The 48,298-nt window shown below is 68.2% G+C and carries 37 protein-coding genes and 1 pseudogene; 14 read left to right on the top strand and 24 right to left on the bottom strand.

From position 1 onward, the window contains the following. The first annotated feature begins 337 nt into the window (after positions 1–337). A pseudogene (locus tag LLH23_09965) lies at positions 338–1,267 on the top strand (GDP-mannose 4,6-dehydratase). 79 nt (positions 1,268–1,346) lie between these two features. On the opposite strand, the gene LLH23_09970 reads toward LLH23_09965, so the two are convergent. From LLH23_09970 to LLH23_09980, 3 genes are read right to left on the bottom strand one after another with little or no spacing between them, the layout of a single operon-like run. Continuing rightward, a complete protein-coding gene (locus LLH23_09970; GenBank protein ID MCE5238803.1) occupies positions 1,347–2,456 on the bottom strand; it encodes a hypothetical protein in 1,110 nt (369 codons plus the stop codon). Between the two features lie 41 nt (positions 2,457–2,497). After that, on the bottom strand, positions 2,498–3,433 hold the full coding sequence (locus LLH23_09975) for a nitroreductase family protein (GenBank protein MCE5238804.1): 936 nt from the start codon (positions 3,431–3,433) through the stop codon (positions 2,498–2,500). A 59-nt stretch (positions 3,434–3,492) separates the two neighbouring features. After that, positions 3,493–4,830, bottom strand: coding sequence for a glycosyltransferase family 39 protein (locus LLH23_09980; protein ID MCE5238805.1), 1,338 nt, complete (start codon positions 4,828–4,830; stop codon positions 3,493–3,495). Between the two features lie 321 nt (positions 4,831–5,151). Between LLH23_09980 and LLH23_09985 the strand changes: the two genes are divergently transcribed. Further along, on the top strand, positions 5,152–6,189 hold the full coding sequence (locus tag LLH23_09985; protein ID MCE5238806.1) for an NDP-sugar synthase: 1,038 nt from the start codon (positions 5,152–5,154) through the stop codon (positions 6,187–6,189). Here the strand turns inward: LLH23_09985 and LLH23_09990 are convergent. Further along, positions 6,161–6,352, bottom strand: coding sequence for a hypothetical protein (locus tag LLH23_09990; GenBank protein MCE5238807.1), 192 nt, complete (start codon positions 6,350–6,352; stop codon positions 6,161–6,163). The genes LLH23_09985 and LLH23_09990 overlap by 29 nt on opposite strands. An 84-nt stretch (positions 6,353–6,436) precedes the next feature. Between LLH23_09990 and LLH23_09995 the strand changes: the two genes are divergently transcribed. Both LLH23_09995 and LLH23_10000 read left to right on the top strand, forming a co-directional pair. Continuing rightward, a complete protein-coding gene (locus tag LLH23_09995) occupies positions 6,437–7,669 on the top strand; it encodes a glycerophosphoryl diester phosphodiesterase membrane domain-containing protein (protein MCE5238808.1) in 1,233 nt (410 codons plus the stop codon). Next, positions 7,670–8,119: a ribonuclease HI family protein gene (locus LLH23_10000; protein ID MCE5238809.1), complete on the top strand. Its 450-nt coding sequence runs from the start codon at positions 7,670–7,672 to the stop codon at positions 8,117–8,119. 4 nt (positions 8,120–8,123) lie between these two features. Here LLH23_10000 and LLH23_10005 read toward each other — a convergent pair whose 3' ends face one another. Beyond that, entirely contained in the window at positions 8,124–9,317 is a 1,194-nt protein-coding gene (locus tag LLH23_10005) for a hypothetical protein (protein ID MCE5238810.1), read from the bottom strand. Between the two features lie 116 nt (positions 9,318–9,433). On the opposite strand from LLH23_10005, the gene LLH23_10010 reads away from it, so the two are divergent. The 6 genes from LLH23_10010 (at position 9,434) to LLH23_10035 (ending at position 17,162) form a co-directional block, all read left to right on the top strand. Continuing rightward, complete coding sequence (locus tag LLH23_10010) at positions 9,434–12,535, top strand: heparinase II/III-family protein (GenBank protein MCE5238811.1); 3,102 nt, start codon at positions 9,434–9,436, stop codon at positions 12,533–12,535. Positions 12,536–12,543: 8 nt separating this feature from the next. Beyond that, on the top strand, positions 12,544–13,302 hold the full coding sequence (fabG, locus tag LLH23_10015; GenBank protein MCE5238812.1) for a 3-oxoacyl-[acyl-carrier-protein] reductase: 759 nt from the start codon (positions 12,544–12,546) through the stop codon (positions 13,300–13,302). 69 nt (positions 13,303–13,371) lie between these two features. Then, the gene (locus tag LLH23_10020) at positions 13,372–13,692 is read left to right on the top strand and encodes an AbrB/MazE/SpoVT family DNA-binding domain-containing protein (protein ID MCE5238813.1); all 321 of its coding nucleotides are present in this window, start codon (positions 13,372–13,374) and stop codon (positions 13,690–13,692) included. Continuing rightward, on the top strand, positions 13,673–14,095 hold the full coding sequence (locus tag LLH23_10025; GenBank protein MCE5238814.1) for a type II toxin-antitoxin system VapC family toxin: 423 nt from the start codon (positions 13,673–13,675) through the stop codon (positions 14,093–14,095). Before LLH23_10020 ends, LLH23_10025 begins: the two co-directional genes overlap by 20 nt. 16 nt (positions 14,096–14,111) lie before the next feature. Continuing rightward, entirely contained in the window at positions 14,112–15,656 is a 1,545-nt protein-coding gene (locus LLH23_10030; protein ID MCE5238815.1) for an acyl CoA:acetate/3-ketoacid CoA transferase, read from the top strand. A 174-nt stretch (positions 15,657–15,830) separates the two neighbouring features. Continuing rightward, on the top strand, positions 15,831–17,162 hold the full coding sequence (locus LLH23_10035; GenBank protein ID MCE5238816.1) for a hypothetical protein: 1,332 nt from the start codon (positions 15,831–15,833) through the stop codon (positions 17,160–17,162). Positions 17,163–17,278: 116 nt separating this feature from the next. On the opposite strand, the gene LLH23_10040 is transcribed toward LLH23_10035, so the two are convergent. The 5 genes from LLH23_10040 to LLH23_10060 all read right to left on the bottom strand — a co-directional run bounded on the left by LLH23_10040 (position 17,279) and on the right by LLH23_10060 (position 24,416). Next, entirely contained in the window at positions 17,279–18,388 is a 1,110-nt protein-coding gene (locus LLH23_10040; protein MCE5238817.1) for a Gfo/Idh/MocA family oxidoreductase, read from the bottom strand. 18 nt (positions 18,389–18,406) lie between these two features. Beyond that, entirely contained in the window at positions 18,407–20,827 is a 2,421-nt protein-coding gene (locus tag LLH23_10045; protein MCE5238818.1) for a hypothetical protein, read from the bottom strand. Positions 20,828–20,875: 48 nt separating this feature from the next. Beyond that, a complete protein-coding gene (locus tag LLH23_10050; GenBank protein ID MCE5238819.1) occupies positions 20,876–21,634 on the bottom strand; it encodes a sugar phosphate isomerase/epimerase in 759 nt (252 codons plus the stop codon). A gap of 118 nt (positions 21,635–21,752) precedes the next feature. After that, positions 21,753–22,853, bottom strand: coding sequence for a glycoside hydrolase (locus tag LLH23_10055; GenBank protein MCE5238820.1), 1,101 nt, complete (start codon positions 22,851–22,853; stop codon positions 21,753–21,755). Between the two features lie 9 nt (positions 22,854–22,862). Then, positions 22,863–24,416, bottom strand: coding sequence for a sialate O-acetylesterase (locus LLH23_10060; GenBank protein MCE5238821.1), 1,554 nt, complete (start codon positions 24,414–24,416; stop codon positions 22,863–22,865). Between the two features lie 162 nt (positions 24,417–24,578). Here LLH23_10060 and LLH23_10065 point away from each other — a divergent pair, with 162 nt between their 5' ends. Then, positions 24,579–25,595 (top strand): hypothetical protein, encoded by a 1,017-nt coding sequence (locus LLH23_10065; protein MCE5238822.1) that lies wholly within the window; start codon positions 24,579–24,581, stop codon positions 25,593–25,595. 47 nt (positions 25,596–25,642) lie between these two features. Next, positions 25,643–27,433: a CDP-glycerol glycerophosphotransferase family protein gene (locus LLH23_10070; protein MCE5238823.1), complete on the top strand. Its 1,791-nt coding sequence runs from the start codon at positions 25,643–25,645 to the stop codon at positions 27,431–27,433. 16 nt (positions 27,434–27,449) lie between these two features. Here LLH23_10070 and LLH23_10075 read toward each other — a convergent pair whose 3' ends face one another. The 12 genes from LLH23_10075 to LLH23_10130 all read right to left on the bottom strand — a co-directional run bounded on the left by LLH23_10075 (position 27,450) and on the right by LLH23_10130 (position 42,307). Further along, entirely contained in the window at positions 27,450–28,178 is a 729-nt protein-coding gene (locus LLH23_10075) for a phosphodiester glycosidase family protein (protein ID MCE5238824.1), read from the bottom strand. A 582-nt stretch (positions 28,179–28,760) separates the two neighbouring features. Further along, positions 28,761–29,894: a tetratricopeptide repeat protein gene (locus tag LLH23_10080; protein MCE5238825.1), complete on the bottom strand. Its 1,134-nt coding sequence runs from the start codon at positions 29,892–29,894 to the stop codon at positions 28,761–28,763. A 272-nt stretch (positions 29,895–30,166) separates the two neighbouring features. Beyond that, a complete protein-coding gene (locus tag LLH23_10085) occupies positions 30,167–32,464 on the bottom strand; it encodes a polyribonucleotide nucleotidyltransferase (GenBank protein ID MCE5238826.1) in 2,298 nt (765 codons plus the stop codon). A 269-nt stretch (positions 32,465–32,733) separates the two neighbouring features. Further along, the gene (gene rpsO, locus LLH23_10090; protein MCE5238827.1) at positions 32,734–33,000 is read right to left on the bottom strand and encodes a 30S ribosomal protein S15; all 267 of its coding nucleotides are present in this window, start codon (positions 32,998–33,000) and stop codon (positions 32,734–32,736) included. A gap of 231 nt (positions 33,001–33,231) precedes the next feature. Beyond that, positions 33,232–34,035: a copper amine oxidase N-terminal domain-containing protein gene (locus LLH23_10095; protein MCE5238828.1), complete on the bottom strand. Its 804-nt coding sequence runs from the start codon at positions 34,033–34,035 to the stop codon at positions 33,232–33,234. Positions 34,036–34,066: 31 nt separating this feature from the next. Beyond that, entirely contained in the window at positions 34,067–35,344 is a 1,278-nt protein-coding gene (locus tag LLH23_10100; protein ID MCE5238829.1) for an adenylosuccinate synthase, read from the bottom strand. Between the two features lie 179 nt (positions 35,345–35,523). After that, positions 35,524–36,327: a discoidin domain-containing protein gene (locus LLH23_10105; protein MCE5238830.1), complete on the bottom strand. Its 804-nt coding sequence runs from the start codon at positions 36,325–36,327 to the stop codon at positions 35,524–35,526. A gap of 51 nt (positions 36,328–36,378) precedes the next feature. Beyond that, complete coding sequence (gene pknB, locus LLH23_10110) at positions 36,379–38,226, bottom strand: Stk1 family PASTA domain-containing Ser/Thr kinase (protein MCE5238831.1); 1,848 nt, start codon at positions 38,224–38,226, stop codon at positions 36,379–36,381. A gap of 108 nt (positions 38,227–38,334) precedes the next feature. Continuing rightward, complete coding sequence (locus tag LLH23_10115) at positions 38,335–39,735, bottom strand: hypothetical protein (GenBank protein ID MCE5238832.1); 1,401 nt, start codon at positions 39,733–39,735, stop codon at positions 38,335–38,337. Continuing rightward, positions 39,728–40,882: an FtsW/RodA/SpoVE family cell cycle protein gene (locus LLH23_10120; GenBank protein MCE5238833.1), complete on the bottom strand. Its 1,155-nt coding sequence runs from the start codon at positions 40,880–40,882 to the stop codon at positions 39,728–39,730. The genes LLH23_10115 and LLH23_10120 overlap by 8 nt, the downstream gene beginning before the upstream one ends. A gap of 129 nt (positions 40,883–41,011) precedes the next feature. Continuing rightward, the gene (locus LLH23_10125) at positions 41,012–41,626 is read right to left on the bottom strand and encodes an FHA domain-containing protein (protein MCE5238834.1); all 615 of its coding nucleotides are present in this window, start codon (positions 41,624–41,626) and stop codon (positions 41,012–41,014) included. A gap of 27 nt (positions 41,627–41,653) precedes the next feature. Continuing rightward, positions 41,654–42,307, bottom strand: coding sequence for an FHA domain-containing protein (locus tag LLH23_10130; GenBank protein ID MCE5238835.1), 654 nt, complete (start codon positions 42,305–42,307; stop codon positions 41,654–41,656). A 277-nt stretch (positions 42,308–42,584) separates the two neighbouring features. Between LLH23_10130 and LLH23_10135 the strand changes: the two genes are divergently transcribed. Next, positions 42,585–43,676, top strand: a complete 1,092-nt coding sequence (locus LLH23_10135; GenBank protein ID MCE5238836.1) for a hypothetical protein — start codon at positions 42,585–42,587, stop codon at positions 43,674–43,676. On the opposite strand, the gene LLH23_10140 is transcribed toward LLH23_10135, so the two are convergent. Then, positions 43,669–44,940, bottom strand: a complete 1,272-nt coding sequence (locus LLH23_10140; GenBank protein MCE5238837.1) for a M20/M25/M40 family metallo-hydrolase — start codon at positions 44,938–44,940, stop codon at positions 43,669–43,671. The two genes, LLH23_10135 and LLH23_10140, sit on opposite strands and share 8 nt — an antisense overlap. Positions 44,941–45,052: 112 nt before the next feature. Between LLH23_10140 and LLH23_10145 the strand changes: the two genes are divergently transcribed. Then, a complete protein-coding gene (locus tag LLH23_10145; protein MCE5238838.1) occupies positions 45,053–46,351 on the top strand; it encodes a hypothetical protein in 1,299 nt (432 codons plus the stop codon). A gap of 80 nt (positions 46,352–46,431) precedes the next feature. On the opposite strand, the gene carB is transcribed toward LLH23_10145, so the two are convergent. Further along, positions 46,432–48,298 (bottom strand): carbamoyl-phosphate synthase large subunit (gene carB / locus LLH23_10150; protein ID MCE5238839.1); only part of this gene is annotated, 1,867 nt, incomplete at its 5' end.

Genomic DNA, 48,298 nt, shown 5'->3' on the forward strand with positions numbered 1-48,298 from the left:
CAGGTCCGCCGCCGCGAAGCCGGCGGCGGGGCTGGGATCGGCGGAGATCACGATCGTCGCCGCCGGCGCGCCGTTCCGGGCTAAGGTGAACGTCCCCGCCAGGGCCGTCGCCCCCGCCGCGAGCACTAGACACACAGTTGCCGCCAGTCGCCACATGGGAAGCACCTCCGGGAGTTGGACGATGCCCGTACAATTGCCCGCCACCTCAACCCTCTCCTGCCACCACACCCGCCCGCAAGCACGCCCGGGGCGAAAAAGGGCTTGCCGAACGGCGACGCGGGGGGTAGTCTCAACGTCCGGGGGGGCACGTGCAGAACCTCGAAGAGGACGGCCGAACATGCCTGAAGCGCGCACAGTATTCGTGACCGGCTGCGCCGGTTTCATCGCCTCCCATCTGGCCGAGGCGTTGCTGGATCGTGGGGACGCCGTGGTGGGCCTGGACAACTTCGATCCGTACTACCCCCGCCCCGCCAAGGAGCGCAACCTGGACCTGCTCCGCCCCCGGCCGGGCTTCGCCTTCTACGAGGGCGACCTGCGCGATGCCGACCTGCTGGGCCGCATCATGGCCGAGCACCACCCCACCGCGGTCGTGCACCTGGGGGCGCTCGCGGGCGTGCGGCCGTCCGTGCAAGCTCCCGATCGCTACATGGATGTGAATGTCACCGGCACCGCCCGCCTGCTGTCGGCCGCGCAGGCGGCAGGTGTCAGCCGCTTCGTCCTCGCCTCTTCCTCGTCGGTCTACGGGGGCGACAACGAGGTCCCATTCAGCGAGGACCAGCCCACGACCAGCCCCCTGTCCCCCTACGCCGCTTCGAAGATCGCGGCAGAGGCCTGCTGCCACGCCTTCCACCATCTCTACAGCCTGCCGGTCGTCGCCCTGCGCTTCTTCACCGTCTACGGCCCGCGCCAACGGCCAGACCTCGCCATCCACAAGTTCACCCACAAGATGCTGGCCGGGGAGCCCATCCAGCTTTTCGGCGACGGCAGCACCAGCCGCGACTACACCTTCATCGCCGACATCGTGCGGGGCCTCATCGCGGCCCTGGAGAGCGACGTGGACTGGTCGGTCGTCAACCTGGGAGGACACCGTCCGGTCACGCTGAACGAACTGGTAGCGACCCTGGAGCGCGCCCTGGGGGTGGAGGCGATCATCGAGCGCCTGCCGATGCAGCCGGGGGACATGGTCCGCACCTGTGCCGACGTGCGCAAGGCGAAGGCAGTGCTGGGGTGGGAGGCACAGGTCACGCTGGACGAGGGCCTGCGGCGCTTCGCCGAGTGGTACCGGACGGCAATGATGAACGATGAATGGGAATGGGCGGTAGCAGACGATGGGCTGAAGCTCTACATCACCCTCGTCCGTCCGCCGTTTGACGTCCGTACTCCCCCAACTCGTGCCCCAGTTCCAGGAAGCGCACGACGTTGCGCGAGGCGCGCTCGGGCAGGGGATGCTCGTAGGGCCGGGCACAGGGGCACAGGATGAAGCCCCCACCCGGCTTGCCCTGCGCCATCGCCTCGCGCACCAGTCCCTCCACCAGCTCCAGTGATCCCCGCGCCAGGTCGTCGTACTGCACGTTGCCGATCAGGCACACCTCGCTGCCGATGAGCCGCTTGGCCGCAGCCAGGTCCGTGTCCCCCATCGGCGGCGGCTCCAGCACATTGAGCCCGTGCAGTCCCATGTCGCGGAAAGCCTCGAGGAACTGCCACACTTTGCCGTGGGAGTGCACGATGATGAGCTTGTCGCTGTGTGCCCGGATGGTGGCGAAGAGCTGGCGGTCGTACTGGACGACGAACTCCTCGAAGTCGCGCGGCGACATCAGCGGCGGGACACAGTACTCCGGCCCGTTGAAGTAGACGACATCCACGGGCGACAGGCACACCTGGCGCACCTGGTCCATGATCCGGCGGAAGCACTCGGCGTAGAAACCGCGGAGCAGGTCGCGCTCGCGCACCGTCCACAGCGCCGCCGTCTCCTCGCCCAGGAAACCGGTGCAGCACGCCGGGTCCATCATGACCGCCTGAGTCGCGATGGCGTCGCCGTGGGTGGCCTGTGCGGCGACGACGGAAGACCAATCCAGCGGCGGCGGCACATAGGGGAGCGACAGCCACTTCTCGACATCAGCCGGCTCGGCAATCCAGCGCTTGAGTTCGCCCCGCGCGCCCGGGCGGGTGACGCTCGTCAGCGACCCGGCAGGCGTCTCCACGACGTGCTCCACCGCTCCACCCGCCAGGTCGCGCTGGTGCGTCTCCAGCGGCGTGGCGGTCAGCAGGAAGCCCACCGGCACACCCCACGACCAGAAGCTGTCGGCGTAGCGGCGGCAAGCCGCCATCACGGCGGCATAGCTGGGGTCGGTGGTGGTCGCCTCGGTCTCGTCGTACGGGTTGAGGAAGATGCTGACAGGGACGCGGTCCGCTTGCCCGCACCGCAGCGCCGTGAGGACACGTTCGCGACTGGTCATGTTGCTGCTCCAGTTACGGCGAAGCGCTACGCCGGTGCGACCTACAGCCACGTCACCTGTGCCGGCTTGCGCGGGGGCACCAACTGGTACTCCTCGGCCGGGTGGCCCACCACCAGCGCGTAGTACACCTCGTTCCCCTCCGGCACGCCGACCTCGCGCGCCAGGCCGGGCAGGGCCTGCAGCGCCAGCGAGGCATAGGCCGTGATGCACGTCCCCAACCCGAGCGTCTCGGCGGCGAGCGCCATCGCCAGCGTGGCGAAGGCACAGGCCGACTCCGGCAGCACCTCGTGCCGGGGGGCGTGGACCAGGATCACCGCCGGGGCATCGAAGAACAGCCGGTCGCGTCCGGCGTCTACGTTCTTGACGAACGACGGCACCGCTGCCAGGATGTGCTCGTGCATCCGGCCGGCCGCCCCTCCCCCGTCCAGCGCCCCTCCCCCGCCCAGTGCCGGCGTCTCGCCGGCCCCGGTCGCCGCCTTGGCCGGCGAGACGCCGGCACTGGGACTGCGGGGGCGGTCCGCGACGCCTTCGGCCAGTTCGGCTGCATAGCGCCGGTAGTGGCCCATGATCTGCTGGCGCAGGCCATCCAGGCGCGCCGGGTCGGTGATGACCACGAACTGCTGGCACTGGCAGTTCGCCCCCGTCGGCACCCACCGTGCCGCCTCGACCAGCCGCTCCAGGCCCTCCCGGCTCACCGGGTCGGGCCGGTAGCGCCGCACGGTGCGGCGCGACTGCAGCACGCTCAGCAGATCCTCCGCGCTGACCGCCGGCGGCCGGGGCAGGAAGCCACCCTCGTACTCGATCTCCGCCAGGCTCACGGCCCCCTCGGGGCAGACCGCCATGCAGTGCCCGCAGCCGATGCACGCCACGAAGCTGATCTTGATGGCCCCGCGCTTGTCGCGCACCATGTCTGTGGGGCAGGTGGCGATACACGCGCCACAATGGGTGCACTTCCGTTCATCTACCTCGAACCGCACGTCACGCACCTCCCGGTTCTTCCCGTGGCCGTAAGACCGCCGGCATCCTGCCGGCAGCATCAATGCATGATGTAGAACATCACCATGTACATGTGCACCATCACCGCCAGCACCAGCAACCCCAGCAGCCACAGGCCCACCCCCCAGGCGCGTGCCCGCGGCGACGGCAGCAACTCTCGCATCCCGGCCGCGAAGAGCAGACCCACGGTCGGCAGCGCATCCACGGCATACCGCCCGGCGTACAGGCCGGTGTTCCAGTCGTTCAGGATAGCCTCGATGGCGATGACCCAGGCGGCCAGGATCCCCACGGCGCAGGCCAACAGCAGTGACTGGCGCGGGCTGGGGGGCCCCTCCGGTCCGGCGCGTCCGAGCAGGCCGCATCGCCGCCACGCTCCCATCGCGGCGGCCGCCAGCGGGGGCCCGAGGGCGAGAACCAGCACCACCATCGCCCCCCCGGCGCCGACGTCCCCCGCCATCAGCCAGTACGGCGTGAACGCCGTGAGCGGAACTCGGGTCAGCACGGTGCGCAGCAGCAGCCCGGCCGCGAACGGCGAGAAGAAGATCGTGGCGAAACCCTCACGGAGGTACTCGCGGCCGAGCACACGCTGGGGCATGAACTCGCCGAAGTTGTACCAGTTGTAGGCCAGCCAGCAGCCCACCAGCAGCACCGCCGGCGCCAGGGCCGGCAGGGCCATCCGTAGCGCTGCCCGCCCTCCCCCCTGCTGCCGCGCGCGCAGCCATACGGCCACCGCGATGACCGGCACGAGCCACGCCGCCGTGATCTTGGCCAGCATCCCCAGTGCCACCGTCACACCCACTGCCAACCAGGGCCCCGTCCTTCCCTCCGCCGCCAACGCCCGGCGCAGCAGCAGCAGCGCCACCCCCGACGCTGCCAGCGACCCGGCGGTGTTGTTGACGTGCGAGGTCATCACCCAGTACATCGGCATCAGGGCCACGAAGCCGACCGCCGCCAGCGCCGTCGTGTCGTCGTCGGGCCACATCTCGCGGGCGCAGCGGGCAAAGGCCAGCAGGCCCACCAGCCCCAGCAGCAGGGATATCAGCTTCAGCGCCCGTTGGCCCGGCGGGGTCGCCAGGTCAGGGAGTACCTCAGAGGCCACCGCCAGGACCGCGTAGTACAGCGGCGGATGCTGCGCCTGCTCGGCCACGCGGGGATCATCCGGCGCGCCGAAGCGCGGCAGCACCGGCAGCTTGTGCTGACTGCGGAGCACCTGCACATACGCCAGGTGGTCGCACTCATCGGGGCCGCTCAGGGGCGGCAGGGCACGGATGTTCGCCAGCGCCAGGAGGATGTACAGCGCCGCCAGCACCGTCACCCCTCGGCGGTAGAGGCAGCGGGGCCGAGCGACCATGGGCACAGGTGTGGGAGTGTCAGTCATAGGTGGATGCTGATCAGGGATGCTGACGCCTTCGTAGCTTCCCCGCCGCTCGCACCATACCTGCGTCCGCCCCGGCCGCCGCCTCAGAGGCAGCGCGGGCTTCCAGCCCGCCCCTGGCGGTCACGGGGACCCGAGCGCGCGTGGGGACACGCGCGCCCACGCGACGACGCCGGTAGTGCGGGCTTCCAGCCCGCCCCTGGCGGCGAGGGACCCGCCGCGCGCGTGAGGACACGCGCGCCCACGCGGCGCCTGCGCCCACGAAGGACTCGCCCGCCTCACCGCCGAACTAGTCAGGCCGCTCTCCCCCGGAGGTTCCTGGCTTTGAAGGGTGTCATACTGGCTGCAGGCAAGGGCACACGGATGCTGCCGCTCACACAGCGGCGGCCCAAGCCCCTGGTGCCGGTCCTGGACCGGCCCATGATTGATCACATCATCCTCGGCGCCCGCGACGCCGGCGTGGACCACCTCGCGCTCGTGATTGACTACATGGGGGAGATGATCCAGGAGCGTTACGGCGATGGCAGCGCCCTGGGCCTGCGGATCGACTACATCTGGCAGGAGGGCGCCCGGGGCACCGGCGCCGCCACGCTGCTGGCCGCCGACTTCGTGGGCGATGAGCCCTTCTTCCTGTCGTGGGGCGATATCATTGTGGCGCCCGAGACCTACGCCAACGTCCTGCGCGTCTGGCATGAGGAGCAGCCGGCGGCCATCCTGAGCCTCAACTGGGTGCCGGACCCCTGGGAGGGCGCCGCTGTCTATGTGGATGAGGCCGGCTACATCGAGCGCATTGTGGAGAAGCCCCCCAAGGGCTCATCCACCACGCACTACAACAACGCCGGCATATTCATGCTCGGGCCTGATGTCTTCGAGGTTCTGCGCCAGTGCCCCATCTCACCGCGCGGGGAGGTCGAGTTCCCGGACGCGATCAAGGCGATGATGGCCCAGCAGCGGCGCATCCGCGGCCTGGAGGTCATCGGCTACTGGTCGGACGTGGCCCGACCGTCGGCGGTGCTGGACCTCAACAGCACCATCGTCAACCACCGCAGCTCGGACGGGATCATCATCTCGCCGGGGGCGCAGGTGGACCCGGCCGCGACGCTGATGGCACCGGTGTTCATCGGGCGTGGCTGCCGGGTCGGCGCGGCCACGCTGGGGCCGGAAGTCACGTTGGGGGCGGACACGCTGGTGGGCGATGGCGCCGTACTGCGGCGCGTGGCGACGTTTGGCGGCAATCGCCTCGGTGAGGGCTGTCATCTGGAGAACGTGGTCGTGGAGGAGCGTGTGGCTCTCGGTGGGGTGAGCCTGTCGGGCACGGCAGAGACGCCGGAGGCTATCCCGACGCCCGGGCATCCCGGTTAGCGTTCGCGTCGGACGAGGAGACGGCGGCGGGGCGGCCTGGCAGATGGTAGAGCCGTGAGCCGCGCTGGGCCTCCATGTAGCGGTCCGCGCTGCCCCCGACGAGCACGGCGGCTACGGCGCACAGCCCGAGCAGGACAAACGGCACCAACAGCAAGATCCACACGATAGGCCTCCCAGATCGGCGCTGTACACCGTAGCCATCGTCCATATCGGCCACTCACACGTGCAACTTGAGGGGAGAACTGCCTTGAGCGACTACAAACCGCCCGTTCTCATGCCGATGAACATCGCCGACATCCTCGACGCCTCGGTGCGGCTGTACCGGAGCAACTTCGGACCGTTCATGGCCATCATCGCCATCGTCTACGTGCCGATGGCTCTGTTCCAGGTGCTGCTGGCCTTCGCGATGGGGCGGACGATGGAGACGATGGCGGGAAGCTCGACCATGCCCTCGACTGGGAGCTTCATCGCCATGGGGGGGGCGTACGCGGGGCTGCTGCTCATCAATGTACTGGCTGTGCCGCTGGCGCAGGGCGCGCTGAGCGTCGCCGTGTCGCGGCGCTACCTGGGCTACCCGGCCACGGTGGCGGACGCCTACGGCACCATCGGGGCGCGCTGGGGGGCGCTGATTGCAGCGGTGTTGCTGGTGGGGCTTGCCGCGGGCGCCGGCATGCTCCTGTGCATCGTGCCTGGCATCTACCTGGGCATCATGTGGATGTTCGTCACGCCGATCATTGCCATCGAGGGGCTCTCCGTGATGGAGGCCCTACGCCGCAGTTGGGACCTTGTGACCGGAGAGTGGTGGCGCTGCTTCAGCACCTACCTGCTGCTCAGTCTGCTGGTGGTTCTTGTCAGCGGCGCCATCTCGTGGCCGGTCAGTGGCCTGTCCGCCGCGCTGATGACCGAGAAGCACATGGCGCTGGCCCAGGCGCTCTCGACGGGCATCAGCACCGCGGTGAGCATCGTCGTGCAACCCGTGCTCATCATCGGGCTGGTGCTGCTGTACTACGACATGCGGGTCCGCAAGGAGGGCTTCGACCTGTACGTGCTGGCCCAGGCCATGAACGTTCCGGCCGAGCAGGTGCCGACATACGAGACCTACGTCAAGACGCCGGAGGTGACCGGCTATGGGGCGCCGGGTGCCCCGCCCGGCGTGTCGCCGGAGCTGGTCGAGTATGCCCGCCAGGCCAAGGCGGCCGCCATGCCCTACGAGGAGGCCTATCGCGAACTCATCGCGGGAGGCTGGGACGCCACGCTGTTGGACCGCGATCTGCCGCTGGCATGGACCGAGGGGGAGCCGCCTGCCCCGCCTGTGGCGCCGCCTCCGGTCGCCTTCCCGCCTGTTGTCTTCCCAACGGCCGAACCGTCGCCGGAGCCGCCACCGGACCAGGCCCCCGAGCCGCCGCCGGCCACGAGCCCTGGCATTGACCCCTTCTCACCGGATGCACCTACTTCAGATCACACTTCGGAGCAACCCTAGATGTCGGACGACAAGACCTACCTGTATACCGACGGCGCCTCCAAGGGCAATCCCGGCCCGGCCGGCGCCGGCTTCGCCCTGGCCGACGCCGCGGGCAATGTCCTGGTGCAGCGCGCCATCCCCCTGGGCGTCACCACCGTCGGCGTGGCCGAATACCGGGCGCTCATCGCCGGGCTCGCCGAGGCCGAGGCCCGCGGCATACGCCACATCCACGTCTACACCGACAGCCAGTTCATGGCCCGGCAGATGCAGGGGACGTACAAGGTGCGCACCCCCGCCATTCGCCCGCTGTACGAGTGGGCCAACAAGCTGCGCGCCAAGTTCACCAGCTTCAGAATCGAGCACGTGCCGCGGGAGTTGAACAGCATGGCCGACGGTCTGGCGAGCGAGGGCGCGCGCCTCTCCGCTGCCGGCCCCCAGCCCGCCAACGGCCGCCGTTCGAAGCCGTAGACGGTCAGGCGCGCCGCCGCCGCTGCCACGCCCCCAAAGCCAGCCCCGCCACCACCCCGAACGCCACCGTACGGCCCATCTCCGGCAGGTACAGGTAGTGCTCGGCGGCCGTGTGAGTGCTGACCATGGGTAGCCATGTGATCGGCGCCCACACCAGGTACAGCGCCAGGACCTGCCACTCCCGCCGGGCCAGCCAGGCCATGGCCACCAGCCACAGGGCCAGGTGCCCCGCCATCGTCTGCCAGAAGGGCACGAAGATGCACCCGGCGTCGGGCCCTGCGTGCAGCCAAGTGGACATGATCTGCAGGTCGGGCAGGATGGCCCCCAGGATCATGTATGGGGTCGAGGGGATGAAGTGAGGGCGGGGACCGCCGGGCGTGGGCATCCGGCCCGGCACGCTGTGCGCATACAGGAAGTACCACCCCACGAGCAGCAGGGCCCAGAGCAACCCGACGAGCATGGCCCGGCCGAGCACGCGCCGCGCCGGGGTCGCCCGCTTGAGCGCCGCCGGCAGACATGCCACCAGCAGCAGCGGCAGCACCATCCCCAACTCCTTGGACCACAGCGCCGCTACCAGCCCCACCACTGCCAGGCCAAGCCAGCGCCGTCCCCCGCCGCTGCAGTACCGGAGCGCCGCATACAGGGCCCCGAGAATGGAGAGCACGCACAGGAGCTCCCCGCGTGCGTTGAAGTACGAGAGGGCGCACTGGTTCCCACGCAGGGGCGCCAGCATGAAGGCCGCCAGGACGCCCAGGGCGGCCCAGCGTTGCCGCGTGATCTGCCCGAGCAACAGGGCCAGCATCACCCCCGTGCACACGTACAGGACCCAGTTCGTCAGCCGGTAGCCGTAGGGGTTCCAGTGCCAGAGACGGTAGTCCAGCCACAGGGAGACGCCGGTGAGCGGGCGGTAGAAGCCGTTGCCCTCGGGCCAATCACCCACGAAGTAGCCCAGCGCATCGGCACACGAATGGTCCGCATCCAGGCCGATCAGGATCATGTAGTCGTCAAAGGCCCCGATCGCCGTCAGCTCCGGGTAGGGGCGCACCAGGAAGCGCACGATGGCCAGGCTCAGGACACCCGACACGGCCAGCAGGCACGCCAGTTGGCGCCATGAGGGCCACGGACCGGCGGCCCACCGGGCACTGACCAAGCAGCGACGCGCGAAGCGGCCGGTTCGTGCCAGAAGTGGGGCGCGCATCGGCGCCATATTGGCCCACCGGGACGCCTACACCTGCCGGAAGTGGGGCGGCGGGTAGGACATTGCGGCCTGGCTGCCGAATAGACGCGCTCGTCCACTGCAGAAGGAGCGCCCTCATGTCCCGGGTGATCGTCATGCTCATGCTTGCCGCCACTGTCGCGGCCACGGCCCAGGCCGCGCCCCGCACGCCGGCCGATGAACCCCTCCTGGACTGGTCAGCCTGGCAGAAGTACCGCCAGACCGTGCACCACCCGGCGGGTGTGACCAAACCGGCCGACCTGCTGCGCGCCCGGGCCAACACCGAACGCTACGCCTGGGCCCGCAGCTACGTCGCCGCCCTCAGCGGCGGCGCCGACAACGCCGTGAAGCGGGTGAATGACGCCTTTCTCGTGCAGATGATCCCGACCGACACGCCCGGTGATACGCTCTTCACCCCCTGTCCCGCCTGCCGTGACCTGGGCAAGCCTGCCCACATGCACGGCGAGTACTCCTGGAACGCGAGTGAGCCTGACAAGCTCACGTGCAAGATCTGCGGCACGGTGTACCCCAACGATAAGTACCCCGAGGACCTTGTCTTCAAGACCAAGTACGGCGGGGGACAGACGATCCGGTTCTATGGGGGTAAGCCCTTCAGCCTGTTCGGCTTCGCCACTCGGCCCAGCTTCACCGCGAAGATGCGCTGCCACAAGGTGCTGTACGCGATGTCCCTGTGCCGGCAGCTCGCCGAGGCCTATGCCCTGACCCAGAAGCCGGAATACGCGCGCGCCGCCCGGCTCCTACTGCTGCGCTTTGCGGACGTGTACCCCAACTGGCTCGTGCATGTGGGCTATGGTGAGTATGCCGACATGGACCCGCACCTGGCGGCCCTGAACATCAACGCGCTGCCCGAGGATGAGATCACCGCCAACCCCGGCGGGCCCGACCGCAGGCTGCATTCAGGCTACTGGCAGGGCGGGCGCGCTACCGGCACCGGCATGGAGGCCGGCTTCGTCCGTTCGGCCGTCGACGCGTACGGCTTCGTCTGCGAGGCCAAGGACAACGGCCAGCCCCTCTTCAGCGACGCCGAGCGCCTGCACATCGAGAAGGACCTGCTGCTGGAAAGCACGGTGCTGCTGGTGGCCGACAAGTCTGTGAATAACAAGTCCGTGGGCAACGCGACGGCTGTGGCCCTTGTGGGCATGAGCATGGGCCATCCGGAGATGGTGCGCTTCGGCCTGGATGTCTTCATGCGCACCGTGGACGGCTGGTTCCTCAAGGATGGCGGCACGTCGGAGTCCTACAGCTATGCCACCATGACCCTCAGCGGCATCGAGTCGCTCGGCCAGGCCTTCCGGGGCTACAGCGACCCGCCCGGCTACAAGGACGCCCAGGGCCAGCGCATTGACAAGCTCGATCTCTACCACGACACGGCGTACAAGCGGGTGTGGGAGGCCATGTTCAATGGGCTGCAGGGGAATCTGTGCTACCCGCCCCTGGCCGACGGACACAAGACCAGCTCCCTGGGCTCCACCTTCGTCGAGCTGATGGCAGACAACTACCCGGACAACCTGCAATACCTGGCGCTCCTGAAGGAGACAGCGGGGAAAGACCTGAGCGGCGGCGACCGCGGCCATGCGCTGTACTACCGCGAGCCGGGCCGGGACCAGGTGGAGACCCCGCCCCTGGCTCTGCCCGATGTCGTCTTCCCCGTCCTGCAGTTCGGCTACCTCCGCAGCGGCGAGACGGGGCGGGATAGCTGCCTGGTGCTGTCCGCGAGCGACTGGGGCGGGCACCACCACCTCGACAGCCTGAGCCTGTACTACTGGCAGCAGGGCCAGGAACTGCTCAGCGATCTGGGCTACCTGTGGGACCACGCGCAGAGCGCCATGACCCGCCGCACCTTCGCCCACAATACGGTGATGGTGGATGGCCAGGAGCAGCTCACGACCGGCCGCGGCGGCACGTTCGGCCTGTTCGCCCCCAACGGCCCGATCAAGGTCATGGAGGCGGACTCGCAGGCCTACAAGCAGGCCACGCTCTACCGCCGCACCGTGGCGCAGGTCGAGCACGAGCCCGGCCGCCAGTACGTCCTGGACATCTTCCGCGTCCAGGGCGGCAAGCAGCACGACTACGTCTTCCACGGCCCCAACACCAACTGTGAAGCCGCCATGCCTCCCCCCACCGCCCAGACGGCCACGACCAAGAAGGTGCGCTTCTGCATCCGCCTGGGTCTGCAGCGGGCCGGGACGGAGGTCATGGTTGACGACGTGTCCATCGTCGGCCCCGAAGGCGAACTGGCCCAGAACCCCTCCGCCGCCGAGCTGGATGCCAACGGCAAGCTGGTCGCCTGGGGGCTGTACCACGGCGACGGCAAGGAGGAGTTCGGCCAGGCGAAGGTGGGCCACACCGACCAGGCCTCGGCCCAGCTCAAGGCGATCGAGCCGGGCAAGGAGATGATGAACGTCGCGCTCATCATCGGCGAGTCGGATGGCTACACCGGCGCCAAGTCCTACGAGGCCACGCTGGGCGCCACCTACAAGGTGAGCTTCTGGCTGCGCGGCAAGGCCCCGGCGGTGGGCGTGAGCGCGCTCTACTGGCCGGACAACCCGTCAGATCCAGGCCAGCGCGCCTACGTGCCCATCAAGGGGTTCGAGGCGGTCCAGGCCACGGACCAGTGGGTGAAGTGGGAGGGCGAACTCGTGCTGGGCAAGCCCGACGAGTTGGCGAACGTCCGGCGCTCCGACGTCGCCGCGCCGTGGCGCGTCACCTGGCAGATGCCTGATGGCGGGCGCTTCATCACCAACTGGGTCAACAACCCCGGAGGGGCGAGCCTCATCGGCGACGGTTGGGGCCAACGCGACTACCGCAACAGCGATGTCGGCGCGCTACTGCCGTATGTCATCCGCCGCCAGCCCGCCGGCGCGGCCCCGACGGTCTACGTCACGACCTTCGAGGGTTGCCGGCCCGGCCAGGAACTCGTCGAGGCGGTGGAGCCCCTGCCCGTTCCCGCCGACCAGCAGGGCAATGCGGTGGCCGTGAAGGTGCGCACTCCCCGGGGGAACGACTACTTCGTATCGTGCCTGGAGAGCAAGCCCCTGACACTGACGACACCGGACGGCCCGCTCCAGATGGACGGGCGCTTCGCGGCGCTGTCGGTGCGGGACGGGAAGGTCGCCGCGTTCTCACTCGTGGAGGGGAAGCTGCTGCAGCTCAACGGTCGGACCATCACGGGACAGTAGGTGGCACCATGCGACTGGCAGGCAAGTCGGCACTGATCACCGGCGCGTCGCGCGGCCTCGGCCGCGCCATCGCGCTGCGCTTCGCCCGGGAGGGCTGCGACCTCGCCCTCAACTATGTCACCGAGACGGGCCGTGACAACGCCGCCGAGGCCGCCGCAGTGGCCGCGGAGGTCGAGGCTCTTGGCCGCCGGGCCGTCTGCCTCGAGGCGGATGTGAGCGACGGGGAGGCCGTGCGGACGATGGTGGCGAATGCTATCACGGCCCTCGGCAAGCTGGACATCCTCGTCAACAACGCCGGCATCACCCGCGACCGGACCCTCCGCAAGCTGCGCCCGGAAGACTGGCAGGCAGTGCTGAACGTGAACCTCACCGGCGCGTTCAACTGCAGCCAGGCCGTTCTGGAGCACATGCTGGAGCGCGGCAGCGGGCGGATCGTGTCCATGGCCAGCCTCGTGGGTCTGGCGGGCAACTTCGGCCAATGCAACTACGCAGCCAGCAAGGCCGGCCTCATCGGCTTCAGCAAGTCTCTGGCCCGTGAGGTGGCCCGCAAGGGGATCACCGTCAACTGCCTGGCGCCCGGCTTCATTGATACGGAGATGACGCAGGCGATCCCGGACGACGTCAAGCCCCAGGTCCTGGCCCAGATCCCGATGGGCAAGATGGGGACGCCGGAGGACATCGCCAACGCAGCGCTATTCCTGGCATCGGACGAGGCGTCATACATCACGGGACATGTCATATCCGTCAATGGCGGTATGTACATGTAGTCAGGGTCATACTGCACACACATTGACCCACTTGTGGCGCCCTGGTATACTTGCGGCGAGGTGAGCATCATGCCTGTAACAGGCAACGCGCGAGCGAAGCGGGCGAGAGCCACCAAGCCCGGTCTCGGCTCTCGCCCCCAACCCCTGGCGACCGTGGGGCAGAAGGGGCAGATTGTCATTCCGATCGCCTTGCGGCGCCAGCTTGGTCTCCAGGCCGGCCAGGAGGTCGAGATGGCCGTGGAGAATGGCCAGATCATCGTCAAGCCGCTGCCAGTGGACCTCATCGCGCACCTGACCGGCTCCCTGAAGGCGCCTGGGAAGACGATGCTGCAGGAGCATCTTGAGGAGCATGTAGAGGAGATGCGCCGGGATGAGGAAGCTTCTGCTTGATGCCTATGCCGTACTCGCGTGGTTGGAGGAGGAGCCAGGCTACCTCTTCGTGCGCGACTTACTGAGGCAGGCCCAGGCCGGTCAGATCTGGTGTGGGGTCTGCGCGATCAACCTGGGCGAGGTCTACTACCGTACGTGCCGGAAGCATAGTCTACCGCAGGCGGACAAGCACCTCGCTCTCCTCTTGCGACTGCCCTGGGAGATCATCGCGGCTGACAACGATCTTGTCTGGGACGCCGCAACGATCAAGGGCCGGCACAGGCTCTCGTATGCCGATGCCTTCTTCGTTGCGTGCGCACGGCGACATGGCGCCGATCTTGTCACCAACGATCCCGAGATCAAGGTCCTGCCTGAACGACCACCGGTCATCTGGCCCGGCGTGGGCGACACGCCGAAGGAGTGATCCCTTGCCCGACAAGATGATGTCCGTTGAGGAGGCCGTGGCCCGCATTCCCGACGGCGCTACCATTGGTGTCGGCGGGTTCGTCGGCGCCGGCCATCCGGAGGCCCTGACCGCCGCCATCGAGCGGCGCTTCCTGGCTGAGGGCCACCCGCGCGATCTCACGATCATGTACGCCGCCGGCCAGGGCGACGGCCAGAGCCGGGGCATCAACCACCTGGCCCATGAGGGGCTTGTCCGCCGCATCATTGGCGGCCACTGGGGTCTGTGCCCGGGCCTGGGCAAGCTCGCGGTCGAGAACCGCGTGCAGGCGTACAACTGGCCGCAGGGCGTCATCTGCCACCTCTACCGCGACATCGCCGCCGGCAAGCCCGGCACGATCACCCACATCGGCCTGAAGACGTACGTGGACCCCCGCAACGGTGGCGGGAAGCTCAACGACATCACGACCGAGGACCTGGTCGAGATCATCGAGCTGGCCGGACGTGAGTGGCTGTTCTACCATGCGCTACCCGTGGGTGTAGCCCTCATTCGCGGCACGACCGCCGACGAGCAGGGCAACCTCACGATGGAGCACGAGGCCGTTTACGGCGACATGCTGGCCCTGGCCCAGGCGGCCCACAACAGCGGCGGACTGGTGCTGGCCCAGGTCAAGCGCATGGCCGCCGCGGGGACGCTGCACCCCCAGCGCGTGCGGGTGCCCGGAATGCTCGTGGATGCCATCATCGTCGCTGCCGATCACGAACATGAACAGACCTTCGGCACCCACTACAACCCGTCCTACTGCGGCAATGTGCGGGTGCCGCTCGCCAGCATTCCCCCACTCCCCATGGATGAGCGCAAGATCATCGCCCGCCGGGCGGCGCTCGAGCTGACCCCCGGCGCCATCGTCAACCTCGGCATCGGCATGCCCGAGGGCATCGCGGCGGTCGCCAACGAGGAGGGGATTGTCGAGAGCCTCATCCAGACCGTCGAGGCCGGGCCCATCGGTGGCGTGCCGGCCAGCGGCCTGTCCTTCGGCGCGGCAGCCAATCCCGAAGCCATCGTGGACCAGCCCGCCCAGTTCGACTTCTACGACGGCGGCGGTTTGGACGAAGCCTTCCTGGGCATGGCGCAGGCCGACGCGGTCGGCAACGTCAATGTCAGCAAGTTTGGACCGCGCATCGCCGGCTGCGGCGGTTTCATCAACATCACCCAGACCGCGCGCAAGGTCGTCTTCTGCGGCACGTTCACAGCCGGCGGGCTGGAGGTCGCGGTGGCGGACGGCAAGCTGCAGATCGTGCAGGAGGGCAAGCACCGCAAGTTCATCCCGCAGGTCGAGCACGTGACCTTCTCCGGTGAGTACGCCACCGAGCAGGGGCAGAAGGTGCTCTACGTCACCGAGCGCGCCGTCCTGGAGCTGCGCGACGGCAAGGTGGTGCTGACGGAGATCGCTCCAGGCATTGACCTGCAGACCCAGGTGCTGGACCTGATGGACTTTGCCCCGGAGGTGGCGGCAGACTTGCGGGAGATGGACCCGCGCCTGTTCCGCGAGGAGCCGATGGGGTTGGCAGCAGACGCCTAGAAGGCGGGATTCGGGATCCGGGATCCGGGATCCGGAAGGCGCGAGGCGGGCCAGTGTCGTGGCCCCGAAGGGGCCGACGTGTGTAGCCACGGGCGTGAGCCCGTGGGAGGCAGCGCCCCCCTCTTCCCTCCCTCCGCCGCGGGGGATGAACTGACTGACAAGCGAGGGACCATCGTGACAATGGAACAGCAACTGGACAGCTTCCGCCCGGCCGAGCGGGACGAGGCCTTGCGGCAACTGGTCGCACCAACGGCGGGCCGGCTCGTAGCCGGCCCCTCCGGCGGCAACGTCAACATGCACTTCCACTCCTTCTTCTCTTACAACGCTGAGGGATGGTCGCCGTCGCACATCGTGTGGGCGTCGCGGCAGGCGGGGCTGTATGCGGCCGGGCTGTGCGACTTCGACGTGCTCGACGGCCTGGAGGAGTTCCTGCAAGCCGGGGAGCTGCTCGGCGTGCGCGCCACGGTGAACCTGGAGACCCGCGCCTTCGTGCCCGAGTATGCCACCGCCGAGATCAACTCCCCTGGCGAGCCCGGCGTCACGTACATCATGGGCGGCGGCTATGCCACGGTGCCCGAGGCGGGGACGCCGCAGGCCCAGACGCTCGCGATGTTCCGCAGCTCCTCACGCCAGCGCAACCTCGACCTCGTGGCCCGCATCAACCCCCATGTGCCCGACATCGCCGTGGACTACGAGCAGGACGTCGTGCCCCTGACGCCGTCGGACAACGCCACCGAGCGCCACATCATCCGCGCGTATGTCAACAAGTCTGTCGCGGCCTTTCGCGACGACGAGGGCGTGGCGAAGTACTGGGCGGAGTTGCTCGGCAAGCCGGTCGAGGACGTGTGCAAGATGCTCGGCACCCCGGCCATCGAGGAGGCGGCACGGTCCAAGCTCGCCAAGCGCGGCGGCTTCGGCTACGTGCAGCCCTCCGAGGACACCTTCCCGAAGGTGGACGACTTCGTGGACTGGGTGCTATCCTGCCGGGCCATCCCGCTGGTCACATGGCTCGACGGCACGAGTGAGGGCGAGAGCGACGCGCAGGCGATGCTCGACTGCCTGACGGCCAAGGGCTGCGCAGGGCTGAATATCATCCCCGACCGCAACTGGAACTACAGGGACGCGGAAGTCAAGGCGCTGAAGGTCGGCAAGCTGCGCGAGATGGTTAACGCCGCTGACGCGATGGGGCTGCCGATCAACATCGGCACGGAGATGAACAAGGCGGGGCTGCCCTTCGCCGACGACCTGTCGGGCGAGGTGCTCAGCGAGTTCGCCGGCAGCTTCCTCCGCGGCGCGCAGATCATGGTCGGCCACACGATCCTGCTGCGCTATGCGGGCATGTCGTACGTGGACTGCGACATGAAGCTGGAGCGCAAGAACGCGTTCTTCGAGGCGGTCGGCGCCCTGCCGCCGCTGACGAGCGAGACGGCCGCGAAGCTGTCCGCCGCCGGCGAGGCTGCGGCGCTGGGCATGATCGAGACGGCCGTCCGCCAGGGGAACTGGTAGGCGTTGCCGTAGGAGCGCCAGCATCCTGCTGGCAGGCCGTTGTCGTAGGAGCGCCAGCATCCTGCTGACAAGCCGCCCAACGGCTGCCAGCTGGAAGCTGGCGCTCCTACGGATTCCTACAGCTTGAACTCCGGCACGTCCACCGGCTGGCCGTTCTTCTGGCGTGAGATCTCCGACATCAGCCCCGGCGCCGTCATGTTCAGCGCATCCACGACATCCACCGGCGGCTTCGTGTCGTCAATGATGCTGCGCGCGAACTCCTCGAGCATGAGCGGGCTGCCGCCGTCATAGCTGTCGTTGACAGCCTCTTCAGGCAGGCTCTTCCAGCCCTCCGGCAGGTACTCCGAGTAGTTCCACAGGCTCTCCCACTGCCCGCGCTCGGTGCGGCCGTGGACGTAGATGCGGTGCTCCTCGCCGGGGGCATGTGGGCCTTCGTAGGCCGCCGTGGTGCCCTGCAGGCCGTAGTACGTGAAGCTGTTGGGCCGGTCGGAGAAGAAGTCCAGGCGGATGCGAATCTGCTTGCCGGTCTCGGTCTCGCACAGCACGGTCACGGTCGAGTCGGCAATGGCCCACGGGATGTGGCGCTGGCCGGAGCCCATGCAGATGACGGTCTTGATGCGCTCGCCACAGGCCTGGTAGACGGGGCCGAGGTCGTGGGTGATGTAGTGGTGGCCCTGGCGCATGGCGAGTTCGTCCACTCGCCAGTTGGCCCCGGGGCTGGGGAAGCCGCCCTTGAACTCCTGCAACTGCTCGGCCTCGCCGTAGTAGACCTCGCCGAACAGCCCGGCCTTGACCATGCCCATGACGAGCGTCCACGGGCGGTACCAGCAGTAGTTCTCAGCCAGCATGTACTTGCGGCCGGTCTGGCGCACGGTCTCCAGCAGCTCCCAGCACTGATCCAGCGTCGTGGCAGCGTTGACTTCCGACAGCACATGCTTGCCCGCTTTCAGCGCCTGCACGGCGTGCTCGACATGCAGGGGCATTGGCGAGGCCACGACCACGGCGTCCACGTCCGAGTCTAGCAGGGCCTCGTAGGTGTTGAAGGTCTGCAGGGGCGGACGGTCCTGCCCGCCCATGAGTTCGGCCACGGCCTTGGCAGCGCCCGTCAGCCGCTCCTCATCCATGTCGCACAGCGCCGTCAGCTCCGCGCTGGGCGCGTACCGCGTCGCTTTCGCCAACCCGGCGCCGCGTCCCGCGCCGAGCACTCCGATCTTTGCGTGGTCCAATGAAGACCCTCCTCTGGTCTACCGGCAGTGTTGCAGTTGCCATTCGTATATGGATGGCGTCGGCGGCTGCGGTCGCGCCGCCTCCGCCAGCGGTTGCGCCTCGTTGCGCTCCAGGACGGCCGGCTTGCCCATCCCCGCCACGAACTTCCCGTTGCCGCCCAGCAGCCGGTTCTCGGTGATCTCCGCGCCCACGCAGTCGGGCGTTTGCAGTTGCACCATCGGTGACTTGCCGTCCTGCAAGATGAACACGTTGCCCCGGATGATGTGGTCGAAGCTCGCGGTCTTGGCGAACACGCCCGCCCCGGCCTTCACGGCGAAGCGGTTGTACAGCACGAGCCAGTTCTCGTTCATCCCGCCCATCCACAGGCCTGTCCTGGGCGAGGTGGTGTCGCAGTTGTAGATGACGTTGCGCGGGCCGTTGGGGCCATGGGCGGTGTCCTCTGGCGGGCTGGCCCACATGCCGTACCCGTAGGCCCCGTTGCCGGGTACACACTCGATCACACACTGCTCGAACAGGTTCTCGTTCGTCCAGCCGGAATGCCACTGACCGTCGCTTTCGTGGAAGACGCCCTTGCGGATGACACAGCCGCTGGCGGCCCACTGAAACAGCGGGGCATGGCGCAGCTTGAAGGTCTCGACGTTCTCCAACAGGCAGTCGCTGCAGTGCTCCCAGCCCCCGTACGCCGTCCCGCCGCCGCCCTTGAACCAGGCGTCATCGAAGATGCAGTCGCGGAACTCGCAGAACTTGGCGGCCCCGGCGTAGACGGGGAAGCGCCCGCACTTGCGCGCGGTCACGCCCCGCGCCCAGCAGTTCCACGCCTGGCTGAAGTACGCGCTGCTGATCCACAGGTCCTCGGTCTGCTCGATGGTGAAGTCCTCGACCCCGCAGCGCTGCAGGGGCACGATCCTCTGCACATACGAGCCGTCAATGACGGGGAACTCGATGCGCAGGGGTTGCTCCAGCGTCAGCGTATTGCCCGCTACGGACTTCACGCGCACGAAGTAGCGCCGGTACGTGCCCCACAGGCAGGCATTGCGGGTCAGCTTCTTCCAACGTTCGGTGGCCGGGCCGTCTACCACGATGCAATCGCCCGCTCTGAAGCTGCTCGCGTCCTTGACACGGATGTCCAGCGCACCCCGCGCCCCGTCTGCAGTGAGGGGGACGCGGTCGCCGACGTAGCCCTGCCCGGCGAACGTCAGCGCGGCGGTCGTGCTGGGGAAGGGCGTGGGATCCACGTAGTCCGCGTCCAGGACGATCGGCAGTTGGCACGTCTTCTCGCTGCCGTCCTGATAGCCCGCCTTGCCGACCAGCGTGTGCGAGCCGGGCTGCACCTTGGCCAGGGCATCACGCCCGTACCGCGCGTAGGCGAAGGTGTTGCCCGAATGCAGGCTCCGTGTCCACTGGCCGATGGAGACGCCGTCCACCAGGATCTCCATCGTCATCAGCCCGGCAGGGCGGCAGTGCAGCTCCAGCCGCGTCCCCTTCCCCACCTTCGCGTTCTCGCCCAGGCTGAAGAACCGGAGGCCCGCAGCGGGCAGCCCGTAGCGGAAGACGAGCCTGGTGCGGTCGCGGCCGGCGCCGCGGATGACGACGCCATCGCCGCGGATCGTGACGGGCATGTCGAGTTGGTAGGTCCCGGCGCCCAGCACGACGGCCCCGCCGCCGGCCTGCGCGGCGGCATCGCAGGCGGCCTGCAGCGCCGCGCTGTCGTCGGCGTCATCGTTCGCCTTCGCACCGTACTTCTCGACGGTGGCGAACGCCGCGACCGTCGGGATGCCCCCCTCCACGCCGCACTTGGTCCAGTTTGGGTACACGATGCCATCGGGTCCCACGACGTCGGCAGCCGTCAGCCGGTCCTTCTGGTCGGGACGCAGCTTGTACTGCCCGGGCCATGGCGGCTGGTCGCCCAACGGCAGCTTCACCAGCGACAGGTCGTCCACGTACCCGGTGACGATGGCGGCCATGTAGCTGTGTACCCAGATCTCCGCGCCGACCGTCCCCTCGGGGGCGTAGACCAGACCAGCGAAGCTACGCCAGTCTTTGTCTGTGCCGCCCAGGCCGATGAGGTGCGACTCCTCACCGTTGAGGAAGGTGCCGGCGGCGTCGTAGAGACGCACGTACATCCCCAGCCCGCTCCCCGAGACGCCCAGGTACTTGCCGCGCAACTCGTAGACACCCGCGCCCGGCACGGCAATGCGCTCGCCCCGGATGTCGGAGCCCTCCTTGTCGGTAGCGTCCACCACCTTGAGCGAGGTCGCGCCGCTCGCGGCCCGCTCCCGGGTGAGCGTGCCCATCGGCGGCGTGCCGCCCAGCGTCCAGTGCGCCGTGCCGTCCTCAAAGCCACCGTTCAGCACCGGCATGGCGATCTCCCCCGGGGCGGCCAGGACGGCCGCCGTCGCGGCGCAGGCCAGCAGAATGAGAGTGAGCCGGGCGGTCATGATGCAGCGCTCCGTTGCCCGTGGTGCGGGCTGTCGGTGTGGTCGCGGTTACTTCGTCCACTCCGCCCACAGGCGCGAGTAGTACTTCAGCAGCCGTTCGGGCTCGCAGCTTCCCGGCATCTCGATCAGGCAGAAGCCGTCGAAGCCGATGCCTTTGAGCAAGCCAATGAACTCGTGGTACGGATACGGCTCGTACAGGTCGTGGATGTGCGCCGACCAGACCCACGGCGCCAGTAGCTCGAAGTTGGCCTTGATGGAGCCCTCGACGACCTCGCCCGCGTTGCAGTTCCACGTCGCGCCCACCTGCGGGTGGCTGCAGTGGTCCATGATCGTGCGGATGTGCCTGGGGTCCTGCGTGCCGCGCCCGTGGACTTCGAGCATGATCTTGATGCCGTAGCCCGCCGCGAACTCGCCGCACTTGCGCAGCGCCAGGCCGATCTGCTTGAGCGTGTCGGCCTCAGCCACGCCCTCCACGAAGCTGTTGGGACGCACCTTCACCCCGACCGCGCCCACTTCGGCCGCCAGCTTGACCCACTCTCTGGTCAGGTCAATGTTGCTTTGCAGCACGGCCGGGTCATTGCTGTGGTACTCGCACGTCGAGCCCAGGCACCACAGCACGATGCCGCTGTCGGCGAACTGCTTGCGCACGGCCTGCCGCTCCTCGGCGGTCAGGCTCACCTCGACGCCATGGGCGTGCTCGGTGCGCAACTCCACCCCCGCAAAGCCCGTCTTCTGGCACATCTCGATGATCTCGGAGACGGACCAGTCCTTGGCAACCTGATATGTCACCATGCCCAACTTCATCATTCAGCCCTCCCGGCCGTGTTCGTCATGTCGTAGGAGCGCCAGCTTCCAGCTGGCACGCCCTTCGCCGTGCGCCGTAGGATGCAGACGTCCGCCAGCTGGAAGCTGGCGCCCCTACGGCCTACCCCGCCTTGCTCACAAGCTGCTGCAGACGGCATGCCGCCGTCGTCGGCTGCCCCGCGCGGATGTCCGCCTCGGTGAACGAGGCGAGCAGGATCTCCCTGGCTCCGTAGCGTTCCCGGTCGTAGATGATGTGGATCGCGCCGTCCGGGGTCTGGAAGCCATCCGGATAGGACACGTCCTTGCGAGCATCTAGCAGCATCCGGTGCGGCCACGTCCGCCCGTCGTCCTCCGACAGCAGCGCGGTCAGGTTGTTGCGTCCGCTGAAGTCCACGTGGTTGACGAGCAGCAGGACGCCCGACTGCAGCCGGCGGATGAAGAACCGCGAGTTCGGCCCGCCGAAGCCCGTGTCCCGGCCGGGGCTCCAGGTCCTGCCGCGGTCGCTCGAGACGCTCTCGCCGATGCCGTTGTCGGTCCGCACCAGCATCCACAGGCTGCCATCGCGCCGCTCGACGATCATGTTCTCATCAAAGACGCGCCGGGGCACGTCGGCCCGGCCCAGCAGCGCGAACGTCGCGCCCTCGTCACGGGTGACGTACACGTTCGAGAAGCGCTCGGCATTCAGCTCGGGGTGCGCCAGCAAGCCCGACGCATCGGGGGCCATCCACGCGGAGTCGCGCCACAGCCCCACGGGGAAGAGCCACTCGCCGCTGCTGAGCACCGTGGGCTTGTTGAGCATGATCCCGTGGGCCAATCGGCAGGGCGGCGACCAGCGCGGCGGCGTCGCCCCGGGATCGTCGCAGACGCTACACCACACGCCGACGCGCCCGTCGAACAGCTCCCAGCTCTGGGCCCAGAAGAGCCACAGGCGGCCGCGCGGGTCGGTCCAGAGGTTTGGGTCGAAGGCCCGCACCTTCTCCGGCGGGTCCACCACCAGGATCGGCTCAGACCACGTCCGTCCCTCGTCGTCGCTGCGGACGACGAGCGTGTAGTTGTCCGGGTCCTCGGTCTTGCCGCCGCTGTACCAGGTGGCGTAGAAGCACCCGTCAGCGCCGCGTTCGACGCTGGGGATGCCCTGCCACAGGCGGGCCGACGAGTGATACTGCGGCCCCGGCGCCAGGTTGGGTGCCACCGGGGCCAGGGCCAGGTCGGGGCTTGCCATGCGCGCCACCTACCGGTTGTTGATCGTCACGCCCGGCCAGTCGTCCGTGCGGAACGGGTCGGCGGGCAGGTCGGCCTTGTTGTACAGGTTACAGCGCGGGTTGTCGGCCCAGGCGTAGCGCACCGCCACCGGCTCCTTCACATGGCGGCTGTGCACGACCACCGTGTCGCCGTCAATCCGGGCGCTCGCGAAGAAGAACTTCTTGTCCGCGCCGGCGATGGCGAAGCCACGCGCGAAGCGACTACCCTTGGACACGAGCCCGCCGTAGGTGTTGGTGAAGCGCACGCGGATCTTGTTGCCCTCGATGGACATGCCGGCATAGCGCGGGCTGTCGCAGGGCACGTTCCTGCCGTAGGTGTGCCCTTGGGCCTGCAGCGCCAGCCGGTAGCCGACCGTCTGCTTGTCCTTGGGATGGATGTCGGCAGCCTCGCCGACATCCATGATGACCGCCAGGCCGTTGTGCGGCAGCGCGGCGGTCATGCTCTGGGCCTCGCGCAACTCGGCCCAGGCGCTCTCGGCCGGGGCGTCCTTGCGGGCCATGTAGTTGGCCAGAGACACGATGTAGAAGTCGAGGTCCAGGCCCCACGCCTTGCGCCAGTCGGCGATCATCAGCGGCAGGAGCTTGCGGTACGTGTAGGCGCGCCCCGCGTTGGACTCGCCCTGGTACCAGATGGCGCCGCGGATGGCGTAGTTGACCAGCGGGGCGATCATGCCCTGGTAGAGGTTGCCGGGGCGGTTGGGGCTGTCGGGGCCGTTGGGGGCGCGGGGCTGGGGCGGCTGGGGCTTGCCCTCGGCCCGGGCCTTCGCTGCCGCCTTCTTCCAGTCTTCCATCGTCGTCTTGAACTTCTCGATCGCCTGCGGGTAGTCGGCGATCATCTTGGCCCAGTTGGCGAACTGCTGGTCGAAGTCCTTGTCGGCCTTGAGGCTCTCCACGGTGCTCCAGGCTTCGGCGCAGGTCCCGCCCCACGACGAGCCGATCAGGCCGACCGGCACGTTGAGGGCCTTGTGCAGATCGCGGCCGAAGAAGTAGCCCACGGCGGTGAAGCTGGGGACGTTGGCGGAGGTGCACTCCTGCCAGGCGCTCTTGACGTCATCCAGCGGCGTCTGCGAGGTGACGTTGGGCACCTTGAAGAGGCGGATGTTGGGGTAGTTGGCCGCCGTGATCTCCTCGGCCGAGTTCTTCACGCTCGCCATGGAGAACTGCATGTTCGACTGCCCCGAGCAGACCCACACCTCGCCCATGAGCACGTTCTTGAGCGTGATGGTGTTCTTCCCGGCGATGGTCAACTCGAAGGGGCCGCCGGCCTCGGCGACCGGCTGCAGCGTCACCAGCCACTGGCCCTTCTCACTGGCCGTGGCCTCGGCCTTCTGGCCGTGGAACGACACCGTCACCTTCTCGCCGGCGTCAGCCCAACCCCAGATCTTCAGGGGCAGGCCGCGCTGCAAGACCATGTTGTCGCCGATCAGGGCGGGCAGCCGGACGTCAGCCTGTACGGTCGAGGCAACCAGCACGACCGTCGCCACAACCAGACACGATAGTACTGTGAGACGCGTTCGGGGCATCGAGAGTCTCCCTCTGGCAGGATGGTGTGGCCCGACAGGGGACCACGCCGGTTGGTTCGCCGCCCGGCTGGGCATCTCCTCCGCCTCGCCGTTGACGGTCCGCCGCCCAGCGTCTATACTTCCGAACAGGGGAGCATTCCCACTCCTGCAACGGAGCATGTCATGATTCACGTGAGCGCACCCGGACGGGGCGGCATCATCGGCAACCCGTCCGACATCTACGGCGGCACGGTCGTCTCCTGCGCCATCACCGAGCGCGCGGAGGCCGTCGTCTCCTCCAGCCCCCGCCTGATCTTCGACATCTACGGTCACTTCGCCGTGATCGAGGCGGCGGCACAGCTAGAGTTCGACCCGGAATTGCACTACCTGGATGTCGCCAAGGCGGTCTGGCGCTACCTGCGCCGCTCGGAGTATGCCGAGCGTGGGCTGATTGACCCGAAAGCGACCTTCCACGTGCGCGCGCAAAGCTCCATTCCGCTGCGGGCCGGCTGCGCCGGCTCCACGGCGATGCTGGTGTGCATCCTGGCGGGGGTGCTGACCCACCTGGAGGTGCCGTTCGAGCGGCACGAGCTGGCAGAACTGGCCCGACGCATTGAGCGGCACGAGTTGGGCGTGCACTGCGGCTACCAGGACCACTACATGATCATCTTCGGGGGCTGCAACTGCGTGGATCTGCGCGACAAAGAGGACCACGGCGAGGGCCCTCAAGCGCCCTATGCCACCGTCGAGCCCTTGACCGACGACGTGGACAAGCTCCCCTTCATCCTGGCCAACACCGGCGTGCAGCGCCACTCGGGCGCCTTCCACGCCGAGCCGCGCCGTCACTGGGAGAACGGCGACCAGCTGCGCATTGACGGCTTTGCCCGCATGGGCGAGTTGGGGCGGCTGGGCAAGAAGGCCCTGTTGTGTCAGGATTGGCGCCATCTGGGCGAGCTCATGAACGAGAACCACGCCCTGTCATGCGAGTTGACTGGCTGCGGCGAAGCGAACGAGCGGCTCATCGAGGCCGCGCTGCGACATGGGGCGCTGGGGGCCAAGCTGTCGGGCGCTGGCCGTGGCGGCACCATCATCGCTCTGCACGAGGACCCGGACTGGATGGGCGAGCGGCTGTTGGAGGAGGGCGCTGAGCGCCTCATCCGTTTCTCGCCCGGCCCCGGGCTGACTGTCCGCCGGATGTAGCGACCCACGACCGGGCGCGCGGCGCATGCCCGGCCGCTTCACCACCCATGATTACCTTCCTGGCTCCCGAGGCGCGCGTTCCCCGTCCCGGCAGGGGCGAGCGTCTCGTCCGCGCCCTGCCTGACCTCATCCACGCCGCCTACTCCCGCCTGCCCGAGCACTCCCAGGCGCGGGAGCGCGTGGTGGAGTTGAACCACCAGTCCCTGACGATCGCTCGTTCGCTCCGTACGGCTCTGCCCGACGAACTGCACGAGTTCTGGGATGCCTACGCCGGCTGGTTCGCGATGTACTCCGTCGCGCCGCTGCTGTCCAACATGACCGTGGCCCAGCAGGCCATCGCCGACCTCCCCCCCGACCGGGCAGTGATCCGTGAGAACTGGGCGCGGCGCGGTTGGTGGTCGGGACGCGAGGACCTGCAGGCCGCGATGGGCGAGCCGCTGGCGGCGGCCGGCTGGCGCGTGCAACTGCACCCCGGCGCGGCGCTGCGGTACCTGCGGCACGCTGTGGTGCAGCATCAGGCCGGGGAACAGGGCGAGCGCGAGCTGCTCGAGCTGGCCCGCGCCCAGCGTCAGGCCCCTTCGCCCAGCACGGCCCCCTGCGACATGCTCTGGCTATCGGTCGGCGCCTCGGCCGTGGACCTCATCACTGCGCTGACCCCTCCCCTGGAGCGCCAGGGGCTGTCGGGCGCCATCGTGGACTTCGACTACTTCGGCTCGCGCCAGGCTCTGGAGCGCGCCGCCACACCCCATGTCCCCCTCGCGGCGCTCCTGCGGCCGGACGACTTCAGCGATGCGCGCGGCTGGCGCTTCGTGACGGAGGTCGGCTGGGAGAGCATCGAGCGGGCGTTGCCCCCTGTGCCGGGCTTCACTCCCGGCCAGCAGGCGGCCCTAGCCCGGCGGCTGCGCCTGGTTCTCACCCGCGACGCCCCGGTCTGGCGGCTGCGTAGCCTCGCCTCCCACCGGGCCCTGGAGGCCTACCAGCCCAAGGTCGTGGTCGGCTACCACACCTACGGCCCGGTCATGGCGCCCACGATCATCGCCGCCGAGCGCCTGGGGATGCCGCGCCTGTGCCTGCAGCACGGGGTCATCGGCCCGCGCTACCTGGCGCTGCCCTGCCTGCCGTATGACGAGAAGCTGGTCTTTGGCGACTACGCGCGGGGGATCATGCAGCAAGCCTGCCCGGGCCTGCGGCTGACCGTGACGGGCCACTCACTCCACGACGCCGGCCAGACCCCGCCCAGGGTCTCGCCGGAAGTCCAGGCCCTCCGCGCCGGCGTCAGTGGCCTCGTGGTGCTCTGCACGCAGTTCAACGAGCACGTGTACTTCCAACGTCAGAACTGGTGGATGGAGGGCGTTGCGGAGGCCTGCCGCCGTTTGGGAGCGCGCCTGGCCGTCAAGCAGCACCCCTCCGACACGCCGGTGAACATCCGGCTGTACCGCAAGCTGCTGCGGCCGGGCGACGACAGCGTCGTGCTCATCCCCCACGGCCAGCACCGCCTGGACGAGCTGCTCGTGGCCTGCGACCTGATGATCACGCGCGACTCCACGGTCGTGTTCGAGGCCAACCTGTTCGACCGGCCGGCGGTGACGATCAACCTGAGCGCCGACGACGAGGAACTGCCCTATGCGGCGACCGGCGGGGCGTTGGGCGTGTACCGCTACGAGGACATCGGGACAACCATCGAGGCGGTGCTGCGCGAGGAGAGCGTGCGGTGGGAGTTGGCAGAGAAGCGGGCCAGCTTCCTGGCCCTACACACCGGCCCGGGCGACGGCCAGGCCACTGCGCGCATCGTGGACATCATCGCCCAGTGGGCCGACCACCGCCGCCCCAACCGCTGACCCCAATCCCCAATCCCTAATCATACACCAACAGCACGTTGCTGAGCTTACGCTCGGGCCTGGTCACGAACTCCCCGTTGGAGTACAGGGCGCTGGAGGAGCCGCCGTCGAGGTTGGCGGCCTGCTTGCAGTTCAGGCGCAGCATGATGTTCCCGAGCTTGTTGAGGCTGATCCTGCTCCCCACCGTCACCAGCACCAGCCGGTTGTCCCATGTCAGGCCCAGAGCACTACGGCGGGCGCTGCCGAGGACCGCGCGGTCCCGGAAGCCCTCGAGGCGCGGGTGCAGCCACAGCTTGCCGTCCCGGACCAGGGTCGGCCCCGTGCAGATGGCGTTGTAGACGCCCTCCCAGCCACGGTGGCGGCCGTAGGTGCCGCTCTGGTAGCGGAAGGTCAGACGGCCTTTGGCGTCCAGGGAGATCGTGGTGCCCCAGCGCCCGTCATACAGCATCTTGCCGTGGCGCACAATCGGGCCGGTCGGTGTGCCATTGAGCAGGTGGAAGTACGTGCCGTTGATGGCCACGCGCGGCTGGTAGTGCCGGACGATTCGGTAGAAGTCTTCGAGCGGGAAGTACCCGCGCGTCGGGTCGGCGTTGGCCGCGAAGCCGGGCACGAACCGCACGTGCTCGGCGCTCAGGTCCACCGTGACGATGTTGACGCCCACCCCGCCAATGAGCTGCCAGGTGCGCACGACGTGGTCGCTGCGCTGCTCGCGGCTGTTGCGGAAGGGAGGGGGCTTGTAGATCATGGCCGCCTCGACCTGACCGGGGGCGGACGGCGTGAGCGGAGGGGCGACTACCGGGGTGACTTGAGCCCCCTCTCGGGGCTGGTAGGGTGTGAGGAGCAAGCCCCCGCACAAGACGATGCCTGTTACGACCAAGATGGTGATGCGCGCCAATCGTTTCATAGGGCTTCGACCGCTTCCGTGACGTGGGCTACGAAGGTCGCCACACAAAATCCAGATTTACTGCACTTTCCTCCTTCTATCTATATAGAGTATTCCCTGTCGCCGACCATTCCATGTGCTTTGTGTGACTCTTGAGCAGCCGTTGCGGTGCTCCGTTGACCCCAGGATCACACTATGGCGGAGTCGGTAGCCAGCACAAGCGGGAGAGTTGCATGGTCCGGTGGCTCAGGGACCTTTGGGGGGACGAGATGGGCATGACCAGCGTTGAGTACTCACTGCTGTTGACGCTGATCGTGGTCGCGCTCCTGGTCACGTGGGAGGGGCTAGGGTGTCATGTGGGCTGGACTGTCTGGCGCGTTGTCGGCCGTCTGCCCTTCGCCCGATAGACGTTTTGACGACCGCCGCGACGTGGCAGCACCGACCTCACGAGAACTCCGCGATGGCCTTCTTGGCGAGTTCGGAGGCGTCGGGCCGCTTGCCGGTGGCAGCCTTCTGCAGCAGCGCCATCCCCTCGGCCTTCTTGCCCGTCTTCACCAGCGTCCAGCCCATGTGGTACTGGACTATCTCGTTGGTCGGCCAGACCTTGTAGACCCCCTGCAGCACCCTGAGGCCCTCGGCGTAATTGCCATCGCGCACCAGGGCCCATCCCAGGGTGTCAATCACCGCAGGGTTCTTGGGGGCCATGGAGGCCGCCTTGCGCGCCCATGCCACCGCGGTGCCGGTGTCCTGGCCGCGGTCGGCCAGCAGCAGCGCGATGTTGTTGGCCGAGGGCAGGTTGCCAGGGTTGATGATGAGGGCTTCGCGGTAGTGGGTGATCGCCTCATCCTCGAGCCCCGCCTGGTGCAGAGCGCTGGCGGCCATGAACTGCATCTCGTCGGAGTCGGGTGCCAGCTTCGCCACCTCGCGCGCCTGAGGTCCTACCTGGTCCTTCCTCCCGCCGAAGAGCAGCATCTGCGTGTAGGCGGCGCGGATGCGGACGTTCTTGGGCGATAGCCGCACTGCCCTCCGGTACTGCTTGTCGGCGTCGTCAAACCGCTTCAGGATGGTCAGGGTGTCGGCGTAGGCCCAGACCACGTCAGGGTCCTTGCCGTGGCGCTTGACCGCGGCCGCGAGCAGCGGCTCGGCCTCCGGGGCGCGCTTCTGCACCATCAACACCCGCGCCAGCAGCTCGATGGCCTGGGGGTTGTTCTGATCGCGCTGCAACACCCGGCGGACCAGTGGCTCGGCCTGGTCGGCCTTGCCCTCCTCCATCAGGGTCCGACTCAGCAGCAGCGCGGAGGGAGCGTACGTCGGGTCGAGGCTAACCGCCTTCTCGAGGGTCTGGCGTGCCTGTTGGCGCTGCCTCATGGCCGCGTAGGCGCGCGCTAACAGGTCGTAGTTCGCGGCCGTAGGATCGGCCTTGACCCGGTCCCGCGCCCGAGCCAGCGCCTCGGCCGCGCCATAGCGCGCCACGTCGGCGTCCACCCGGGCCTGCGGGGCGGACTGCTGCCGACGGCCGCAGCCGCAGGACAGCAGCACGGCAACAATCAGGATGGAAGCGGCAATGGGTCGCCTCATGGCAGCGCCTGCCTCGGTGCGGATGTCTCGGCGGTCATTGTACCATTTGGCGGCCTCGGGTGGAAGACCTGCTGTCGCGACCCCGCGGGGAGAGGCCGGTACGCCCGACACTCCTGTCGGGCGACCTTGGTGTGCCCGACAAGAGTGTCGGGCGTACCCGGCGTACCCGACCTGCCCGACAAGAGTGTCGGGCGTACCGCGCAGCGGGCGGTCCCCGATCCCCAAGAAACACAGGCCCCCTCACCGAGGGGGCCTGTGCTGGGTTGCTGGGCTTAGTCCCGCTTCTTGCGGAAGTACGGCTTGGGCCGGCCGCTGTCGCCCGACTCGTCGGCGCGGGCCTCCGGGCGTCCGCCCCCTCCGCCACTCCCGCCGCCACCGGGGCGTCCCCCGCCACCGCCGCCGGGCCTGCCGCCGCTCGATCGTCCGCCGCCGCCGCCACGCGAGCCGCCACGGTCGCGGCTCGGACCGCGATCCGGTCGCTCTTCGTAGCCCTCAGGCTTGGGGAGCAGCTCCTTGCGGCTCAGGCGGATCTTGCCCTCCGGGTCCACCTCGATGACCTTCACCTGCATCTTGTCACCGACGCGCGCCACGTCTTCGGTCTTGCCGACGCGGTCCCACGACAGGTGGGAGATGTGCACCAGGCCCTCACGGCCGGGCAGCAGCTCGACGAAAGCGCCAAAGTCGGTCGTGCTGGTGACGGTGCCGTCGAAGACCTCCCCCACCTCCACGGTGCGGGTCAGGTCGTAGATGGCCTGCCGGGCGGCCTCCACGCCGTCGGGGTTGGTGCCGAAGATCAGCACCGTGCCATCGTCTTCCACGTCAATGTTGACCTCGTACTCTTCCTGCATGCGGCGGATGTTCTTGCCGCCGGGGCCGATGATGAGGCCGATCTGCTCGCGGTTGATGCTGATGGAGACCATGCGTGGGGCGTAGCGGGACAGCTCCGGCCGCGGATACGGGATGGCCTCGGCCATGACGTCCAGCACCTGCAGGCGCGCCTCGCGGGCCAGTTGCAGCCCCTCGGCCAGTACGTCTACCGACACGCCCTGGGTCTTGGTGTCCATCTGAACACAGTTGACGCCCTGGCGGGTGCCGGCGATCTTCAGGTCCATGCCGCCCATGAAGTCCTCGATGGCTTCGAGGTCCACCAGCAGCTTGGGCGACGCTGCATCCTCGATCATGCCGATGGAGATGCCCGCCACCGGCGCCTTGATCGGCACACCGGCGTCCATCAGGGCCAGGGTCGAGCCGCAGACGGCCGCCATGGAGGTTGAAGCATTGGCCTGCAGGACCTCGGAGACCAACCGCACGGTGTAGGGGAATTCCTCTTCAGGGGGCAGGACGCGCTCGAGGGCCTTCTTGGCCAGGAAGCCGTGCCCGATCTCGCGGCGGCCGGTGGAACGCAGGCCGCGCACCTCGCCCGTGGAGAAGGGCGGGAAGTTGTAGTGGTGCATGAACCGCTTGTACTCTTCTTCTTCCAGCGTCCGCACCAGCTTCTGGTCGCTGACAGCGCCCAGGGTCGTGATGGTCAGCACCTGGGTGACGCCGCGGTTGAACAGGCCGGAGCCATGGACGCGGGGGAGCAGGCCGACTTCGGCGGAGATGGGCCGGATCTCGTTCAGACCGCGCCCGTCCGCCCGCCGGTTCTCCTGGAGCGCGAGCTGCTTGAGGAAGGCCTTGATGACCATCTCGAAGGCCTCGTCCAGGTCCGGCTCCATCTTCTCGAACTGCTCGCCGTACTCGGCGACGATCTCCTTCTTGAGCGCGGTCAGGCCCGCCTGGCGATCCAGCTTGTCGGCGTCGAGCACGACATCGTGGATGCGCGTGGCGTACTTGTCGCGGACCAGCTCGACGATCTCGGCGCGCGGCTCCCAGATGAACATGTCCGCCTTGGGCTTGCCGGCCTTCTGGCGCAGCTCATCCATGGCTGCTCGCACCGGCACACAGGCCTCTTCGGCCAGGCGCAGCGCCTCGACGCAGATGTCCTCGCCGATCTGGGCGCCGTCCATCTCGATCTGCACGATGCCCTGCGGCCCGGCGGCGATGACGACATCCAGCTCGGCTTCCGCGAGCTGCTCGAAGCTCGGGTTGACGATGAACTCGCCGTTCAGGCGCGCCACGCGGGCAGCCGCCAGCGGCCCGTCGAAGGGCACGCTGGACAGATGCACCGCGGTCGCCCCGGCGATCATCGCGACGATGTCGGTGATGTTGTCGTTCTCGGCGGACAGGGGGGTGATGATGACCTGCACATCATGCCGCAGCCCGTGGGGGAGCAGCGGCCGGATGGGCCGGTCAATCTTGCGGGAGATGAGGATGGCTTCCTCGGAGGGACGACCCTCGCGCTTGAAGAACCCGCCGGGGATGCGTCCCACGGCGTACATCTTCTCTTCGAAGTCCACCCGCAACGGGAGGAAGTTGGCCTCGATGGGGTCGGGAGTGACGCCGCAAGTGGCCAGCACGACGGTCTCGCCGTAGCTCACCACCACGGATGCGTTGGCCAGTTGGGCCAGCTTGCCGGTCTGGAACTTCAGTGGACGACCGGCGAAATCCACTTCGACTTCATGGATCAAGAGGGTTGCCTCCTAGTGCGGACGAGGAGGCGGAGGGAAGACACCGATGAATGATGAACGATGAAGGATGAGCGGGGACCCCGAAATGGCGGCTCCCACTCATCATTCATAATTCATCATCCACCGCTCTCCGTCTTCCACCTCGTCCGGATGTGTGTGTACTGACTGCCCCGGGGCGAAAGCCCTCAGGGCAAAACGCACAGGCTACGCCCCCCTAGCAGGGGCGTAGCCTGAAAACCGACTGGGTGCGTGTCGCCATCGTCCGTCCACTATCTCCGCAGCCCCAACTCGCCGAGCAGAGCCCGGTAGCGGTCAATGTCCTTGTTCCGCAGGTAGTTGAGCAGACGGCGGCGCTGGCCGACGAGCTTGAGCAGCCCGCGGCGCGAGTGATGGTCCTTCTTGTGCTGCTGCAGGTGCTGGGTGAGGTACTCGATCCGTCCGGAGAGCAGTGCAATCTGCACGGCCGGCGAACCGGTATCCCCTTCCTTGGTGGCGAACTTGCTGATGATCTCCTGCTTGTCCTGCTTGTCCAACATCGAAGGTATGCCCCTTCCCATGTCGAGCCGTCGCGTGGACAGGCGTGTCCCCACGCCCGCAACGCGGCTCGTGCCGCAGCGCTTGGATTGGCAACGCCCCAAGGCGTCCACCTGACCGCCAGCCGGGGCAGCGCCGGGACGGCGACTGTCTCAGCCGGGGTAGCAGAGCGACGTTGTTAGTATATCACAGGGCACAGAGGGTGTAAAGGTGGGGCACAACGCATGCTGGCTCTACCCGTCGCGCTCACGCACCGGGTTCGCTGGTGGCAGAGACTCCTCAACGACCTTCCAGCGCCCATCTTGCAGTCGGAACCGGAGCGACGCGTCTCCCTTCCGGGTCCACTCACGGGACACCCAGCAGCCCTGTCTGCCTCGCTCGTCGAAATGGAAACTGGCTACCACATCATTGCCCTCCATGGTGAAGGACGGGCTGCCGACGCGGCACGAAACCACAGGGGTGCCCGTGTGCACCATCCGGCTCCGTTCGCTCTGCCGTCCAGAGACCCATCGCCGGAAAGCGACGACAACCTGCTCCCGCACCTTGGCCGGTACCGTCGTCCCGACCACCGAGATCCCCTGGGCGGCACTCGCGCTCGCCCCTTCCGGCTCCACGAGCTGCCAATGACCGTCCACTAGCCTGAATTCCAGCGAGCGGTCTGCGTCCGAGATCACGATGCGTCTGTTCGGGCCGTCGTACCTGACGCCGGCCCCCAAGCTCTCAGCCACGAAGCGGAGGGGAACGTAGGTGATGGTGTCATGGAGAACGGGCGGCGTGGGTTGCGCGACCGCCCGCCCGTTTACCCAGGCCTCCTTGCTGCCGACGGCCAAGCAGATGGTGTCCGTTCCACGTACGGCGCTGATCCGTCCGCCCGCGTAGGTGACGGTGGCACCAAGCCCCTCGAAGACCGCACGCATCGGGACCATCGCAGTATCGCAGACCGGGAAGGCGGCGCGACTATCGGGTATCGCCGGGATGGCCAGACAGATGCAGAACAGGACTGAGATGATGCCCACAGCCAGACGGCGTTGCGTCATCACTACCCCTCCTTGTCCGACACTGGCGGCTCTAGACAAGGATCGTCTCTTCCCGCCCCGGCCCCACCGACACCATCTTCAGCGGCACCCCGGCCAGGTCGGACATGCGCTCCACGTACGCCCGGGCGTTGGCCGGCAGGTCGTTCAGGTTCCGGCAACCGGCAATGTCGGTCTGCCAGCCCGGCAGTTCCTCCCACACCGGCTCCACTTCCGCCAGCAGGTCGAGGTTCCCCGGCATCATCGTGAGCGTCTTGCCCTGCAGCCGGTACTCGGTGCACACGCAGACCTTCTCGAAGGGGTTCAGCACGTCCAATAGCGTCACGGCCAGGTACGTGGCCCCGTTGATCCGGGCCGAGGTGCGCAGGGCCACGCCGTCGAGCCAGCCACAGCGGCGCGGGCGGCCGGTGGTGGTGCCGTACTCCTTGCCGCGCTCGCGGATGAGTTGCCCGGTCTCGTTGTCCTGCTCGGTCGGGAAGGCCCCCGCCCCCACGCGGGTCATGTAGGCCTTGTTGACGATGATGACGTCGTCAATGGCCGTCGGCCCGGCGCCGGTGCCCAGGCACGCCGCCCCGGCGACAGGGTGCGAGCTGGTCACGAACGGGTAGGTGCCGTAGTCCAGGTCCAGGTAGGTCCCCTGCGCGCCCTCGAAGACGATGTTCGCATCGCGATCCATCTGCTCGAACAGCAGCGGGCGGATGTCGGCGACGTACTTGGAGAACACCGGCACGTACTGCCAGACGTCGTCTACCACATCGTCCACCGCCAGGGGCTCGGCGCCGTAGAGCGCGGCGATGATCTTGTTCTTCTCGGCCAGCTGCCCGGCGACGCGCTGGCGTAGGATGTCCTTGTCCAGCAGGTCCCACATGCGTACCGGCTGGGGCATCCGGGCGGCCTTGTCGGTGTACGTCGGGCCGATGCCCCGCAGGGTCGTGCCGATGACGCTCTTGCCGCGTGACTCCTCCTGGAGCCGATCCAGGACGATGTGATAGGGCATGATGACATGGGCGTTGCCGCTGATGCGTAGACCCTGGCAGGAGACGCCACGGTCGCGCAGGCCCTGGTATTCCTCGGCCAGGCACTTGGGGTCAATGACCGTGCCGTCGCCCATGAGGCTCAGGACGCGATCGTGCAGAATGCCGGACGGGATCAGGTGCAGCTTGAAGGTCTCCCCGCCCACGACAACGGTGTGGCCGGCATTGCTGCCGCCCTGGTAGCGGACCACCACGTCGGCCTGCTCGGCCAACAGATCGGTGATCTTCCCCTTCCCTTCATCTCCCCATTGTGCGCCTACGACCACGGTGCACGGCATTGGCGTACCTCCTACACTGCGCTCAGGCGAGCGCGCACGACAAAAAGGGCTCAAGGGGTGCCCTTGAGCCCTTCGGTCTCACGTGTGCACGGGCCTTGCGGTTCCCGTAGAGTTCTTATAGCACAGGGGCTGGCCGAAGTCAAGGAACGATGCGGGCGCGCCCGCAGCGGCCCCGACTACTACCCTCCGCCCGGGGCCGGGGCCGTCGGGGCCGCCGGGCCGGGCGCTACCGGCGCCGGGGTCGGCCCGGGCGCAGGCGTCGCGCCCGGCTGGGTGCGCAGCTCCGGGTAGATCGGCTGGTTCAGCTTCACGCTGTCCCGGTAGCGCTTCAGGTCCTGCAGCAGGTTCTCCATCCGCACGATAAGCTGATCGAGCGTGCTTTCACCGGCGATGGCCTCGTAGCACTCCACCTCGCCGAGCTGTACCCAGCGGTCCGAGCCCCAGTTCGTCGTGATGACCAGCCGCAGGTAGCGGGCCTCGACCGGGATGAAGTCGAAGGTCTGCTTGAGGGGCTTGTTCACCAGTTGCCCGCGCTTCACCAGGGCCCACGGGCCGTCCGCAGTCGTCGCGGATACGTACACCTCGAAGTCCCGCGCCCCACGGCCGATGAGTGTGGACTCCGTCGTGGTCGGGTCAATGACCACGCGGCTGATCAGACGGGTCTGCACCGGGTCGCCCGGCAGCGCGAACACGATCCACTGCGGATTCGTGGGGCTGGGCGGCATGTTGGAGGACCAGCCGTGCGAGTTGGCCGGCCGGTAGGTGCCGGTGACATACTGGCCGTCAATCAGGTTGGTGACCTGCCACTGGGGCACCGGCTGCTTGAACTCGTCCACCATCTGGCTGGAGAAAGACACGATCTTGCCGCCGTTGGCGGCCAGCAGCAGGTCGGTGCTGCCGGCCGTGAAGCCGATATCATTCTGCGCCCAGGCAGCGGCGCACGACACCAGCAGCAGGGCAATCACGAACTGAGTGCGAGGCATGGCAGTGAACTCTCCTTGGGCTCGGTGTGCGCCCGGGCTGGCCCGAGATGCTTACGGTTGGGCGGCCAGGGGGTACTGCTCGGCGAACACGACCTTGTCGTTGTGGTACACCTCGATGGTCGCATTGCCGGTTAGGATGACATCCCACTCGCGCGAGGCGCCCGGATCGAGGCTACCGCCGCCAACCTCTACGCCCCGCCCGGTGTCGTCGCTCTTGACGATCTGGATCTTCTGCCCCCGCTGCTTGCCTGTCGCGGAGACCTTGACGGTGAACTTGCGCTCCTTGTCGGTGGCTGCGCGATAGCTGTCGTCCTGCCGGATCTCCACCACGGGGTCCTCGGCCAACTCGCCGCCGTTCTCGGGCTCGGTCGTCGTCTCGGGGGTCTTCTCCGGGCCGCGGCTGACGCTGACTTCCACCGCCGTGCCCGACTCCACCTTGGTGCCGGCCGGGATCGCCTGGCTGGTAATCTGCCCCTGAGGGATCTCGTCGTGGTAGACCTCAGTGATCTCCCCGACCTGCAGCCCGCCCTCCTGGAGACGCTCGGTCGCCTCGGCCACGGTTCGCCGGCGCACGTCCGGCACCGTGACGGTTCGTTTGCCACGTCGGATCACTAGGTTAACCTGGGTCTCGGCCTCAACGGACTCGCCGATGTCGGGCACCTGTCGCATGACGGTACCCTCCAGCGAGGCGTCGTCCTCCTCGTAGGTTACCTTCCCCACCTTCAGGCCGGCGCCCTCGATGACGGTGGTGGCGTCCGCCAGCGTCATTCCTTTGACAGACGGAACCTGCACTTTCCTCGGCGTCTGTCCCGGATAGAACGCGGCCTTGACCAGCAGGATCACACCGATCAGCGCAATGACCCCCACGACGACGGCCAGGGCCGTGGCCGCGGCCACGCTGCCCGGACTACGTTCCGGGGCCCGGCTGGGGCCATTCATGCGGGTCGCCGAGCGCACCGGCGCGGGCGCGGGAGTGACGGACTCAGCCGCCACGGGCGGGCCGACCGGTATCTGGGTCGGGCTCAGGCGCATGGTTGCCTCGTCGCCGCCGGGGGTCAGCACCCCGGTGCGGTCCAACTCCACCCCGTCGGCGATCTTCTCCAGGTCCACGAGCATCTCGTCGGCGCCGCGGTAGCGCCGGGTCAGCTCGCGAGCCGTGGCCTTGTTGATGACATACTCGGCCGAGGGCGTGACATTGGGGTTGAGCGCGCGCAGGGCCGGGGGACGCTCCCGCACGTGCCGGGCCGCGATCTCGGCGGGGCTGGCGCCTCCGAACGGCGGGCGGCCGGTGATGCACTCGAACATCACCACCCCCAGCGAGTAGATGTCCGACTGCGCCGTGGCCGGCGCGCCCTGGGCTTGCTCGGGTGAGATGTAGTACGCCGTGCCCAGCACCAGACCCGAGTCGGTCAGGCCGCCCTCGCCCACGGCCGCCGCGATGCCGAAGTCCGACAGCTTCACCCGGCCGTCGTCGGTAAACAGGATGTTGTGGGGCTTGACGTCGCGGTGTACCAGGCCCTGCTTGTGGGCATACGCCAGCGCGCGGGCGCACTGGATGCTGACCTCCAGGACCTTGCGCTGCGGCAGCGGCGCATACTCCTTGATGATGCGCTTGAGGTCCGGCTCGGGCAGGTACTCCATCACGATGTAGTACGTCTCCCCGTCCACGCCGGTGTCGTAGATGGAGACGATGTTGGGATGGTTGAGCTTGGCCGCCGCATGGGCCTCGCGGCGGAAGCGGGCCAGCACTTCGGGGTGCTCGGCCATCTCGGGGCGCAGGATCTTCACGGCCACCGGGCGCTCCAGCACCGTGTCCAGGGCCTTGTAGACCGTGGCCACGCCGCCCTCACCGATTAGCTCGTCGAGGCGATAGCGTCCGGCGATCAGAGAACCGACCATGCTTGATTCACCACCTTCGCCGTCCGTGTCGGGTGCGGCTCAGTGTCAGTGTGTGCGATGGAGACTGCGATCATGGCAGCGACACACGGCCTGTCGCCGGGGCTGGTGTCAGCGGGCACGCTCGAGCAGCAGCTCCAGCACGCGCCGCGCGATCGGCGCCGCGGAGCCCGAGCCGCTGCCACCACCCTCCACGATGACGGTAACGACCACCCGGGGGTTCTCCGCCGGGGCGAAACACGTGAACCAGGCGTGGGGCGGGCCCTGGGGGTTCTCGGCCGATCCCGTCTTGCCCGCCACGGTCGTCATGTCGAGCGCCGCCGACCGCCCGGTGCCCTTCTCCACCACGTCCACCATCATCTGCGTGACCTGCGCGGCGGTGGCGGCAGTGACGCCCTGGCCCAGGTCCTTGGCCTTCCCCCGCTCCAGTATCCGGCCCTGCGGCGTGCGGACCTCGGCGAGCAGGTAGGGCTGCAGCACATGGCCCTTGTTCGCGATGGTGGCCGTCAGGCGCGCGATCTGCAGCGGCGACAGCAGCGTCGCGCCCTGGCCGAAGGAGGCCTCGCTCAGCGCCACCTCGCCCTTGAAGCCCCGGAAATCATACAGACGCCCGCGGGAGCTGGGCAGCGCCAGGTCCGCCTCGTCCAGCAGGTGCATCTGCTTGGCGTACTGGATGAACCCGTCAATCCCGATCCGCTGTCCCAGCTTGGCGAAGGCGATGTTGCACGAGTCCCACATCGCCTTGTCCAGATCGAGCTTGCCGTGCCCGCCGCCAATGCGGCAGACGACCTTGGCCCGGGCGATACGCTCGGTGCCGCCGCAGGTGAACGTCGTCTCCGGTGTCGCCACGCCCAGGTCCAGGGCCGCGGCGGCGGTGAAGATCTTGAAGACCGAGCCTGGCGCATACAGCCCCTGGATGGCCCGGTCCAGGTGTGGCGAACCCGGGTCGAACCGGAAGAGGTTGAACTCCTCGATGTTGGACATGACCCGTACCGGGTCGAACGAAGGCGTGCTCGCCAGCGTCAGGACTGCGCCAGTGCGCGGGTCCAGCGCCACAACGGCCCCGCGCCGCCCGCCCAGCTCCTGCATCGCCAACTCCTGTGCCGCGGCGTTGACGGTCAGGATGATGTCATTGCCCGCCGGCTCGCCGCGCAGCAGGTCCTCCCAGGGGCTGGAGTACGTGCCCAGGCCGAACAACGGATCGCGCAGGCCCTTCTGCAGCCCTGTCTGGGCGTTGTAGCCAGTGAGGTGGGCGAAGTCCTGGCCCTCCGGGTAGGTAGACTTCCACCGTGCACCCTCACGCTCACGCCCCAGGATCGGCACACCGTCGGACGTGTACAGCCGGCCGGGCTCGACCCGTTGGGTCGCCTGCACCTGGCGCGGATTGTTCGGGTTGGCGTTCAGGCGGTCGGCCACGATGACCTGCCACCAGCTCAGCAGCAGGATGATCGCCGCGAACCCCACGAGGGTCAGGCGCATCAGGCCCCGGATCGGAGAGCGGAAGTCAGCCACGGTCGGCCTCCTCCCGCGAGATCGCCAGCAATAGCCCCAGCGCGATGAAGTTGATCGCCACGGACGTGCCGCCGTAGCTGACAAAGGGCATGGTGATGCCCGTCAGCGGGATCAGGCGCAGCGTGCCGCCGGCGATGATCAGCGTTTGCAGGGCGAACACGACCGCCAGACACGTCGCCAGCAACATCCCGAACTGGTGGCGCGACCGCAGGCCGATGGTGAAGCTGCGGATCGCCACCAGCACATACACCAGCAGCAGCGCCAGGGCCCCCAGCAGCCCCATCTCCTCGCCAACGACCGGGAAGATCATGTCGGTGGCGGCCTCGGGGATCAGTTCGGGATAGCCCCGGCCCAGCCCCTGGCCGCTCAGCCCGCCGGAGCCCAGCGCAAACAGCCCGTGCAGGATCTGGTAGCCCCGCCCGTCCGGGTCGGCCCACGGGTTGGTCCAGGCCTCGAAGCGGATATGGATGGTCGAGTTGGCCGGTGAGGCGTAGTACGCGGCAGCCATGCCGCCCAGGAACAGCAGGCCGGCCAGCAGCGGATAGGTCTTGCGGCCGGTGGCGACATAGCTGATGGCCACGAAAAGGCCAAAGAACAGGACTGCCGCGCCGAAGTCATGCTGCACAACGAACGTGGCCAGGAAGAACACGACCACGAGCAGCAGGGGGCCCATGTACTTAAGGGCCGGCAGCGTGAACCGCCCTGCCTGCCGCACCTGGGTCTGGATCATCTCGCCCTTGGCCGCCACGTAGCCCGCCAGGAAGATGCACATCAGGATTTTGGCGACTTCCGTGGGCTGGAAGACGAAGATGCCGGGCACCCCCAGCCACAGCCGGGCCCCGTTCTTCTCAATCCCGAAGACCATGGTGACGATCAGCAGCGCCAGCGCCCCAATGCCCGCCAGGTACTTGTGCCGCGCCAGATCGCGCTCGTCATCTACCGCGAAGTATGTTCCCAGCATCAGCGCCAGCCCCAGCATCATCCACAGCACCTGCTTGGAGCCGAGGATCGGGTCTATGCGCCACAGGGCGATGATGCCCAGCCCGCACAGCGCGGACACCAGGGGCAAGAGCAGATGGTCGCGCCGGTCGCTCCCCACCCGCAGCAGCAGGCTCGCGAGGATGAAACCGCCGCTGACGGCCGCCATCCGCAGGGCTCGCAGCGGCGATTGGTGCAGGGCGGCGCACACGAGCGCCAGCCCCAGCGTCGAGATGATGGCGCTGAGGATGAGCAGAGTCAGTTCCAGACGGCGAGTGGCGGAAATCGTGGGCTCCCCTTAGCGGGCGCTGCGATACTCGAAACTGACGGTCCCGATGGCGATCTGGTCGCCGTTCCTGAGCACGATGTCCTCGGTGACGGGGCGGCCGTTGTGGAAGGTGCCGTTGGTGCTGTTGCGGTCGCGGAGGATCCGCTGGCCCTGCTGCAAGAAGATCATGGCGTGGTGCTGCGAGCAGAAGCGGTCGCTCACCACCAGCCCATTGTCCGGCGCGCGCCCGATGGTGACAGCCGCGGTCAGGCTCAGCACCTGCTCGGCCTGCAGGCCCGACTGGCCCGGGTCGCGGACCACGAGGCTGGCCAGAGCCGGCGCGACGGCCGGGGCCCGCGCCGGGGTGCTGATGGGCGCCGCTGGAGCTGGTGTCGCGGCCACAGGCGCCGCAGGGGGCGCCGCGACGGGAGTCATCACCGGGGCGCTGGAGGCGACAGGGGCAGGCACTGCGCCGGCCCGCGCTGCCACCGTCGCCGGGGCTCTTGTCCCGGCCGCGACCGGCGCGGCTCGCTCCGCCCGCATCTCCACCACCAGGGACCGGAAGGCCCAGTAGACGAAGTAGTACACCAGCCCCAGGAAGAGGTACCTGCCCAGCAGCATGATGATCCCGAAGTAGGCGTCCAAGGCGGGGTCTCCCAGGATGCGTAGCGATCAGCGGTCGTGGAACCGCAGTTGGACGAAGCCGACTTCCACCAGGTCGCCTTCACGCAGGGGGGCGGCCTGCACCTGTTCGGCATTCACAAAGGTGCCGTTGGCGCTCCCCAGGTCGCGCAGCATGTACTGCACGCGCTCCCAGACGATCTCGCAGTGTCGGCGTGACACGGCCCCCTCGCCGATGACGATATCGCAGTCATTGGCGCGGCCGATGACATTGCTCTCTCCCAGCGGGACCTGCCGCCCGACGTGGGGCACGCCTGCCTCAGCCGCCACATAGGCCGGCGGGCGCTCGCCAAACCCCGCCCGCACGCGCATCTCCCCCGCCGGAACGTCCTCCGCCACACCGACCGTGAGAGCCAGGTACGGCCCCAGCGTGACGCGGGCCTCGGCGGCATACTCCTGCAGGTCGCCAGCCAGCTCGGCCTCGAGCGCCGGCCCGACCGCCTCGATCTCCCGCACGTCTGCCAGGTTCAACTCCACCACGTAGCAGTTGGCGGCGAGAGCCCCGTCGGCAGTGCTGACGATCGAGCTTTCGAGCGCCTCGCGCAGGGGGGCCTTCAGTTCGGCAGGCTGGAGCTTCTGCGGGAACAGGCGACTGAAGGGCCTCTCGATGGCGGCTTGCAGGGCCTGTTCGACTTTGCGCAGCACGGGCAGGTTCTCCTCGGGCCGACCGGAACGAAAGCGACGCACACAGGGGGCTGCGGGCTGCAGGAAGTATAGCAGAATGCCCGCAGGGGGGCAACGGGCGGCCAGAAGGGCGGTGCGCGTAGGTGGGTTCGTCCTCGAACCCACACGTGCGGGTTCGAGGACGAACCCGTCCACCAACACGCCCCGCCCCAAGCCGTGGCTTGAGGCGTATCCCCGCGTCGCCTATAATGGGACCCGGCGGTCCCGCCCGCATCCGCGTCAGAAGAGGCCTTCACCCATGCGCCGACCTCGTTGCGTCCTGCCGGCCCTCCTCGCCCTGTGCTTCGCCAGCGCCTGCTCGCTGTCGCTGGGAGAGGAGCTGACCCGCCACGGGTCCTGGGCCGCCGCCCAGGCAGCCTCGCGCGCCTCCGGCAAGTTCATCTTCGTCTACATCTACGAGCACAACCAAGAAGGCTGTCTCGCGATGGAGAACACCTTCAGCGACGCAGTCGTCGTGCGCGCGCTGCAGGGCTACGAGATGCTGGCGCTCAACGGCGACACCCGCCAGAACCGGGACTTCTGTGAGCACTACCGCGTCGGCACGCGCTACGATGAGGGCAGGGCGGGGACCGAAGACGGGCGGATGGCTTTCGCCGCCATCCCCGCGTTCCTGTTCCTGGACTACAACGGCCGTGAGTACTACCGCACGTACGGCTCCTACGCGCCGGACACGTTCCTGCTGCTACTGGGGCAGGTCGCCCGTGTGATCGAGATGCAGTGCGCGCTGGCGCAGCGCCCCCAGGACGCCCGCGTACACGCGGACCTGGGGCGGCTGTACCTGGAGATGGGCCGCGCGCCTCTGGGGAAGCCCCTCCTGGAAGCGGCGATCAGGCTGGACCCCGATAACAACACCGGGGCGCGCGCCGACGCCGAACTCGACCTGACCATCCTGTCCATCCCCGCCGACCCGGTGATGGCCCTCCGCAACCTCGTCGCCTACCAGTTCAACCACCCGGAGACCAAGCGTCTCTTCGAGATCCACTTCTACATGGCGGTCGCGCAGTTGGCGGCAGGGCGCGAGGACCAGGCCGAGAAGATCCTGCTGGACTTCGCCGCCATCCCGCCGTTCCTGAACGACGACCACGGCCTGCAGGGCGTTCAGTACGGCTACCTGGCGGAGAAGGACGGGCGCCAGGTGTGCTTCTGCGATGTGGACAGCATTGACCAGGCGCGCCAGAAGGTCCGCGACGCCAAGGAAGACCCGGACAAGTGCCGTTTCACCCGCAAGGCCATCAACCCCGACTACCGGAACCCCTGGACGGAGAAGGCCGACCTGCTGCTCCAGCAACTCCGCGCGGAGCAGCAGAAGCGGAAGCCTGCCCCTAAGTAGCCGCCAGCGTCTGCAGCAGGAACGTCGCCACCACCTGCGTACAGGCTACCAGGTTCTCCACTGTCACGTACTCATGTGACGAGTGGGCCGTCCCCCCTACCCCGGGCCCATACAGCACCGTCGGCATGCCGAAGAGCGCCGCCGGATGGGCCGCATCGCTCCAGGCCGTCATGACGTCATAGGTCGGCTCCTGCCCCGTCGCCTCGCGGAAAGCGCGGTCAAAGCCCTGGACCCACGGGTCGTCGGGGGCCTGGCTGTAGGGGATCAGGTCCTTGACCCACTCCAGGCGCGAGGGGTGCGCGGCCAGCCACTCATCGGCGGCTTCGGCCGCGCGAATGATCTGCTCGAACTCCGCCCGGATGGCCGGTCCGCCATAGGCGCCGCCAGCCTGCCGGCTCGCCTCGGCCTCCTCGTAGGCATACACCGCGTTCAGCGACAGGTAGGCCGCGCCCGGCACCACGGCGGGGTGGACCCCGGCGCGCAGGATGCCCAGGTTCACGCGGCTCTCCGCCCGCGCCGCTTCCCGCCGGCGCTTGAACTCATCCACGCCCTGCTTGACGATCAGGGCCTTCTCGATGGCGGAGACCCCGGTGCCGGCGGCGGCGTGGCCCTCCTGGCCCTCCACGAACAGATCGGCCGTCAGGCATCCCCCGCAGCCCATGGTGAGTGTGTTGCTGTTGCCGTCGAGGAAGACGGCCACGTCGCCCGTGTAGCCGGCGTCCAGACAGGTCAGGGTCCCGGCGCCGCTCCCGTTGCACTCTTCGTCCACGACGCTCTGGAAGATGATGCGGCCGCGCAGGTCGCGTCCCGAGGCCAGCAGGGCGCGGATCGCGCTGACACCGACGGTGATCCCGCCCTTGCAGTCGGACGTGCCGCGGCCATGGATGCAGCCGTCGCGCAGCTCGGCCGACAGCGCGTCAGGCATGTTGTCTATGCCGACGGTGTCCATGTGGCCGTTGAGCACGACGGTGGGCCCGGGCGCGCCGGAATCCCAGCAGGCGACCAGGTTGGGGCGCCCGCTAAAGTCACGGTTGCGGGGGCCGAGGAGTCCGGTGCGCTCGTAGATGTCGGCGGGGCAATCGAGGGCGACGACCCGGGCGCCCATGTCCTGCAGGAGCGGCCGGAGGAGGTCCTGCCCGGCCCGCTCGCCGCCCGGCTGCTGATCGCCGCTGTAGGGGTTGGTGGTGTTGATCCGCACCAGGCTCTGGCAGAGCGCGACGATCTCCGGAGCCAGGTCCTGGATGCTTCGAACCAGGTCAGTCATGAGCAGTCCTCCATGCAAGTCCACCCGTCGGGGGCTGTTTGACAGCCGCCCGGCCTCACGCTATGCTGAAACAGGTTTCAACCGCGCGGCCAGGGAATACTGTACCAAAGCGATGGCAGACTTCACCACCGGCCGCCTGTTGGCCTCCCGTTATGCTGCCTGGGCCCTGCTGAACCTCCTGGTGGGGGGACCGGCGCTGGCGCTCCTGTCGGCCTATGACGCGGCTTCAGACGGTACACTGAATCTGCAGTACCCGATCTTCAGCACGCACTGCTGGCTGGCGCTGATGGGCTGGTGCGTGCCTTCCGTCTTTGCCCTCGTCTTCTGGCTGTTCCCGATCCTGAAGGAAGCCCCGCTGGGTCGCAGTCGCATTCCCTCGCTCTGTCTGCTGTTCCTGGTGCTGGCCACCCTGGGCTTGCCGGCGTACTTGTTCCTGTCCCACAGCGGGCTCTCGTCGCTGTTCATCCTCCCCGTGGTATGGGGGCTGTACCTGGTGGCGGGGATACTCTACGCCCTCGTGGTGTGGCAGCTGACCGCGCGCACGTTGCGCCCGACCGCAACCGATCTGGGGATCCAGGCAGGGGCGGTCTGGCTGCTGCTGGTGCTCGGCGCACGCGTCGTCGCGGCCCTGGGCGCGATGGCCAGCGGGCGGCATGAGTTCCTCGCCTCATCCGATGCCGCCATTCGCCTGGCGATGCTCTTCGGCTTCGTCGGGAATACGGGCCTGGCTCTGGCGGCGGCAGTCGCGCCGTCCTTCCTGAAGACCCCGAACCCGCGGGCCATGGTGCTGAGCAGCTTTCGCGTCTACAACGCCGTGGTGGCGATCTGGTGCGGGGGGGCCGCCTGGGTGCTGCCTTACCCGTTTAGCTGGGGGCGGCTGCTGCTCACACTGGCCGGGTTCGGGTTTGCGTATGGGGTGCTGCGGCTGCTCACGGACCTGCGCCTGCCCGAGTTGCTGTTGCTGCCGGCCAGCACACTGCGCCGCACGTTCACCCGCACTGCGCTGGCCACCGGCGCGATCATGATGATGCTCGCCGCACTGGTCATCGCCCTGATCGGTGTCTGGAGCGCCGCGACCCTGGCGCAGGCACCGTCGGAACTGGTGAGCCTCCCCATGCACCTGATGACCGTGGGGTTCTTCGCCAACCTCGTTCTCGCCCTCTATGTTCCGACCTGCGGGCCGCGCTCGATGGTTCACGTCAAGGGGGTCATGGCCTGGGGAGCCTACATCCTGCTGACCGCCTGGCTCATCGCCAAGCTCGCAGTCGCGATCCTGGGCATGATCAGCAAGACACCGATGTGGCCGGAGCGCTACCTGGTGGGGTGGACGGTGGGCGCGGGGATGGTGCTTCTGTCGCTCTGGCTGCTGTCGGCGCTCTGGGGCAGCGGGCGCAAGCGCCCGCCTGACTAAGGCACAGCCTGCGTGGGCGGGCGTGTCCTCACGCCCGCAAGGCCCTGCGCGCGTGGGGACACGCGCGCCCACGCGACTTCCTAGGTGCCGCCATGTCCGGGCATGGCCCGGTGGTACTCCTGCAGTGACTTCACGTTCAGACCGCCGCTCCGCACCGCCTCCAGCCCCAACACCGCCACCATCGCCCCCGCCATGGTCGTGATGACCGGCACGTGGTACAGAACTGCCTCGCTCCGGATGGCGATCTGGTCCTCGCGCGGGGCCTGACCCGCGGTCGGCGTGTTGATGATGAGCTGGATGCGACCGTCGCGAATCAGGTCAATGGCGTTGCGGCCGTGGGCCTCACCCACGCGCTGGATGACCTCGGCCTCCACCCCGCTCTTGCGCAGCACGCGGGCGGTGCCGGCGGTGGCCACCAGGTGGTAGCCCAGCTCGCTCAGCCGCCGGGCGATGAAGATGAGGTCGCGCTTGTCGCGGTTGCGGACGCTCAGGAAGACGGTGCCGCGGTCGGGCAGGTCGTGCCCGGCGGCGATATACGCCTTGGCGAACGAGGCGCCGAACTCGGGATCAATCCCCATCACTTCGCCGGTGGACTTCATCTCCGGCCCCAGCAGCGTATCCACACCGCTGAACTTGCTGAAGGGGAAGACTGGGCACTTCACCGACATGTGTTCGGGCTCGATCTCCTCGGTAAAGCCCAACTGTTCGAGGGTCTGCCCGGCCATCACTCGCGCCGCCATCTTGGCCAGCGGCACGCCGATGGCCTTGCTCACGTAGGGCACGGTCCGCGAAGCCCGCGGGTTGACCTCCAGCACGTAGAGGTCCTCGTTCTTGAGGGCGTACTGGACGTTGAGCAGGCCCTTGACCTGCAGCTCCATCGCCAGGGCGCGGGTGTGCCGCTTGATCTCCTCTAGCTCGCTCTCGGCCAGACTGAAGGCCGGGAGCACGCAGGCCGAGTCGCCGCTGTGGATGCCCGCCTCCTCAATGTGCTCCATGATGCCGCCGACGACGCAGCGCTCCCCGTCGGCGATGGCGTCCACGTCAATCTCGATGGCATCCTCGAGGAACTTGTCGATCAGCACCGGCTTCTCGGGTGAGGCCTCCACCGCCGTCTCCATGTACTTCACCAGGGCCTCGTCGTTGTACACGATCTGCATGGCCCGGCCGCCCAGCACGTACGACGGGCGCACCAGCACGGGGTAGCCGATGTGGCGAGCGGCGTCCAGGGCGCCCTCGACCGAGGTGGCCGTATCGTTCTGGGGCTGGCGCAGGCCGAGGCGCTGCAGCAGGTGCTGGAAGCGCTTGCGGTCCTCGGCCAGGTCAATGCTCTCGGGGCTGGTCCCCAGGATCCTGACCCCGGCGTCGGCCAGGCCCTTGGCCAGGTTCAGCGGCGTCTGCCCGCCGAACTGGACGATGATCCCGTAGGGCTTCTCCTTGTCGCAGATGTTCAGCACATCCTCGAGCGTCAGCGGCTCGAAGTACAGCTTGTCGGAGGTGTCATAGTCGGTCGAGACGGTCTCGGGGTTGCTGTTGACCATGATCGTCTCGAAGCCGTCCTCCTTGAGCGCGAAGGCGGCATGGACGCAGCAGTAGTCGAACTCAATCCCCTGACCGATGCGGTTGGGGCCGCTGCCCAGGATGATGATGTTCGGCTTCTCGGAGGCGCGGAACTCGTCCTCTTCCTCATAGGTAAGGTAGAAGTACGGCGTGTAGGCCTCGAACTCGGCCGCGCAGGTGTCCACCAGCTTCACAACCGGGGTGATGCCAAGCTCCTTGCGGTACCTGCGCACCTCGTCGGCCTCGGCGCCCAGCAGCTTGCCGATCTGCATGTCCGAGAACCCGGCGCGCTTGAGGTGGCGCAGATAGTCGGCGCCCACCTGTGCCAGGGCTGTGGCAGAGCCGGTGGGGAGCGGTGTGGGAGCGGTCACCGACCGCGACCCCTCTGGC

The sequence above is a fragment of the bacterium genome (genome assembly GCA_021372615.1).
In the GTDB taxonomy this organism is placed as follows: Bacteria; Armatimonadota; Zipacnadia; order Zipacnadales; family UBA11051; genus JAJFUB01.

Coding starts and splice junctions, on each gene's coding strand:
- LLH23_10020 (MCE5238813.1), top strand. CDS start 13,372: ATGCCTGTAACAGGCAACGCGCGAGCGAAGCGGGCGAGAGCCACCAAG.
- rpsO (MCE5238827.1), bottom strand. CDS start 33,000: ATGTTGGACAAGCAGGACAAGCAGGAGATCATCAGCAAGTTCGCCACC.
- LLH23_10025 (MCE5238814.1), top strand. CDS start 13,673: ATGAGGAAGCTTCTGCTTGATGCCTATGCCGTACTCGCGTGGTTGGAG.
- pknB (MCE5238831.1), bottom strand. CDS start 38,226: ATGGTCGGTTCTCTGATCGCCGGACGCTATCGCCTCGACGAGCTAATC.
- LLH23_10080 (MCE5238825.1), bottom strand. CDS start 29,894: ATGAGGCGACCCATTGCCGCTTCCATCCTGATTGTTGCCGTGCTGCTG.
- LLH23_10030 (MCE5238815.1), top strand. CDS start 14,112: ATGATGTCCGTTGAGGAGGCCGTGGCCCGCATTCCCGACGGCGCTACC.
- LLH23_10095 (MCE5238828.1), bottom strand. CDS start 34,035: ATGACGCAACGCCGTCTGGCTGTGGGCATCATCTCAGTCCTGTTCTGC.
- LLH23_10005 (MCE5238810.1), bottom strand. CDS start 9,317: ATGCGCGCCCCACTTCTGGCACGAACCGGCCGCTTCGCGCGTCGCTGC.
- LLH23_10055 (MCE5238820.1), bottom strand. CDS start 22,853: ATGGCAAGCCCCGACCTGGCCCTGGCCCCGGTGGCACCCAACCTGGCG.
- LLH23_10120 (MCE5238833.1), bottom strand. CDS start 40,882: ATGGCGGCCGTCAGCGGCGGTTTCATCCTCGCGAGCCTGCTGCTGCGG.
- LLH23_10000 (MCE5238809.1), top strand. CDS start 7,670: ATGTCGGACGACAAGACCTACCTGTATACCGACGGCGCCTCCAAGGGC.
- LLH23_10100 (MCE5238829.1), bottom strand. CDS start 35,344: ATGCCGTGCACCGTGGTCGTAGGCGCACAATGGGGAGATGAAGGGAAG.
- LLH23_10075 (MCE5238824.1), bottom strand. CDS start 28,178: ATGATCTACAAGCCCCCTCCCTTCCGCAACAGCCGCGAGCAGCGCAGC.
- LLH23_10010 (MCE5238811.1), top strand. CDS start 9,434: ATGTCCCGGGTGATCGTCATGCTCATGCTTGCCGCCACTGTCGCGGCC.
- LLH23_10145 (MCE5238838.1), top strand. CDS start 45,053: ATGGCAGACTTCACCACCGGCCGCCTGTTGGCCTCCCGTTATGCTGCC.
- LLH23_10060 (MCE5238821.1), bottom strand. CDS start 24,416: ATGCCCCGAACGCGTCTCACAGTACTATCGTGTCTGGTTGTGGCGACG.
- LLH23_10105 (MCE5238830.1), bottom strand. CDS start 36,327: ATGCCTCGCACTCAGTTCGTGATTGCCCTGCTGCTGGTGTCGTGCGCC.
- LLH23_10135 (MCE5238836.1), top strand. CDS start 42,585: ATGCGCCGACCTCGTTGCGTCCTGCCGGCCCTCCTCGCCCTGTGCTTC.
- LLH23_10140 (MCE5238837.1), bottom strand. CDS start 44,940: ATGACTGACCTGGTTCGAAGCATCCAGGACCTGGCTCCGGAGATCGTC.
- LLH23_10045 (MCE5238818.1), bottom strand. CDS start 20,827: ATGACCGCCCGGCTCACTCTCATTCTGCTGGCCTGCGCCGCGACGGCG.
- LLH23_09980 (MCE5238805.1), bottom strand. CDS start 4,830: ATGACTGACACTCCCACACCTGTGCCCATGGTCGCTCGGCCCCGCTGC.
- LLH23_09970 (MCE5238803.1), bottom strand. CDS start 2,456: ATGACCAGTCGCGAACGTGTCCTCACGGCGCTGCGGTGCGGGCAAGCG.
- LLH23_10065 (MCE5238822.1), top strand. CDS start 24,579: ATGATTCACGTGAGCGCACCCGGACGGGGCGGCATCATCGGCAACCCG.
- LLH23_10050 (MCE5238819.1), bottom strand. CDS start 21,634: ATGATGAAGTTGGGCATGGTGACATATCAGGTTGCCAAGGACTGGTCC.
- fabG (MCE5238812.1), top strand. CDS start 12,544: ATGCGACTGGCAGGCAAGTCGGCACTGATCACCGGCGCGTCGCGCGGC.
- LLH23_10070 (MCE5238823.1), top strand. CDS start 25,643: ATGATTACCTTCCTGGCTCCCGAGGCGCGCGTTCCCCGTCCCGGCAGG.